Genomic DNA, 57,671 nt, shown 5'->3' on the forward strand with positions numbered 1-57,671 from the left:
ATGGCCAGTGAAGATCACGATTTCGATGAAATAAACTATTTCCGCCTGCACGGTAAGAAACTTCAGTGGAATCGCGATGCCGGCGGTGCTGTAGGTGAACTGTTGACGGATGGACTCGAGAAGGTACTCGAACTGTTCAAACAAGAAGTGGGAAACCATGAGTTTGCGGAGAATATTGCGGAACTTTTTAAGAAAGCGTACTTACACCACGAGACTTTGACCGAGGCGACCAGATACCTTGGTAATGAGCTATTCAAAGAGTACGGACTTGTTATCGTTGATGGTAATGATTCAGAACTAAAGAGAGCATTCGTTCCATATGCCGAAATGGAACTTCGGGAGCATAAATCTTTTAAGGCAGTAAGCGAGACAGGTACAAAATTGAAGTCGCTGGGCTATAAGGAACAAGTGAGTCCCAGGGAAATCAACTTATTCTACATAACCGATGGGCTGCGGGAACGGATCATCGAACAGGATGGACGTTTTCATGTAAATAATAGTCAGATAGATTTCAGCAAAGAAGAGATCCTGGAGGAACTAAAGTCACATCCGGAACGTTTTTCACCTAATGCGTTACTTCGACCTTTATACCAGGAGGTAATACTACCCAACTTGTGTTATGTAGGTGGAGGAGGTGAACTGGCATATTGGCTGCAGTTGAAGGCTTATTTTGACTCTGTTGAGGTTCCCTTTCCAATGCTTCTACTTCGGAATTCTGTGTTGTTGATCAATGACAAACAACTTCAGAAATTAAAAAAACTGAATGCCTCAATAGAAGAGCTGTTCTTACCAACTCTCGAACTGGAAAATTTGCATGCTGAACGTCTTTCGGAAATTGATATCGATTTTACAAAGCAGCGCACATTCCTCAAGGAACAGTTTGCTTCCTTATATGAAGTTGCCAAGAAGACAGATGCTTCCTTTCTTGGAGCCGTTGCGGCACAGGAGAAAAAACAACTCAACGGACTCGATAAACTGGAAAAGCGCTTGTTAAAAGCCCAACGAAGGAAGTTGAACGACCAATTGAAGCGGCTTACCGATTTGCAGGAAGATCTCTTCCCGGGAGGGCACTTACAGGAACGCGAGATGAATTTTTCAGAATTTTACCTGGAGATGGGTCCGAAACTACTGGAAACCATAAAAAGCGAGCTCGATCCACTCGTTAATAAGTTGTCTGTAATTCGCCTTTAATTTTTGTAAAAAGTTATAAGCAAAAAACTTTTTTAATTTACTTTTGCCTATGCACAATACCGTCCTCATTTTAGACTTTGGATCGCAGTATACCCAGTTGATTGCAAGACGTGTACGGGAGTTGAATATTTACTGTGAGATCCACCCTTATCACCACATTCCGGAGAATATAGATTTTTTCAAAGCCGTGATCCTATCCGGTAGCCCTTTTTCGGTGCGCGCCGAGGATGCTCCGCATCCCGACCTTTCCGCAATAAAGGGCCACAAACCCCTGCTAGGGGTTTGTTACGGCGCGCAGTACCTGGCGCATTTTAACAATGGGAACGTGGCTCCTTCCGATATTCGTGAGTACGGACGCGCAAAGCTCGAGACCATTTACGACCATTCAGGCTTGTTTGCCGGAATCCCGGAAAACACCCAGGTGTGGATGAGTCATAGTGATACCATCGCCGAACTTCCCGATGGCGGCGTGCGACTGGCAAGCACAAGGGATGTTGCTAATGCGGCTTACAGAATAGAGGGCGAAGATACCTATGCTATTCAATTCCACCCGGAGGTGTATCATACAACCCACGGAAGACAGTTACTCGAGAATTTCCTGGTACACATTGCGGGAATAAAACCCGACTGGACCCCGGCGGCTTTCGTAGAGGAAACTGTGGAAATGCTTAAAGAAAAAGTAGGTGATGGAAAGGTAATCCTTGGTCTTAGTGGTGGAGTGGACTCTTCGGTAGCAGCTGTATTGTTGCACAAGGCCATTGGTAAGAACCTGTACTGCATCTTTGTGAACAACGGATTACTTAGAAAGAACGAGTTTCAGGATGTTCTGGATCAGTACGATCACATGGGCTTAAATGTAAAAGGAGTTGATGCTTCGGCACGTTTCTTGGATGCGCTAAGAGGAATTGAAGATCCGGAGGCGAAGAGAAAGGCTATTGGCGGGATGTTCATTGATGTATTCGACGATGAAGCACACCTGGTGGAAGATGTAGATTGGTTGGCCCAGGGAACTATTTATCCGGACGTGATAGAAAGTGTTTCGGTGAACGGTCCCTCGGTAACGATAAAATCGCATCACAATGTTGGAGGTTTACCGGATTTTATGAAATTGAAGATAGTAGAACCTTTGAAAATGTTGTTTAAAGATGAGGTTAGACGAGTGGGCGCCGAACTAGGTATCGATAAGAACCTGCTCGGCCGTCATCCCTTTCCGGGGCCTGGTTTGGCGATCCGTATCCTGGGTGATATCACAGAGGAAAAAGTTCGTATCTTACAGGAAGTAGATCACATTTTTATCAACGGATTACGTAAATGGGATCTCTACGATAAGGTATGGCAGGCCGGCGCCATGCTGTTGCCTATTCAAAGTGTTGGAGTAATGGGGGATGAACGCACTTACGAACGCGTTGTTGCACTTCGTGCAGTAGAAAGTACCGATGGAATGACCGCCGACTGGGTAAATTTACCCTACGAGTTTCTCCAGGAAACCAGCAATCACATAATAAACCGTGTGAAAGGCGTTAATAGAGTAGTGTACGATATCAGTTCCAAGCCTCCTGCGACCATCGAATGGGAATAAAAATACTATGAGAAAGTTTATTTTTTTTATACTAGTGATCATTGGCTCTGTTTCTGTGGCCCCAACCTACGGGCAGGAATACAGAACTCATGAGGTGAAGGCTGGAGAAACCATCTACAGTATCTCCAAACAATACGGTGTCACTGAGCAGGCCATTTATGCGCTCAATCCAGATGCAAAGAATGGCTTAAGATCGAATACGGTGCTAATTATTCCTTCGGAAAGTACTGCTGCGGTTCAAGAGAAGGTAACCTTCAAAAAACACCGTGTGAAACGTAAAGAAACCTTGTTTAGCATTGCTCAGCGATACAATATTACGGTTGATGATTTGAAGAAATACAACAAGGAATTGTATTCGCGTCCGCTAAAAAAAGGAGAGCGTATTCAGATACCGATAATAGAGATTGTTCCAACGGATAATACATCGGTCACTAACATTGAAACCAATACCAGTAATAAAGGAAAACATACTGTTCAGCCGAAAGAAACCAAATACGGTATTGCTCGGAAGTACGGAATTACCATTGCTGAACTTGAGACATTGAATCCTATGATAGGTGAAAATCTTCAAATAGGCACGGTTTTGAATGTTCCTAAAGACCCGGTGATGGAAAGCGCAACCATTGAAGATGAGAACTTCGAATTCTACGAGGTGTTACCCAAAGAAGGATTCTTCCGTTTGAAAGTAAAACTCGGACTCAGCCAGGAGGAGATTATTGCCTTGAATCCTTATGCTGAAGCCGGTTTGAAAGAGGGAATGATCCTGAAAATTCCGAAGGAGAGCGCTTCAGACGATGGATCAAAGACAGTTATCGTTAATCTAGAAGATGGAATTTCAAACTACAAAAAGAAAAAGATTGCTGTCATGTTGCCCTTCCAACTCACAAAATCGGACAGGGACTCCTTGAAGAATAATGCAGATCTTATCCGCGATAATGGTGCATTGCGTGTAGCACTCGACTTCTACAGCGGTGTTTTATTGGCCGCTGAATTTGCCAAGGACAAAGGAATCTCTGTAGAGATCGATGTGTATGATACAGAGGGTAAGTTGGACAAAGTAAGTTCGATCATTTCACGCAATGATTTCAGCGATGTTGATGCGGTTATCGGGCCATTACTTAGGAGGAACGTAGAGCGTGCAGCTTCGGAACTAAAAAGAACAGATACCCCGATATTCTCTCCATTGAGTAACCGGGAGATCAAGATTTCGGCCAACCTGTTTCAAACATTACCGTCGGATGAAATGTTGCAAAAGGCAATGTTAGAATATCTCCGGGATAATTCCGAAGGAAAAAACATCATCATTATTAGTGATTCTAAAAAGGCATCACAAAAAGCGGCTCTTCTAAGTGCAATGCCGGGAGCCAAAGCACTGACGCCGCGTGAAAAAGGCTTCTTTTACGATACCGATATCAGTTCCAAGCTGGATGCTACCCGTGAGAATTGGGTCATCCTGGAATCTGTGGATCCCGTAATTGTAGCAAATGTGGTTGGATTGCTGAATGGTATGCCTGATACGGTTACGATCCGGTTGTTCACCCTGGATAAGAACGACGCCTATAATTATCACGATGTTTCCAATTTGCATTTGGCGAAGTTGAATTTCACTTTCCCTTCTGTGAGTAAGAGTTACAACTACAAAGACAAGAATGCTTTTCTTGTGAGTTATAAAAACAAATACAATGTCCTTCCCAATCGTTTCGCGGTTCGGGGCTTTGATGTGGCCTATGACATACTTCTTCGTCTGGCGGTCGCAGATGACGTTTACGATGCAAATGACCCCAAAGTAGAAACCGAGTATATAGAGAACAAATTTCGCTACACTAAGAAGATGTTCTCAGGATATCAGAACAATGCGTTGTATATCATCAAATACAACCAGGATCTTCAATTTGAAGTTGTAGAATGAGTACTTCCAAAGTAATCTATCTGGGAGAGCTGAGAACGGAATGCGAGCACTTGCGTTCCGGCAGTACTTTCATTACAGATGCTCCGTTAGACAATAACGGTAAGGGAGAAGCCTTTTCTCCTACCGATACTGTGGCGACAGGGCTTGCGAATTGTATGATCACCGTGATGGGAATCAAGGCCCGGGATCTCGAGGTTGATATGAAAGGGGCGGTCGCCATTGTCACCAAAGAAATGGCATCCAACCCTAGACGCATTGCCAAAATAAAAGTGGAACTGTCTCTTCCGTTTGATATTTCTGATAAACACAGGAAGATTCTAGAAAATACGGGAAACACTTGCCCTGTAATCCATAGCCTGCATCCCGATATTGAAAAAGATATTCAATATAAGTGGGACCAGGTCTAGGCTCTTAACATTTCCATTTCAATAATTTCCGAATTTCTCCGTTAGGTCTTTATGAAATTTTTATTCGCAATTGTTTTAGGTGCTTTCTTTCTTATCACACCCGCGAACGATAAGGAGAAGTTTCATTGGGATCAAAACAGGCCACTTAACTGGACCGATTTCCGGGGAAGTCCCGAAGGTCCGCAGGATTTTGTTGCCAGTACCAACAGTGGCATATCCTTATCGTATTCTATCGGAAAACAGGATGGGAGATATACCTTCGATTATTCCGTTCACAGTAATTTTTATCCGAAAGATTCCTGGTATAGGCCGGAATCTGCTTCGGAATACATACTCAAGCACGAGCAAACACATTTCGATATTTCTGAACTTCACGCACGTAAACTAAGGAAAGCTTTGGCCGGACTCAGGGTAACCTCAAGTGTAAAAAGTGATGCTGATGAGATCTATCGTCAAACCGAAAGGGAGCGTAGAGATATGCAGCAGGCCTATGACGACGATAGTGATCATTCAAAGATACGCGACGCGGAAATGCAATGGCGCTTATTTGTCGCTTCCGAATTAGAGAAATATGCAGCCTGGGAATAATTCTGAATTTCCGGACAAGGCCCATCTAATCGAACTGGCCAACTACAAAATGCCTTTCGGCAAATACAAGGATGAATACCTGGTAAATCTCCCTGAGGCCTATTATGTATGGTTCAAACAGAAAGGATTTCCTCAGGGTAAACTGGGTAGATTCATGCAGGAAATGCACGAGTTGAAAATCAATGGCCTTGAAGGTCTCCTGCGGAAATTGATCCACTGATCAATTGACCTCAGAAATTGTTAATTGATTTTTCCGAATTATCCTTTGCCCTAGGTGATAAATACCTATCTTTACATCCCGTATAGATAACATCAAGGCTTCGACTTCATGGGCAATACAAAGTATATCTTCGTTACGGGAGGAGTATCATCATCTTTAGGTAAAGGAATCATTGCGGCATCACTGGCTAAACTACTGCAAGCCAGGGGATATCGTGTTACAATTCAGAAACTTGATCCGTATATCAATGTGGATCCCGGCACTCTTAATCCGTATGAACACGGTGAATGTTATGTCACCGACGATGGGGCCGAAACCGATCTGGACCTGGGTCATTACGAGCGATTTCTAAACGTACCTACTTCACAAGCGAACAACGTTACCACGGGCAGAATTTATCAGAGCGTGATCGAAAAAGAGCGCAGAGGAGAGTTCTTAGGGAAAACAGTTCAGGTAATTCCACATATCACCAACGAGATAAAAGAACGCATCCAGATTCTTGGTAAAAGTGGCGAATACGATATTGTGATCACAGAGATAGGAGGAACAGTGGGTGATATAGAGTCACTTCCCTATATCGAGGCTGTTCGACAATTGAAATGGGAGCTTGGAGACGACAACGCACTAGTTATCCATCTTACACTGGTACCGTTCCTTTCGGCAGCAGGTGAATTGAAGACCAAACCTACACAACACTCGGTTAAGACACTCATGGAGAGTGGAATCAGGGCAGATATTCTGGTTTGCCGAACCGAGCATGAACTCACAACCAATCTTCGTAAAAAACTGGCACTATTCTGCAACGTTCAGCAGGAGGCTGTTATACAATCTATCGACGCCTCAACGATCTACGACGTTCCAAATATGATGCTTGAAGAAGGATTGGACGATGTTACATTAAGAAAGCTCAATTTAACTGGTGCTCCGGAACCGGATCTTACACAGTGGAATGAATTTTTAACACGACACAAGAACCCGGGAGGTCATGTTAGGATCGGACTTATAGGTAAATACGTGGAATTACAGGATAGTTATAAGTCGATTCTCGAATCGTTTATCCACGCCGGGGCCGAAAACGAAGTTAAAGTAGATGTGGAATATATCCATTCCGAACACATTGATATGGCAACTATTACCGATGTGGTCTCTCACCTGGATGGAATCCTGGTAGCTCCCGGATTCGGTGAGCGGGGAGTTGAGGGTAAGATCGATGCGGTACGCTATGCAAGGGAGAATGATCTTCCTTTCTTCGGAATTTGTCTGGGAATGCAAATGGCAGTGATCGAATACAGTAGAAATGTTTTAGGACTTGATGATGCCAATTCTACCGAAATGGATCCGAATACATCCCATCCCGTGATCGACCTCATGGAAGAACAGAAGACCATTACCGATAAAGGAGGTACCATGCGTTTGGGCTCCTGGGCCTGTGAGCTGAAAGAAGGTAGCATAGTGGAATCTGTTTACAAAACTAAAGAAATACAAGAGCGACACAGACACCGTTATGAGTACAACGATGTGTACAGGGATCAGTTGGAAGCTGCTGGGCTAGTGGCCACGGGTATCAATCCGAATACCGGCCTTGTTGAGATAATAGAGTTGCCGTCTCACCCCTGGTTTGTTGGAGTTCAGTACCACCCGGAATACAAGAGTACGGTTGCGAATCCACATCCGCTATTCGTCGCTTTTGTGAAGGCAGCGCATGAACATTCGCTTAAATAAGACAATTTGACGTATTTTGCAGCTTCGGATGGATTATTGGATTGAGATCAACGAATTGAATGCTTTCGTAATTCATTCAGAAGAAAACAAACATAACTAAATTCGGGACTACCATTGGGGATCCGATAATTACATATGGAAGAAAAGAAATTTGACCTTAATTCCCTCATAGGGTTCGTACTAATTGGTGCCATTCTTGTGTACATGCTCTATCTGCAACAACCTACCCCTGAGGAGATCGAGGCAGAAAAACAAAAGACCGAACAACTTACGGAGGAAAAGGAAGAACCAACTAAAGATGAATCCAAGCAGGAAGTTTCACTAACCGAAGGCATACAGGAGATCGCTGCAGTAGAAACGGGTGATTCCCTGGCGCTTGAAAAGCTAAAAAACCGACTAGGGTCCTTTGCATATTCGGGAACGCTGAATTCAGCCACTGAAAATACAACGGTAATTGAGAATGACATACTGGAACTTACGGTAAGTAATAAAGGCGGTTATGTCACTCAGGCGAAACTAAAAGAGCATACCACTATAAACGGCGATCCGATCTATCTGATCAAGGATGGGAATAATTCGTTCAATCTACAGTTCAATGCTGAAAACCGCATGCTGAATACCGAAGACCTGTTCTTCGAACCCAACCTAAGCTCAAGTGGCGATAATAAAGTATTGACCATGAGGTTAAAGGCTTCTCCAAATGCCTTTCTTGAATACCGCTATGAACTTTCTCCCGGAGAATATATGCTGGGCTTCAGTATCAAGTCGCAGGGTCTGGATGGGGTGATCAACACCTCACAGCCCATGTACCTCGACTGGAACCTGAAGGGGTACCGACACGCAAAAAGTATAAGCTACGAAAACCGGTATACCCGACTCACCTATGAGTACGAAGGAGACAAGCATTCAAAGTTATCTCCTGCAGGGGAGGATGACGAACTGGAAAAGAAAGTGTCCTGGATGAATTTCCGTCAACACTTCTTCTCATCCATGCTGCTCACCGATACTCCTTTTGAAGAAGTGAATCTAACCTCTATCGATCTGGTGGAAGACGAAGAAGTCGATACAGTATTCACCAAGCAATACGGCGCCAAGATGCTGCTTACACCTAAGTCGGGAGGCCTGGACTACAATATGAATATGTATTACGGTCCAACAGATTACAAGATATTGAAAAACTACGACCGCAACCTTGATGAGGCCATGCCATTAGGTTGGGGGATCTTTGGGTTGATCAACAAGTATGTCATTATTCCGTTATTTGGATTCCTAAGTGGATTTTTACCAGCAGGGATCGCTATAATCGTTCTTACCATACTTATAAAATTGGTGTTGTCACCGGTACAGTACAAACAATATCTCTCCCAGATGAAGATGAAGATATTGAAACCCGAGTTGGATGAGATCAAGGAGAAGTATAAGGATAATAAGATGAAGATTCAGCAGGAAACCATGAAGCTTCAGAATGTGGCAGGTGCGAATCCTCTCAAAACCGGATGTTTGCCGGCCCTGCTGCAAATTCCGGTGTTCTATGCCCTGTTTACCTTTTTCCCAACCGCTTTCGACCTGCGGCAGAAGAGTTTCCTTTGGGCAGAAGACCTGTCTAGTTTCGATACCATCGCTGAAATTCCATATATCCCTTTCTACGGGGATCACATTAGCTTGTTCCCGATCTTGGCATCCATCGCAATCTTTATCTATATGCAGATGACTATGGGACAGAACATGCAAGCCCAACAACAACCGGGTATGCCGAATATGAAATTCCTTATGTATTTGTCCCCGTTGTTCATGTTAGTGTTCTTCAACAACTACGCAAGTGGACTGTCGCTGTATTATTTCACATCCAACCTGATCACCATTGGTATTATGCTTGTGATCAAGAATTTTATCCTTGATGAGGATAAGATCCATGCGAAGATTGTGGCGCTTAAGCAGAAGAAACCTAAAAAACAAGGTCGCTTCCAGCGAAAGATGCAGGAAATGATGGAACAGGCCGAAGAACAAAAGAAGAAGAAAAAACGATAGAATTAGTTATCCGCTGCACTTTTTGAAAAAGTGGTTTGGGAATTCAATAGAAACCTAAAAATTTCGTTTACAATCAAAAGTAGGTTTTCATGCGATCCATCAGTTTAATAGTTTTCTTATTTCTTCTGAATCCTGGAGTTTCTATCTCCCAGGAGGGTTACAACCAGTTTGACGATAATAATAAACGCCACGGTCCGTGGAAGAAGTATTTCGAAGGCACAACTCAATTGCGATACGAAGGACAATTCGATCACGGAAAGGAAGTGGGAACATTCAAGTTCTATTGCGACGAATGCAAGGAGCAACCCATGGTGATAAAGGAGTTTTCCTCCAGAGACAATACCGCAGATGTGAAGTACTTCACCTTATCAGGTAAGCTTGTGAGTGAGGGAAAGATGAATGGTAAGAATCGAATTGGAGAATGGCTTTATTACCACGAGAAATCCAAAGAAGTGATGTCCAGGGAGTACTACGAAAACGGCAAACTTGAAGGGAAGAAACTTACCTACTACCCAAATGGAAAAATCACGGAAGAGATCTCGTATGTTAATGGGGTAATGCAGGGAGAGAGCCTGTATTACGGTCCCGATGGAACACTTCTGAAAAAACTTCGCTATAGCAATGATGAACTGCATGGGGAGGCTATCTACTACGATGCTTACGGAAATGTGACCATTAAGGGATATTACAAAGAGGGGAAGAAGCACGGACTCTGGAAACATTACAAGGATGGAAAAGTAGTTCTTGAAGAAACCTACCCGAAACCCAATCGGAACTAAATTGTAATTTCAACTCATCTGAACCGTCTTACACTCTTAAGCGGTTTTATCGTATTTTTGCATAGAATTTATTCTGATGAAAAAACGTGTTGTTGTTGGCTTGAGCGGAGGCGTTGACTCCAGTGTGGCTGCCTATCTTTTGAAAGAACAAGGCTATGAGGTCATTGGTCTTTTTATGAAGAACTGGCATGACGACACTGTGACTATTTCCAACGAATGCCCCTGGTTGGAAGACAGCAATGATGCGATGCTTGTTGCTCAGAAACTGGACATCCCCTTCCAAACGGTAGACCTAAGCGAACAGTATAAAGAGCGGATTGTGGATTATATGTTCCGCGAATACGAAATGGGGAGAACCCCAAATCCCGATGTGCTTTGCAACAGGGAGATCAAATTCGATGTGTTCATGAAGATCGCTCTGGACCTGGGTGCCGATTACGTTGCAACTGGGCACTACTGTCGTAAAGGCCTCATAGAAAAGGATGGCGAAACCATCTACCAACTACTGGCAGGAATGGACCCTAACAAGGACCAATCATATTTCTTATGTCAGCTATCCCAGGAACAATTGGCGAAAACATTATTTCCTATTGGTGAATTAGTGAAAGCGGATGTACGCAGGATCGCAGCCGAACAGGGCCTAATAACTGCCGAGAAGCGAGACTCACAGGGATTGTGTTTTATCGGTAAAGTTCGCTTACCGGATTTCCTTCAGCAGCAGCTGGCACCTAAGGAAGGTGTGATCGTTGAGGTTCCTTCGGAATATGAGGGCTATGAGACCGATGCACCTGTTTTTACTTCAGAAGAAGAAAAACTAAAATATTTGTCCACTAAGAAAACCTATCATCCGGACGATGGAAAAGTTGTGGGTAAACACCAGGGAGCTCATTATTTTACGAAAGGACAGCGAAAAGGATTGGCGGTTGGCGGTACAGCGGAACCTTTGTTTGTTATCGATACGGATGTGGAAGAGAATGTGATCTATACCGGACAAGGGAAGGATCATCCCGGGCTATACAGACGCGGACTTTTTGTGCGCTCTGTGGAAGTGCACTGGGTTAGAAATGACCTCGCTCTTAACACCGATGAACAAATGGAAGTGATGGCAAGGATACGCTACCGACAGCCACTTCAGAAAGCAACTTTACACCAGACCGAGTCCGGACTTTATGTTATCTTTGAGGAACCACAATCAGCAATCAGTGAAGGTCAGTTCGTTGCCTGGTATCACGGAGAAGAATTGCTGGGTAGTGGGGTAATATCTTAACCAAAATTCATGAAAAAACTTGTACTTCTTGCGGTGATCCTGATAACCTACTCAGGACATGCGCAAACTCAGGAAGCATTGGTGTTTCTTGATGCTAAAGAAAATGTATCAGCTTCAATCGCCAATCCGATTAGCATTTTGACCCAGGAAGCTATCGATCGAAAAATGATGCATGACGTTTCTATAGACGAGAGAGATGTTCCTGTAACGGAAAGCTACATCACTACGTTAAAAGCCCAATCTGGTATCACCGTACATTCCAAAAGTAAGTGGATGAATGCAGCCTACGTGAGTGGAACTCAGGCTCAGATCGAAAACCTTTTGAACCTGGCTTTCGTAACCGAGATCGAATTTATGGATCCCGACTTGAATTTATTTCCGGCACCAAACCCAACTCGTGATAAATTTGAAATTGAGAATATGCAGGGACGTGTGGTATACGACTACGGTGCCGCAGCCAATCAGATCGAGATGCTTGCCGGGGATTATCTGCATGAACAGAATTTCAGTGGTGAAGGAATGATCATAGGTGTCCTGGATAGCGGGTTCCCAAATGTTGTTGGTAATCCCGCATTTTCAGAAATGATCTCAGAAAACCGACTATTAGGCACTTTCGATTTCGTTTTGGATCAGGTATCCATAGGTGGAAGCAGCACTCATGGTACAAAGGTTTTGAGTGATATGGGAGCTTTCATGGACGGTCAGTTTGTTGGAACGGCACCCAAAGCATCTTACTATCTCTTCAGAACGGAGGACGCAGCCTCTGAAAAACCGGTTGAAGAAGCCTATTGGCTGGAAGCACTGGAACGTGCAGATAGTTTGGGCGTAGATGTGGTGAATACCTCACTAGGGTACCAGGACTACGACAATCCGAATTACGATCACTCCTATCAGGACTTAGATGGAGTTACTACCCTTGCAGCCAGAGCGGCAAACCTTGCTTTTGAAAAAGGTATGCTATTGGTCACTTCCGCAGGGAATGATGGCGGAGGATTCACCTTTGTCGGAACTCCGGCAGATGCTATTGGGATCCTGACCATTGGTGCCGTCGACAGCGACGGAGTTTATGCAGGTTTCAGTTCTATCGGACCTACAGTGGATGGTCGTATTAAGCCCGATGTGATGGCCCAGGGAGCAAGTGCGGTGGTGGTGGATCAGAATGGAAACATAACTACCAATAGCGGAACATCATTTAGTTCTCCTATCATGGCCGGGGTGGTAGCCTGCTTGTGGCAGAGCAGGCCAGAGGCAAGAAATTACCAGGTTATGCAAATTGTACGGGAATCTGCCAGTTTGTTCAGTAACCCAACCGATGAGATGGGTTACGGAATACCAAATTTTGAAGATGCCTATAATGCGATGCAGGCATTAGGGATCGAAGAAGTTTTTCTGAATTCTAATTTTGCATTATATCCGAATCCCGTAGTGGATAGTTTCAATATTTCATTTCCAACTGAGATAAGTTCAGCAGTGATTTATGTAAATAGCATTACCGGTAAATTGATTCGTAAACAAAACATCTACAAGGATAATAACAAGATCGATCTGTCCAATCTGGCATCGGGTATGTATCTCGTAGCGGTTAAGTCGCAAGAACTAACAAACACATTTAAGGTCATAAAACAATAGTGGAAAACAAGATCACCCAACTCTTCAATATTCAATACCCCCTCATACAGGCAGGGATGATCTGGAACAGTGGCTGGCGCCTGGCTAGTGCAGTGAGCAATGCAGGCGGACTGGGCCTAATTGGTGCTGGTTCCATGTACCCGGACGTATTGCTGGAACACATTCAGAAGTGCAAGAAAGCAACCGATAAACCTTTCGGGGTGAATGTGCCTATGCTCTACCCAAACATCGAGGAGATCATACAGATCATTATCGATGAAGGCGTACAGATCGTATTTACTTCCGCAGGAAATCCAAAAACACATACTGCCAGGCTCAAAGAGGCCGGGATAACTGTAGTGCATGTTGTTAGTAGCGTGAAATTTGCGCTAAAAGCTCAGGAAGCGGGAGTTGATGCTGTGGTAGCCGAGGGTTTTGAAGCCGGGGGCCACAATGGACGGGAAGAAACCACAACATTTACGCTGATTCCCATGGTCAAGGAACAAATATCAGTTCCTTTGATCGCTGCTGGGGGGATTGCCAATGGTAAAGGTATGCTGGCTGCAATGATCCTTGGCGCAGATGGAGTACAGGTAGGAAGCCGTTTTGTTGCTTCGGAAGAGTCCAGTTCACACATAGCTTTCAAGAAAATGGTGGTTGAAGCCAAAGAAGGCGATACCTTGCTAACTTTGAAAGAACTGGCACCTGTCCGACTTCTGAAAAACAAGTTCTACGAAGATGTGATGAAACTCTACGAGACGAATCCAACCACAGAAGAGCTCAAGGAGTTATTGGGAAGGGCGCGGGCCAAACGAGGCATGTTCGAAGGTGATCTAATAGAAGGAGAACTGGAGATCGGTCAGATCGCCGGACTTATTCACGACATCAAACCTGCGGCCCAGATTGTAAAGGAAATGGTGCAGGAATTCGAACAGGCAAAAAAGGAAGTGGCAAATCTTTAGTGTACTAGCTAACCTCGTTTGCAGGAAAGGTCTCTATTAATTTCACTTCAGTTCAATGATGAAATCTATTTTCAGCGGGCTTGCTGTTGATGTCAAAAACTAAGCATCTTCTGATTTCTAATGAGATCTTTAAAAGTCTCTCTTTCACGAATGAGACGGGCCTCTCCATTGTGCCATAATACCTCCGCAGGCCTGAAACGACTGTTGTAATTGCTGGACATGGTAAAGCAGTAGGCTCCCGCATTGTTGAAGGCGAGAATATCACCTTCCCTGATCTCAGATATCCTTCTGTTGTTTGCAAAAGTGTCTGTTTCACAGATATAGCCTGTGACGGAGTAAAATCGCTCACGACCTTCCGGATTGCTAATGTTCGAAATCAGATGTTGAGAACCGTAAAGCATAGGACGGATCAAATGATTGAATCCGCTGTCCACTTGTGCAAAAACAGTTGAGGTAGTTTGTTTTACCACGTTTACCTGAACCAGAAATTTGCCGGCTTCACTAACCAGGAACTTGCCCGGTTCGAAAGCGAGGGTGAGTTCTCTGCCGTAGGTTTTGCAAAATTCATTGAAACGAGTACTTAGTTTTTCTCCCAATTCTTCCACATTAGTCTCAATGTCCCCTTCTTTATAGGGTACTTTGAAACCACTTCCGAAGTCAATGAATTCAAGATCGGAGAATTCTTCTGCAGCTTTGAACAGAATTTCTGATGCATAAAGAAAAACATCAATATCCAGAATGTCACTTCCGGTATGCATATGAATACCATTTACCCTCATACCGGTATTTTCAACTATTCTTTTGATAAGTGGGAGTTGGTGAATCGATATCCCAAACTTACTGTCTATATGCCCTACGGAAATATTAGTATTACCTCCCGCCATTACGTGTGGATTAATTCGTATACAAACGGGGATCTCCGGGTGCTGTGTCCCGAACTGTTCGAGTATGGAGAGGTTATCAATGTTGATTCGCACGTCAAATTTCGCCACTTTCTCAATTTCCTGCATGGAAACACCATTGGGCGTATAAATGATCTCCTGAGGTGGAACACCGGCTTCGATCGCCAGTTTAACTTCCTGTATTGAAACAGTATCCATCCCAGCACCCAGGCTGTGAAGGTATTTCAGTACAGAAATATTTGAAAGGGCCTTCACGGCGTAATGAATGCGTAGCTGTTTGACCTTCCCAAAAGCGTTTTGCAGGCGATCGTACTGTCGCCGCATTATTTCAGTATCATACACATAAACCGGACTTCCAAAGTCCTGAACCACCGAAAGAAGGTTTTGATCAATCATTATTTCTGACTTTTTCGAATGAAGCTTTAAAATTAGTAGTTACTATTTACTATTCTATTAGTTTTTCTGAAAAAATATGTGGATAGTAATCTTTAAAAACATTGGTGCAATCGCCTTTCATTTACTATTTTTGTTCTGCTGAAAAAAATAGCAAAGAATGAACTTACACGAATTTCAGGCAAAGGAGATCCTAAATAGCTTTGGTGTTGAAATCCAACGAGGAATCGTAGCTACCACAGCTGCTGAGGCTGTCGAAGCAGCAAAGAAATTAACTGAAGATACCGGCACCGGTTGGCATGTAATCAAGGCCCAGGTGCATGCAGGAGGTCGCGGAAAAGGTGGTGGTGTGAAGCTTGCAAAGAATTTGCAGGAGGTGGAACAGATCGCTGGAGAGATCATTGGTATGAATCTCATCACACCACAAACGAGTGCCGAAGGTAAGAAAGTTCACCAGGTCTTAATTACTGAAGACGTTTATTACCCAGGTGATAGTGAGCCAGAAGAATACTATATGAGTGTGTTACTGGATCGCGCGAACGGCAGGAACATGATCATGTATTCTACGGAAGGAGGAATGGATATTGAAGCAGTAGCAGAGAAAACCCCTCACCTGATTTTTAAAGAAGAGATTGATCCTGCCGTGGGATTACTTCCATTCCAGGCGCGAACAGTTGCCTTTAATTTAGGACTCAGCGGTATGGCATTCAAGAAAATGACCAAGTTCGTTACTGCCTTATATAATGCCTATATCAAATCGGATTCGTCGCTTTTCGAGATCAACCCTGTTTTAAAGACCAGTGATGACAGGATCATAGCTGTAGATGCAAAAGTTACATTGGACGACAGTGCGCTTTTCAGGCATAAAGATTATGCGGCATTGAGAGATGAGCGCGAGGAAAACCCAATGGAAGTTGAAGCAAAAGCGGTAGGCCTTAACTACGTGGATCTCGATGGTAATGTGGGTTGTATGGTGAACGGAGCCGGACTGGCAATGGCGACCATGGATCTCATAAAACAAGCTGGTGGAGAACCCGCAAACTTCCTTGATGTAGGAGGAACTGCCGATGCTGAAAGGGTAGAGGCTGCCTTTAAAATAATTCTGAAAGACCCAAGTGTAAAAGCGATCCTCGTTAATATCTTTGGTGGAATCGTGCGTTGTGATCGCGTGGCACAGGGGATTGTTGATGCTTATAAGAACATGGGGAACATTCACGTTCCTATCATTGTAAGATTACAAGGAACTAATGCCGATCTGGCAAAGGAGATCATTGATAGCAGTGGGCTTGATGTTCAAAGTGCTATCGAATTCCAGGAAGCCGCAGACAAGGTTCAGGCGGTAATGTCATAGCATTCAAAACTAAATTTTTGAAGCCCCTCCTTGAGGGGCTTTTTTGTTTTGTCGCAGTTTTAACGAGTGTTAACGAAGGTTAAGATAGCGTTAAATGCAGTTTTTATCCGTAACATAATTTTTTTACAGGCGTCTATACAGTAAATCATTCAGTCAATCAATTATTCATTAATCTTAAAACGAACAACTATGAAACGATTCAAATTGTTTTTACTAGCCCTTGGGCTTGTAGCCAGTACAACAGCATTTGCTGCTAATCCCGCACCTATTGTAGAAGGAAATCCAACTTCTAAAGAACTTAAGAAACTACTCAATGACCCTGAATTCATTGTTGAGCATGACATGCAAGCCGATGTATTATTCACAATAAATGATGAAAATGAAATCAAGGTCCTGTCGGTAGCAACCGAGAACGAAGAGCTCGTTAACTACGTGAAGTCAAGATTGAACAATGAAACTCTTGACGCCGATCTGGAAACCGGAAAACAATATGTGGTTCCATTCAGGATCAAAGCAGAGAAATAAGGTAATTTTTTTCATGAGAACCCCGGTTTAATCAGCCGGGGTTTTTTATTTTAGTGGAATGGATAAAGCTAAAAACCACGCACTGATAAGCGATCTTATTATACTTGCCAAGGCGGATGATAAGATCATGGCTTCTGAATACGACTTTATTTTAAGGATAGCCGAAAGGATGGATGTTACCAAGGAAGAAGTGGACGAATTGATAAAAGACCCTTTACCTTCTCTACCTTTAGTTTCAGAAATAGAAAGAATCACTCATTTCCACAAACTCATTTTACTAATACACGTGGATTGGGAGGCTCATCAAAAGGAAGTAGAAGTGCTTCGTAATTTCGGACTCAAACTAGGAATTCGCCCTGCAGCTATCGATAGGATCATGGCCAGGACCCAACAATACGAAAATAAGGTGATCCCTTCCGAAGAGCTGATCCAGATATTTCAGACCTATTATAACTAAATTCTTCATTACCTGTAGACTAATTGTCTTGAAATCAGACAAAAAGACAGCTGATTTATACTCTTTTCGGTCATTTTGACCTGTACTTTCATTTGGAATTTATTTTGCTATAAACAGTTAAAGTTTCAAAAACATTAAAATAAATCTATATGAAAGTAGTTAAAAGAAATACGGGATTGTTCCCTTCCATTTTCGACGAATTTTTCACCGATAATCGTTTGGATGTGCCTAATTATGAAAACTTTAGCATACCGGCTGTCAATATTCAGGAAAATTTGACGAATTTTGTTATCGAACTGGCAGCGCCCGGTTTGAAAAAAGAAAATATTGCTATAGAAGTTGAAGAAAATATTTTAAAAGTATCTTCCGAAGTAACTTCAAAAACAGAAACGGAAGATACCGAACGTAAATTCACAAGAAAAGAATTTAACTTCAGAAACTTCTCACGTTCATTCACTCTTCCTGAAACGGTAGATGTAGAAAACATTGCGGCCTCTTATGAAGATGGAATCCTTTCGGTAACCATTCCGAAGAAAGAGGAAGAGAAAGTATTAAAAAGAATGGTTGAGATTTCATAATTGAAATTTAATTTGGTTAGTTAGTTGAAAACGACCGCGTGCTACTCAATCGGCACGCGGTTCTTTTTAGAATCAATTTGAGGATTGACCAATTCCGGATGGAAATTTTAATAAACAAATATCAAATAAGCTCCAATTATTCAAAATTCAATATTGGTAGTTGAAAATTATTTGTTTTTTGTGATTTTAAATTTATTTCCTCTTCCTTCTCTTCCCACCTGTCGATTTCTCCCTCTCTGCCTGTGGGATATTGGTGGAAGAGGCTACCGCATTTTGAAGACCACTTAACTCCTCCTTGGTTAAGTCGCGCCATTCACCGGTTTTAAGATTTCCCAGCTGGATGTTCATTATTCGAGTGCGTTTTAATGATACAACCTGGTAATCAAGGTATTCACACATCCTTCTAATTTGTCGGTTCAAACCCTGGACCAGAACAATGCGAAATACAAAGCGGCTCAATTGTTCTACTTCACACTTTTTGGTAACGGTATCGAGTATAGGCACACCATTACTCATTCGCTTTATAAAATCCCTGGTGATCGGGCGATTAACCCTTACTACATATTCTTTTTCGTGCTTATTCCCTGCCCGAAGTATCTTATTTACGATATCGCCGTCATTCGTCATTAAAAGTAAGCCTTCACTAGGTTTGTCAAGCCTCCCTACATGAAATATTCGTTCTTTGTGATTGATGAAATCAACCACGTTGCCGGGTATACGCCTATCGGTGGTACAAGTAATACCAACCGGTTTGTTCAAAGCTATGTATACCAGATTCTCTTTCTTCTGAATGGACTCTCCCTTTACTCGTATGTCATCACCCGGCATTGCCCTGTCTCCAAGTGTGACTACTTCGCCATTGATAGTGACATGACCGGCCTCTATAAGTGTATCAGCCTGTCGTCTCGAACAATAACCACTGTCACTGATCGCTTTATTTATTCGAATGGAATCGGGATGATTCATGAATGCTAAATTTCGTCTTTACATATTTTACCATCCATTCGTTCAGAATGAGTCTCAGTAACTTTAAAGAGGGAAGTGAAATAATAACAATTATCCTCAATCCGTACTAATTCTACCACTATACCTCCCCAATCATTGATCTGCTTGTCAATTTCACCGAAATCCGGGTCTGCCGGATTCTTAGAGAGCACGTAGGAGCACTCACCAATCCATTTGATATCCACTTTTATGGGAACTCCTGGACTATAATATTCTTCCTGGAAATCGGAATACCTAACCAGGTCGTACCTAAACGGTTTGCCAGCTACATTACCTTCTATATAAAATGTTCCTTCTTTAAAATCAGCGCAGCTTAGTTCCTGAGCGTTCATTTTAAAAGAAAAGAGTAAGCCTAGCCCTAACAATAGTAATAACCTCATACTTCCTCTAATTGTTTCTGAAGGGACTTTATCTTATCCCTCAGCTTTGCCGCCATCATAAAATCGAGTTCTTTGGCAGCTTTTTCCATTTCTTTCCGACTATCTCTGATCTTTTTCTCGATCTGGGGTTTTGTAAGATACCGGTTTTCGGGTTCCGCCGCCAGCGTTTCCGCAGTATCAAATGAGAATCGTTCTGTTTTCTTTTTTGTTAAGGCGTTCTCAAGTGATTTTTTGATCGCGGTAGGAGTGATATTGTTCTTCTGGTTATAAGCAATTTGTTTTTCTCTCCGGTAGTTCGTGCCATCAATTGTTGCCTGCATACTCTTCGTTATCTTATCAGCATACATGATAGCCTTCCCGTTAATGTGCCTTGCTGCCCGGCCCACTGTCTGGGTCAGGGATCGATTACTCCGTAAGAAACCTTCTTTATCGGCGTCAAGTATGGCCACCAGTGATACTTCAGGGAGGTCGAGACCTTCTCGTAACAGGTTTACACCCACCAGCACATCAAACAGTCCCAAACGCAGGTCCTGCATGATCTCAACGCGTTCCAAAGTATCCACATCACTATGTATATAGCGGCATCTCACCTGGATTCGAGTGAGGTATTTGGTAAGTTCTTCGGCCATTCTCTTGGTGAGCGTTGTAACCAGTACGCGCTCATCTTGTTCAACCCGAAGCTGAATTTCCTCAAGCAGGTCATCGATCTGGTTTAAACTTGGCCGAATCTCGATGGGTGGGTCCAGTAATCCCGTTGGTCGGATGATCTGTTCCACATAGACACCACCGGTCTTTTCCATTTCGTAATCAGCTGGTGTTGCGCTTGCATAGATCACCTGGTTTTGAAGGGCTTCAAACTCCTCAAATTTCAGCGGGCGGTTATCCATTGCTGCAGGTAAACGAAAGCCATATTCTACAAGGTTTTCCTTCCGTGACCTGTCGCCACCATACATGGCATTCACCTGTGGGATGGAAACATGACTTTCATCCACGATCATGAGATAGTCGTCGGGGAAATAATCCAACAGACAAAATGGACGAGTTCCCGGCAATCGCTGATCCAGGTATCGTGAATAATTCTCAATACCACTGCAATAGCCCAGTTCCCGAATCATCTCCAGGTCGAAATTTGTGCGTTCTTCCAGTCGTTTGGCCTCCAGATGCTTGCCGATATCTTTAAAATAATCGATCTGTTTCACCAGGTCATCCTGGATATCTTTTATGGCATTCTGTAATATATCGGGAGAGGTCACGAACATATTAGCCGGGTAAATGTTGAGCCGGTCATATTTTTCAATCACCTCGTTGGTCTCGGGATTGAACGCCTCGATCTCCTCGATCTCATCACCAAAGAAATGTATTCTGAAAGCATCATCCGCATAGCCTGGATAAACATCTACTGTATCCCCTTTAATCCTGAATCTTCCATTGTGAAATTCCGCTTCGGTTCTTGAGTAAAGGGACTGCACCAGCATATGGAGTAATTTCGTTCTGGAGATGATCTGACCCTGTTCCAGGTTGATCACGTTCTTCTGAAATTCCACGGGATTCCCAATACCATACAGGCAGGAAACCGATGCCACAACTATCACATCTCTTCTTCCGGATAGAAGGGAGGAGGTGGTACTCAGGCGTAATTTTTCAATTTCCTCATTAATAGAAAGGTCTTTCTCGATATAGGTACCGCTCGTTGGGATATAGGCCTCAGGTTGGTAGTAGTCGTAATAGGAAACGAAATACTCCACAGCATTGTTGGGGAAGAATTGTTTGAATTCCGAATACAACTGTGCTGCCAGGGTCTTGTTGTGCGCCAGCACCAGTGTAGGTTTCTGAACCTGCTCCACCACATTGGCCACGGTGAATGTTTTACCACTACCCGTAACTCCCAAAAGTGTTTGGTATTTTTCACTGGAATTTAGCCCCTCAACCAGCGCCTGAATGGCTTCCGGCTGGTCTCCGGTAGGGCTAAAGTCTGAAACAATTTCGAATTTCATGAGAGCTGGGTCGTAAACGGCAAAAATACACAATTTTCAACCACCTTACAACGCCAGACCTAGCCGTTTCTTGGCTCCATTTTCATATTGATCTTGATCTCATCATCCACGATCATACGAATGAAATAGGCCTTGTCCCTGTAAACTTCGGCGTCAAACTTGAATTCGAATTCATGTTCTCCTCCTGAAACGAATGGATCGTTGTAAAGTTCCCGAACGATTCGGTCTTCATCATCGAACATGGCAATACTAATTTTAGCACCACCCAACGAACGATACTTGAATTTACTGGTGATCGCTCTTTTTATTAATCCGTCGTCATGATAGTTGGTAAGGTAGTCATCCGGGTCGTATTCTGGCACCGGGACCTCCAATAGATTGGCAACATAAGTTTTAAGACGTGTCGCCTCTTCCATATCAAAGCCACTAATGGTGTTCAGAGGTTCTTCATCGGTGATTGCCCATATTGCGTACTGCCCCAATGTGCTGTAATTCTCGCTTCGTTGGATTTCCGCAGCAAGTGTTGCAAGATCACCCGTTGCCAATGTTCCAACGGTAAAATTCGATTCGCTGTTGGAGGCGGATAAATATTGCTGCGTACACATGGCATAGACCTCACGCGAAGTCTTCTCGTTGGGTGCCAGAGTGATCATTTCTTCTTTAGTGACGATCACATCCTGAACATCCGGAGCATGCAATTGCAACCCATTTGGAATACGGACTTTTATAGGGTCCGATTTCAGGTTTTGTAATTCAACAAAAATAGGTTTGAGATAATGAGAGCTTTCAGGATTTCCTGTTATAGCTACATCTACGTACCCTTTTTCAAGGGCAACGTTCAGGTCGAAGGTTGGTTGAACTGAAGGTTTCCTGGTAGCGGCTATCGATAGCACGGCAAGAACCAGAATGATGGTGTTTTTCAAAATATCAAATAAAATTAGTTACATGAAAAACGAAGATTCAAACGAAATAGTATGAAGATAAATTCAATCTTTGGTTCTTTGACGTACGAAATGAATGCTACTTATCGCTATCATCCCATTCTCTTGTAAGAAGTAATAGTGCCCGCCGCACACCTTCATAGTACTCTTTCTCTTTGAATTTGGGTATCATGATGGAATCAATAATGATCTCGCAATATTCATCACTAATTGCCTCTTCCGTCCCCTCTCCAGTAGCAATAGCAGTTCTTCCAAGGGAGTCGGAAATAGCGATCAATAGTCCGTTGTCCTTATCATTTTTACCCACGCCCCAGTGATTGGCGATGTCGGTAGCGTAGATCATCATATTGTTGTAGGGTTGGATCTCCTTTATGGTGATAATTGCTATTTCGTTGGCCGATTGGAATTCGTATTCCTCGATAAACAATTCCAGTTCTATTTCTTCTGCTTCGGAAAAAAGATCCTCCAGGTCGGTTACATATCCAAAGGGTTCCGGAAATTCGTTAGCCCCGGTTTTAATATCTGCACATCCCGTTAACATCATAAGTACGAAAATCGAAAGTGAAAATTTCGAAACCGTGCTTATAAACAATGTGAGGTTAGGTGTCATCTCAATTCGGTGGTTTGTAGTTTTCTATGAGCATTCTTACCCGGTCCATTGAGAAGCCATGCTGATTTTTCAACTTTCCCAGTTTTGTTTCCGCTGAAGTGGATTCAGGAAGTCCAAGTTCTTTGATAAGGTAGGAAACAGGTACCTTAGTTTTGGACTGTACTTCCCCAAGTGTGAGCGATCCATTAATATCACTCTCAGCTTCCGAAATATGTTTCTCGTGCTTTGCTTCCACATTTGATTTCTTCGCACCTTCTATAGGGGAGAGCAATGGTGATACCGCTACGGCAATAATAGAAAATACGCCTACAAGGCCCAGCAGCGATCTTCTTCCGGAGGCCATTCGTTTTTTTCCTCTGATAAGGTTTACGATCCAGTTCCAGTGCAGAATGAGATGGATGGCCAGTATAGCAAGGAAACCAATGGAAGCATAGAAATGTATATCTCCCCAATCATGGCGACTCATCCCCCAGATCGATCGTGAGCCCCCGCTTCCATGGGGAAGCAGATAGTGCAGGATTATCCCCGTTGAAACCAGGAATAGAAAGAACATAAATGCCAAGCTATCGATAACGAAATTTTTCCGAGATCTTTTCATAATCCAACAGTTATTAGAACTCCATTATATTGAAGTTCAAAACGATAAAGATACAGCCGGAAGTGGGCTTAATTCATGACAGGGGTCATTGTCGGGAATAATGATGGAAATGGATTGAGAGAGGAAAAATTACCGGCGTCTTGAAGACCCTTCACCAGACCACGAGAAGTCGTTTACCAATCCGTCTGTAAACGGAATGTCAATATTCACTTCCTGGTGATCGCAGAGCTAACAGTGCCTGGCTCGTTCCTTAACTATTTATTGTCTTTAAGCTTGGAGAATCTTGCCTATTCATCATAAATAGATCCCATATGCCTGTCTGAACCGGTCATTTCCCAATGTCCCAGTGAGATCGGGATATTCCCCATGCTGTTCAGAGTATCGAAGAAGTCCTTGGCTATAAAAGCCTCGTTTTGCAATTCCTGTTGAAGTCCGTAATCGGCCATTGCCGCTTCCAACAGGTGCTTCCCGGTGATGTAGCTGGTGCCGTAGCCCGGCTGACGTAAATACAGATGCTGCTCGAAGATAAGTAGTTCTTTTTCGGTTTTCATCCAGCCTCGCGGTGTGTATTCTGAATGGATCCCACCCGCTTCCTCCATGGTCATTTCATTGGCATGGGCATAAAGCGAGCCCAAGCCTCTTGCAGCCCGCTGAGCGATCATGATATAGACGATCTCCCGGGTTCTCGGACTGTCATCATACAATCCGGCATGCATAAACATTTCTTCCACGGCCGTAGCTGTACCTTCATTTCGTGAATCGAAGATGTTGTACAGCAGAGGCCCTTTACGTATTTCACTCGAATGAGGTTCGTTCTCCATGCGAGCTAATTCAAACCAGTGGTAGAAGTGGGAGTACAAGGGTCGGGGATCATAATGCTGACCAATTCGGAAGAAATTTCGTTCTTCCTCGGGAATAAAACTTCCCAAATGTTCTCTCAGGGCTGGTTCGAGGTAGGGCTTTATCGTGAGGATATCCTGATCTTCCAGGAAATCCATCAGACTACGGGCGGCTTCTTCAGCCATCTGGTTGTATGCCTCCGGCGAATCAGCAGCTTCCATTTGTGGTAGGTTTCGGTTTCGGTGCTCTTCCAGCTTCAGTGAAGACCACGCTCTGGCAAGCTCTCTTTTCAGAATCATAACTTCGTCTTCCCATGTTAGCGGAACGAGATGAACATTCTGCATATACCAGGTATAATTATCTTTGCCAATTCCCGAAGGCCCGGTTTTCTTTTCCGCTTCACCTTCCAGCCATGTCACAAGTTTATCGGAGGCATTAATGGCATCCATGGTAAATTTCTCTAATTCTCCATCCGAAGCAATTTCAGGTCGCTCCAGAAGACCTTTCAGTACCTCACTTTGGGTCTTGATATCGCGAATTCCTGCGATCCAAAGATCCTTAGCGTTTCCGCTAAGGTTTTGTTTGGCCTGCTCGTTCAGGGCAGGGATTACTTTCAGGTCGTTGATAAGGCTCTTGCGCTCTGTTTCACTCAATGGAAATTCATAGGACCACAGCTCGGTCACAGCGTGATGTGTCGGGCCCTCATGAGCCGGGACATCACTTTTATAGGTCCAAACCGACTTATAAAAGGCGGGATCCCTAACCCAGGGTTTCAGGATATTGTGGTTGAAATCGAAACCATTCATCTCTGCCCAAACGATCATCCAGTCAGCGCGGTTGGGTATCGACCAGTTTGTCGTATCAATCGCTTTCAGTTGAGAACGCAGGTTCACAAATTCCGGCCATCTTTTTTCAAAGGTTTCCGCTGTGTAGTCGGGTGCTCCGTCTTTGGTTGGGGGTTTTTCAAAGGTCCGCCAATCGTGGAACAGGGATATCAGGTCTTCGTAGGAGTTCGAGGACTGAAGTTTATTGTTTATTGGTTCGTTGTTCGTTGTTGAATTGTTACAGCCAATAGTGAGCAACACAAGGAGAAGGAGATACGCATTTTTCATTCGTATGATGGTTGGATTAATCAAGAATTTCAGAAACACTTAAAGATAAGAAGAATGAGAAAAGTAATGGAAGAACCGCATCCCTTTATGGACGAAATTCTTGATTGCGCTCTGAATGACAGTTAATAATTGATATACACATACCCCAGGAACGCCTCCGGAAACTCCGGGTCATTTAACTGAAGCACGTAGTAATAAGTGCCCGTAGGAACGATTTGTTCTCTATACAGGAGTCCTGTGTTGGGGATACCGTTCCAGAAACCATCCTCATTACCGCCTTCGTAGATGAGGTTACCCTTTCGGCTATAGATCTTCAGGTTGAAGTTCTCGAAGACATTCAGTAGTCCGGTGATCTCAAATTCATCGTTGATCTGGTCGCCATTGGGTGAGAATCCCTGCGGAATGAAAGGCGGACAATTTTCAGTGGTGATATTGAACGAGCCTACTGTAAAACAAATAATATTGTCCAATCGCACATAAATACGCTGAGGATCGATCGAGTTCATATAATTCTCAGGATCCTGAATGGCGTTTACACCAGCTATCGCATCGGCTTCATTGGTGTAATAGGTGATCACATCATTAGGATCACCGCTGATATTTTCATTTTGCTCTGTAAGATCGAAAGTCGCAATATTGAAACCTTCATCGCAGGCCACCAGATCCGGGAGTTCGCCAATAGGAGGAATACTTCCGAAGACCGTATACGAATCGTTGTCGTTGTTGAATTCATTTAATTCCTGAACAATGCCTGTACCATCACCTACATCGTCCACCATGGCGAAAAGCAGGAATTCATCTGGTACTGAAGGACTCAAAGACAAGTTTACTGAACCTTCTTCGCTACCTCCAATAGGAATTACGTTTTGTGTTTCCGACTGGGCTATGAGTACACCGTCGATATAAAATGCGATAGGTGTATCGGCTGGAAGTGGACCTGTAGATTCCAGGTTGAACACTTCGTAGTTTATGGTAAAATCCCTGCCACGACAGGCGTATAAGGGCTCCAGGATATCAATGGTTGCATCCGGTAATGGACAATCGATCACTTCGATCTCAAAACTGTCCACCACAAAACAATCCGGGTTGGAGACCCGTATCCAGATGGTTTCGGGATTGGTTGCATTTTGATAGGCAGTTGGATCACCGATTGGGTTCACATCATTCAGGGCATCGTCTTCCGAAGTGTGATAGGTAATGGTATTTGTAGGATCGATTTGGTTGGTCGCTTCGGTAAGGTCGAAGAGTTCAACACCAACTACATCGCATAATTCAAGGTCTTCTAAACCAACTATTTCAGGAAAGACAAGTAGTTGGAAATCGATTATAAATCCATTATTGTCTTCGTTTAATTCCTGAACTACTCCTTGTCCGCTACCATTATCATCCACAAAAGCCTTCAATTCGAAGTTTCCGGGAATATCAATTGGAATACTTAGATCGATAGAACCACTTTCCGATCCACCTATAGGGAGTTCATTCACAGTTGCCGATTGTCCTATAAGCGTAGTATTGGCATAGAAGGCTATGGGTGTATTTGCCGGAAGAACATCCGTACTGTTCACATTGTATACGGTGTATTCCACCGTGATATCGCGATCACCACATTCATCTGCGCCAAAGGCATCGTCGATCTCGATAGTGGCATCAGGAAGTTCGGTATTCAGGACAGTGATCACGTTGTTGATCATTACCAGGTCCTGGGCAGAAGTAAGTGTTATAGTTGCTGAAGTATCGCCGGGCTGAATGTTATTCTCAATATTGTAGAAATCCAGGTCCATATTGAAGAGGTCGGGACTTCCCGTGAAGCTGTTTGTACTGTTGAACTGGTTGTCCGCAGGGTTAAGTGGAGGATTACTTATAATATTTCCATTTATCTGGAGCGTTTCATTGTTCGCCAGTGATGCGTCACCTTCCCAGGCTGTGAAACCTATCTTCGCTCCGTTGTTGTCCAAAACCAACAGATTATCGATCAGTATGGTCAGTTCATTGTTTACAGCTGAAACTCCTTCCAGTCCGTCGAACACGTTCACCTGGTTCAGCGGTAAGCTGGGGTCTTCGTAAATAACATTGATCGCCCATCCGGCAAAATTGGTGGTGTTAGTACAGTAGTCCGGGATCAATTCGGTTAAATCGAGTTCAGAAAGTGTATAGGTCCCGGGGCCTGTCTGGATTACCTGATCCGTAACGTCGGCATAGGCCGCAAAGTAGACGAACGGTGGATTCAATTCAAAATTAAAAACCCGTTCCGCAGTAATAGGTATGCCGTTTAGTTCGACCTCAAGATCACCTTCCCCAACTCCGGCCCAGTACAAAAGTGCAGCAATAGGGGTTTGCCCGGGTCCTAATGCATAATCTGCGCTACTTTCCGTTAGGATCTCACAAATTGCAGGAGGTGTCTGACCGGTATTTTCAACGGTGTTCATGGTATTCCCAAAGGCCAGGTAGTCGTTTCGGCCGTTAAACTGTGCAAAAAGACTGATTTCATCCTGGGCGAATAACCCAATAGGGAAGAGTAATAACCCCAAAAGAACAATTTGATGAATAACCCGGTACTGCTTCATAGCTGCCTAAAGATACAGATTTATCTGTAGCAGAATGCGCACGAACCTTACAATAAGTCGGGATTTATAAATCGCGTCTTTTCAGCAGGGCGTAGGACCAGTAAATAAAAAGGCAGGTCCAACCAATAACAATTAATACCGAATACCAAGGGACGTCGTAACTCTTGTCGAAACTCTCTCCCAATTGATTCGCAGCCGATTGTACCGCTCCGAAGCGGGTGAATGGCTCTACAATAAGATCCGACATAGCATTTAGCGGTAGGAAATTATAAACGCTTTCGAACAGGTTCAACTCTCCATCTGTTTTTACATTGATATACTGAAAAAGTATGGCTATAATTCCTTCGATCACTTGCCACAACACAAGGAACCCAAGTGCAAAAGCCGATCGTTTCACAAGGATAGCAAGGAACATACAGAAGCTGAAAAAAGCGATTAATTTCAGCAAATAAGCGCCTATATACTGCATATCGCTAAAGATGATCCCGATCTCGTTGTAGTCGGAAAAGATCAATCCAAGGATCATGGAAACGACAAACAGGAATATCGTAGAAACAACACTAAAAAGGACTACCGTTAAAAATTTTGAAGCGATGAATTCCTTTTTGCTGAGTCCGTCAATTAGATTCTGTTTTAGCGTTCTATAGCTGTATTCATTGGCAACAATGGAGACTATAACTATCGCGAAGAAGATCTTCAGCCAGGCAACGATATGCGAATTGAAGTGCCAGATAAAAGGGAAATTGAATATCCCCTGGTCGGCTACCCTGAATTTCACTCCACCGAAATTAAATTCGATGGAAACGATAAGTGCCACACAGCAGATAAGTGCAAAATATACTATGGAAATGACCTTTACGGTCTTGTTATACTTGAGTTTATGAAGTTCTATATTGAGTAGTCGTAGCATGCTAGTTAGGATTTTTAGTGATTTCAAGGAATTGTTCTTCCAGGCTTTCCTTACGTTTTACCAAATGCGATAAATTGATTCCTTTCGCATGCATCTCTTTGTTGAATGTTGAAGCATCCATAGGCTCTTTCAGGTAAGCGATAAAAGAGTCGCCTTCCCGTTTTATATTGTTGAATGCAGCATTCTGCTTCAATTCTGTTTCCAGTGCTTCCATGTCTTCGGCCTGAAGTACGAAGAAGCCGTTACTTGCTATCATATTGTCAACGCTACCGGAATACAGACTGCGTCCTTTTCGGAGGATAACAACATGGGAACAGACCTTTTCAACCTCATCCAGTAAGTGAGAGGCGAGTAGAATGGTAGTTCCTTCTGAAGCAATCCTTGTAATGATCTCGCGTATCTGGTGTATCCCCTGGGGGTCGAGTCCGTTGGTTGGTTCGTCCAGGATCAGGATCTCCGGATCGTTCAACAGGGCAGAAGCGATCGCGAGTCGTTGTTTCATCCCCAGTGAGAAGGTTCGGAATTTGCTGTCCTTCCGGGACAATAGTCCAACGATTTCCAGTTTTTCTTCAATTTTATCTTCGGAAACCCCCTTGATTTTGCAAACCAGGGCCAGGTTCTGGGCAGCGGACATATAAGGATAAAAATTGGGCCGTTCGATAATGGCGCCTACTTTTTTTAGTGCATTGTGCGTGCTTTCATTTCCATTGAACCAGCTGAAATTACCACTGGTCTTGTTAACTACATTGAGTACGATCCCGAGGGTTGTGGACTTACCACTTCCATTGGGCCCAAGGATACCATATACGTTACCTTTTTCTATGCTGAATGAAAGATTGTCCACAGCAACTAAGGGACCGAATTTCTTGGTTATATTGTTAAGCGTGAGAATTGTATTCACAGAAGATGTTTTGGTTGATAGTTATGTGTAAGACGAACCGCTACAATTTTTGTTACAAAAACGAAAAATTAAGGCTCTCAGATGGCAAACTACGAATCTCCAACCATAAAAAAGAATTAACGAGAATAGGATATTGAGATTTATTTGACAATTCGCATTGTATTTTTGATCTTTAGTTAGTTGAAATTGGCTATGAATAAATTCTCCTTTCTGATCGTATTTTTGGCTACGTTTGGTCTACAGGCCCAAAAGGACTCGACCTTTGTGGATAGCAGGCCTACCGTCTTGGGAATTAGTTTCGATTATGCGGCTTTGCTGAAGCATACAGACTTTCTACGCGAACTGGATGATTCCTATCCTGTGGCGATCCGACTGGACTGGAGCAAGCACCTCATTACTAAGAAGTCCTGGGATTTTTGTAATTGTTTTCCACGGGTAGGTGTTAGCGTTGCCTACTGGAACTGGGACAGCCCGGATGTATTGGGTAGCGGATTTAGTGCGTTAGGATACCTGGAACCATATATGCGAACTCATAAAAGAACCAATTTCTTCTTTCGGGCGGGATTAGGCGGTGTTTACCTCACAGATCCCTACGATGAAGTGAGTAATCCATTAAATCTCTCTTATAGTACAAGGTTGGCCTATTTTCTTTTGGTAGGAGCAGGTGTGAACTATCGCATTACGGATAAACTGAATTTACGACTTGCCGCCAAATACAATCATATTTCCAACGGAGGTAAACAAACGCCGAACAAAGGATTGAATTTTCCGTCTTTGAGTGTAGGTTTGAACACAAGCCTAACTCCAATAAGCTTTCCTGAAGTAAGAAAAAATGGTAAACGTGAACCACCCGAGCAGAGAAAACGAATTACCCTAACGCATTTCTCCGGATGGAGCAACGCTAATGTTGGAGATAAGGATAAGTTCTATGTGTTCGGACTGGCTGCTAACTACAGTCGATGGATAGGAGGGCGGAGTGCCCTTACCATTGGTACTGAGTGGATTGCAGATTATTCCAGGAGGGAGAAGATCAAACTGGCCGGCACAGATGATTCATTTCATCAGGGAGCCGTCCTGGCAGGCCATGAATTCTGGTTGGGTAGGGTTACGTTCAGTCAGCAATTCGGACTCTATTACTATCGTGATTTTCGAGATACCGATGATGTGTATCAGCGGTATGGTTTGACCTATGAATTCGTTAAAAACATCTTCGTCGGTATGAACCTAAAAGCCCACGGACACGTGGCCGACTTCTTTGATTTTAGGCTTGGGTATCGTTTCTGAAGTAATTTATTCCGAAGGAAAATAAAATTCCACTAGGATTTCTGCTCCTGGTTGAAGTAGACGAGATAGTAGTACATCTGCTTCTCTTCGTCCCAGCCTTTTTCCACAAAACGCTCGGCGCTTTCCGGGTTGATGAAATCCATCTTGATCTGGATATTCGTGTCCAGGTTAATCACGTTCTTGATCTTTTTCCTCGCAGCAGTTACCGCTGTATTGGCGATAGGGAAGGTGGTAAGGTCCTCTATACTGTATTTTGGAGCTCGCTCTGTTTTGTAATGCCGAAATTCCGGGATCAGTTCCGGGTTATCGATCACTTCGTTCATAAAGTTTGTCTCCTCAAACTGATCGTTCTTGGCAAAGTGGTTCACCGCACGGTTCATGAACATTACCTCTTCTTTTTTATCTTCGGCCGGGAAAACCACGTCTTTTGCGAAGTCCTGGCAGAACTTGAGATAGCGTTTCGTAAAGAAATTGTCATCGGCAAAGGTGTCTACACCGAGGAAGTTTTCCAGCCAATAACGCGTATCGTAGCGGTTACTGTCTACTGAAAGAATTTTATAACCTTCTTCCTTTTCAACGTTGAAGATGATGGCACCTTTATCGAGTTTATTCAGGCCTACTCCCTGCTGAAGTTGTGCCAGCAGCTGATTTTCACCTTCGGAAAACTGAAGGAAATCCTGTTTTAATTCAGATTTAAAAATACCAATACCATCCACTTTTTCATTGTCCAGCTGAAGCCCTTCAAGATAGGCTACATATACTTCACCGCTCTTGATATGAGGGTGCATCGATTGATCGAATAAGTACTTTGTAATTTTTTTACTCACTTCATGGATACTGTCCGGCGTATCAAAAACCGAACTCACCATATTGTAGAGGTCGTGGAACTCAAGGTCGGCTTCATGTGTAAACTGAAAATAACTCTCCTCTTTATCGCGAAACGGTTTCAGAAAGAACTCTTTCAGCAATGGAGTAAGCTCATCATCTGCTTCATGAGGATTCTCTGAGAGTAGAATTCCTTCATTCCTGCTTTTGTTACCTACTCTGTGAATTGATAAAGAAGCAATGTGGGTATTGTATAGGTTGATCATTTGGAGGTAGTAGTATTAATTTTGAAGTGTATATGTCTTAGTTCCAGTTTGCGTCAAAATCGAGATTTTCGAGATCTTCAGGGTCGAATCCCATCTCTTCATCATCGTCATCTGAACCTTCAGCGATAAACTCCTTTTCGGGTGCTTCTTCGGGAATCTGACCGTGCGCGAACATCAGGTTCGGGTAAGAGCGGCCCTCTTCTGCTTCGGCAATTTCGGCCAGTTCAACCATGAATGTCCACATACTAAGGAAGTCGTAAACGTAGATGAGACGAGTTTGGTCTTCATTCAGTAATGAGTCCAGTGAAGTTTGTGCCATGACAAGAACATCTCCGGGTTTCTCACCCATATCGAACAAAGCGATCTCTTCTCCCTGTTCCCACAATTCGTTGCTGAGGTAAAAAGAGGCCATTTCCTGACCGCCAAATCCAAACGACTGCGTTATGCTGTTGTGGAAATCCTCGAAAGTGCTTTCTCCTTCTATCTCGATATCCCGGAATACATCTTCCTGTGTGTCCAGGATCACTCTGAAACGGTAGATCATTTTAGCTTAATTTGAACTGCAAAGATACTTCTTTCCGATCTATTTTGAGAACCTGTGAAGCGTGAATGTCATAGCTGCTAAAAGGAAGAATGCCATTACCTGGTGCAGAACGCCTAGCCATACCGGTACCTGCAGGATCAGCGTAAACACTCCCAGTACGAATTGTACGATCACAAGTCCCAATAACCAATTAACACCTTTCTTCTGAAGGGCTGTTGTCGCCTTCTTTTTCGCCTTATACCAGATGGCGATAATAAAAGCTACAACTATATAGGCCAGGTAACGGTGTACAAACTGAACGCCACTTTTACCTTCTACGAAGTTCTTCCAGACTGGCGATTGTTCCATGGTTACAGTTTCGTGGATGAGTTTTCCATCACTCATTAAAGGCCAGTTATTATGGATCCAACCCGCATCCAAGCCCGCCACAAAAGCACCCCAGATGATCTGAAGCAGAAGAATAACTAATCCAAAGCGGATGAAATTTCTGAAACCCTTTTCGATCTGTTTCCGTTTGGGATAGATCAGGTCAAGGGCAACCCAAAGTGTGAAGGCAAAGGTTAGGAAAGCCGTTGTTAGGTGCATAGCAAGTCGGTAATGACTTACATCAGGTCGATCTATCAGCCCGCTTTTCACCATGTACCAGCCCAGAAAGCCCTGAAATCCTCCGAGGAACAATAAGACTATACATTTTCGAATGGTAGGTTTGGACAGTTGTTTCCGAATAAGAAAATAGAGAAATGGTACTATAAAGACAATACCAATGAAGCGACCGATGACCCGGTGTATCCATTCCCAGAAATAAATATCCTTGAATTCCTCCAGGGTCATATTGTAGTTCAGTTTCTGGTATTCGGGATATTGTTTGTAAAGGTCGAATGCTTCCTTCCACTCGATTTGATTCATAGGTGGAATGGTCCCGGAAATTAACCGGTAATTCGACATTGACAGACCTGAGTGGGTCAAGCGTGTGATTCCTCCAACCACAACCATCACGAAAATCAGTGTACATCCAATAAGTAGCCAGGTAATTACTTTTCTATTGTCCTTCATAGCCGTACTTTTTTATACTACTAGATTAGTATTTTCAATATGTTGGTAGGTTGATGTGTTAGTATTTTAGTATGTTAGATTGTTAGTAGGTTAACCCACAACCCACAACCCACAACCCACAACCCACAACATCTTACTCATCACTCATCACCCTTCACTCTTCACCTTCAATCCGATCTCTTTCCCTTTCTTCAGCATGTATTGCTTCGCAGCCTCGTACTCATTGGGAATTTCACCTTCGAGTATGGCTTCCTTTATTGCGTCTTTTATGATTCCTATTTCCCTGGAAGGTTGTATATCGAAGGTCTTCATGATCTCTTCGCCACTCACGGGTGGCTGGAAGTTTCTAATGTGATCTCGCTCTTCAACTTCCAAGATCTTGTCTCGGACACGCTGAAAGTTCTGGTGGTATTTTTTAAATCGTTTCGGATTTTTTGTGGTGATGTCCGCTTCGCAAAGTGTCATAAGGTCATCCACATAATCGCCTGCATCAAATACCAGCCTGCGTATTGCACTATCTGTAACTTCTGAAGCCAACACTATGGGCCTCGAACTCATCAATACCATCTTTTGAACGAACTTCATGTGTTCGTTAAGCGGCATCTTCATTCGTTTAAACAGTTTATACACCATCTTCGACCCTACGAATTCATGTCCGTGGAAGGTCCAGCCCAGCTTTTTATCGAAGCGTTTGGTAGGTGCTTTTCCGATATCGTGCAATAGTGCTGCCCACCGCAGCCACAGGTTGTCAGTGGCTTCGGCAATATTATCAACCACTTCGAGGGTGTGCCAGAAATTATCTTTGTGACGTTGCCCTTCTACTTCCTCTATTCCCTGAAGCGCAAGTAATTCAGGGAAAATATGATTAAGCAATCCAGTTTTCCGCAGTAAAGCAAAGCCTTTTGATGGTTTGTCTGAAAGAAGGATCTTATTGACTTCGTCTATAATCCTTTCTTTAGATATGATCTTGATCCGGTCGGCATTCCGTGTTATTGATTCCAGACTATCGGCTTCGATGGTGAAATCCAGTTGTGTTGCAAAACGGATTGCCCTAAGCATCCTCAACGGGTCATCGCTATAGGTAATATCTGGGTCTAAAGGGGTTCTAATTATTTTTTTCTGAAGATCATTCAGGCCGTTGAATGGATCAAGGAGTTTGCCGAAGCTTTCTTCCTGAAGGCTCAAGGCAAGTGCGTTGATCGTGAAATCCCTGCGATTCTGGTCATCTTCCAGGGTGCCATTCTCTACGGAAGGTTTCCTGCTATCCTCGCTGTAGCTCTCTTTTCGGGCTCCAACGAATTCCAGCTCGATTCCCGCCGACTTCAGCATGGCAGTACCATAGGTTTTAAAGATCACAACCTTTGGCTTGCCCGGTAGTAAAGCCGATACCTCGTTTGCAAGATCGATCCCGCTACCAACAGCAACGATATCGATGTCCTTGGCACTTTTTCGATCGAGCAGATAATCTCGCACATAACCACCAATAACGTAACACTCGAGATCGAGGTTACTGGCCGCTTGTGTGATCACCCGAAAAACCGGGTCTGATATGGCATTTTTATACGCTCCAGACATCTTCAGAAAAACTCTGGCAAAGTTACGATTTAGGCAGGCTGCCTACAAGATGGAACACTGTTAATTTCTCAGGACTTTCACATTGCCATCTTTACTTAGTTTGATCACTGCGGATGGTTTGCTTCCATTCTTCTTCCTGTCCCAATCTACGATATGGTCAACACCATCCTTGATTTCCTGAGCGATTTCCTCGAAATTTGAAGGAGTAGGAGAACCACTTGGATTAGCCGATGTAGAAACAATAGGTTTCCGAAACCTCTTTACCAATTCGTTGCAAAAAGTATTTCTTACCACCCGAATTCCCAGGGTATTGTCCTCAGCTACCAGGTTTTCTGCCACTCGAATAGGATTGTCGTAAACAATAGTTGTTGGTTTGGCAGCGTATTTAAGTATGTCATAGGCCACTTCAGGAACATCTTCCACAAACTGACTCAGCATTTTAAAATCGGAGACCAGGCAAATGAGGGCCTTGCTTTCGTGGCGCTTCTTCAATGCGTAGACTTTTTCGATGGCCGATGGATTCGTTGCATCACAGCCAATTCCCCATACCGTATCGGTAGGGTAGAGGATGAGACCGCCGCGTTTCAGGACAGCGAGCGCCTCTCTTACCTCATCCATCATATGTTCGTTCCTCTTGTTTTTCACGAAGTGAGTTTTTCATGTATCCGCCTCCCACTATGGTGGAAAGGAGATACCATTTCTTTGGTTTTAGCAAAAGTACGATGAAGAGATAAAACTTGATGAACAGGAACTTCAGAAATCCGAAGTTTTTCTTTGTAACGTACAGGTAGGAACGATAGGCTTCTTTGTTTATCTCCCTGGATTTGCCTATGCTAACCCCTTGATAGTGGAGTATTTTGGCCTCAGGTACAAGTACCGTTTTATAACCTGATTTCCGAAGTCGGTGACATAGATCCATTTCTTCCCAATAGAGAAAGATCTTAGTGTCGAATCCACCAATAGTTTCAAAAGCATCCTTTCTGAAGAAAAGAAAAGCCCCATTCACCCAATCAACGGTAATAGGTTCTTTGTACTCAATCTTTCGCTTCGGGTATCGATTGGGGTTGGTCTTTTCCAGGAACCCCCTTCCGAAAAGGAGTCGGCGAAAACCTTTGTTATGATCGAAGGAAGGAACCAATTGATCGTTCTCATCGTAGTTCTGTGCGGTACAAACACCTACATGAGGATGTTGGTCCATATAGTTGGTTAGAAGAGATAAACAATCGTTTATGAGGAGGGCATCGTTATTCAGAAATAGAACATAGCGGGCATTCGAATGTTCTGCTCCACACATATTCCCACCACCGAATCCGGTATTGACCTCGGACCGCATTAATTTGCATCGAGGATCTGAGGGGAAATTCTTTTTCAGGTTTTCATAGTCTTCGATCTCCGAATTATTGTCGACAACGATAATCTGGTAAGAAATGTTATCTGAAGTCATCTCTACAACAGTCCTGATACATTCCAAAGTGAATTTGGAAGTGTTATAGTTAATTAAAACGACTGCAACATCAATCATAGATAATCTGTTCAAGCGAAGACTTTTCCTTATTTTCGTTAAAAATACAATAACATATGGGCCTACGATCGAAATTTAGGCAATATCAACTGCACAGAAGACTTCCAATGGAGAAGTATATTCCCACAAACAAGCGGAAACCGGAGAAAATGTTAGATGTGGTTACTGCCTGGGCGGGATTAGAACTAATTGTTGAAGATATACTGGAACGATTTAATATAGGCAGAGACTCCTGTATAGAGTTCGGTGTGGAATTTGGATATTCTTCGGTGGTGTTTTCTAATTACTTTAAAAAAGTGACTGGTGTTGATATTTTTATTGGTGATGAACATACCGATTTTAAAGGGGATCACTACGATAAAACAAAGGCTTCTTTAGCCGAATACAAGAATATCGAATTAATAAAGTCAGATTATCGGGACTGGATCAAAGAGGATCAAAAACAGTACGATTTTGCTCATGTAGATATTGTACATAACTATAAAGAGACCTACGAATGTGGTCTTTGGGCGTCACAGCACAGTAGCTGTACTATCTTTCATGACACGGAGAGTTTTCCTGAAGTCCGCAGAGCGGTAATTGATATTGCCAAAGCTACCGGAAAGCGCGTATATAATTATCCTTACCATAATGGACTAGGAATTATTGTGTAACTCTATGGTATGACTAATAGAAGAATACTTGTTATAGCACCCTATGCTTTTGGGTATACATTTCACATCGCGAGAGCTCTCAATGATTATCCTGGTGTAAATGCATCCATACTATATGTAGATCGGCCGGCTTTTGCGTACCGAAATTTTATGCACAAAGCCAGCAATTTTATCTCCAAAACCTTCCTGGGAAAGAATCTCAAGAAAACATTCGTAAGTCAAAGACTGAAAGCGAACATTTCTGAGTTAGGAAAACAGGATACGATCTTTATAATACGTCCTGATATGCTGGATGATGAGCTATTGGGCTTTATTAAAGGTTATACAAACAAGTTCCTCGCCTATTATTACGACAGCACCCGAAGATTCCCAAGAAAAGCAGAGATTGGATCCTTCTTCGACACAGTCTATAGCTACGATAAAGAAGATGTGGCAAAATTCGGATTTCAATTTCTAACCAATTATATCTATGATGAAAGTGACAGGTCCGAATATGAATACCAGTTCTTTAATATTTCGACCTTTGATTTTCGATTTCCTGCTCTTGAGAAACTCGCGGCGTATATAAAGCAGCAGGCCTGGACTTATAAGATCCTGGTCTATAACGGAAGTGATATGCCAGCTACGAACGTTGAAATTATTACAGAACAGTTCTCTATTGAAGATGTTTCAGAAAAAATAAAAAATTGCAAGATTCTCCTGGAGATTCAGCGAAGCGATCAAATTGGACTTTCCTTCAGGTGTATGGAAGCACTCGGACATAGAAAAAAGCTAATTACTACCAATAAGGATATAGTAAATTATGATTTTTACGATTCGCAAAATATCCTTGTATTAGATGAAAACAACTATCATATACCTTCGGAGTTTGTGAATAGCCCTTATGCAGAAGTCACAGAATCAGTATTGTCAAAATATCGAGTAGAGAATTGGGTTCGCCCCATATTTAATCTTTGATCTGCAAAATTTCACTGTACACCTTTAGATATTCCAAGGCCGTTTCGTTCCAATTAAAGGACTTAGCCCTTTCGATATACCAGTTTTCGTAAAACGCCTTGTTTTCATGAAAAGCGTGCATCCCTTTTTCTAATATACCTTTCATGTATTCCGGATCGTAATGATCCCAGTAGAATGCATGTTCGCCACCAATTTCTGGTAAGGAGGTATTATTGGAGATGAATACCGGTTTTCCATATCTCATAGCTTCGATGGGTGGAATACCAAAGCCCTCACGCAGAGAAGGAAAAACAAAGGCATCACAGTGTTTTAAATAGAATTTCTTTTCGGTATCCGCTACCTTTCCTGTGAGTAAGACCCTTTTGTTCAAGCTGTACTCGTTTACTTTTTCCTTTAATCTCTCTGCGTATTCTGAAGAGTCACTACCCGAAAGCACCAAATTATAGTCGGGTAGGAGACGCAGCATTTCCACCAGGCTTATGAAATTCTTTCGCTCACTGAAGTCGCCAATGGAATACAAAAAAGGCTTCTCCGGGAATACAGGAGGCGCGTAATCCTCTGGAATATCCGTATTAGTTATCGTATTCCCATTGTGAATTACAAACTCCGGCACATTGGGAACTTCGAAATGTGCATGAGTGTCTTTCCTGGCGAATTCCGAAATATAGGTGATAGCCGTAGCTCGTTTTAACTTCTCCCTGAATTTTGCCTTTAACTTCTCCTGAAGGCCTTCGCTGCCTTCAGTAATAAAATGGATATCGTGAACCGTAAGTAAATAAGGAATATCAAAGTAAGGCTCGATCTTTATGTTCTGATTAAGGCAATGCCAGAGGTTGTACTTTTTCTTTATTCTGAAGGGTTTATGACGGGTGATCGAGCGGTATTTTTTATAACTGAATGTATCACCGAATTCTTCCTCCAGGGCATTTGTGTTTTTGGCGTGCAATACGATCTCCAATTCGGATGGCTTGTTCGCTGCAATTCCTTTGATCAGGTGATAGTTGAACTGACCGAAACCGGAGTACTTGTTCTTGATATTGTGAGATTCCAGGAATAATGTTTTCATACTGACTCGGTTGAGGGTGCAGCATCAGGATTTTCCTTCACGAAGCCGGAGAATGCAATTAAAACTATACCGAAGATGAGGTATAGTGCGAGACCGATCTTTAATCCGGGATAGCCCATAAATTCCATGAAGAATGGAGTAACCAGGCCAACAACTCTAAACATCAACCTTCCCGGCAAATACGCGATCGACAAGATTATCGCGAGGTATTTCGGATTGCTGTGTTTTGTGATCAGGGAAAGGATGGTAGGAGCCACGAAAATTTCGGCCAGGCCTACCAGTATCATTCCGAAGATAAATAGCGCCGTATTCAATCCGGATCCGTCGGGTGAGATGATCAAAACCAGGGCATAAGCTAGAGAAGCGCAAATAAATCCTATACCTATCTTCATTACCCTGTTCAGTTTAATAACCATCCAAAGGAAACCAAATACCAGGGCAAAAATGAGTACAAACCCTGAATTCATGGAAGACCAGATCCTGTTCAAGAATGATGAGGTATTTGCAGATTGCCCCACATCATAGCCTAAAACATACATGTCTCCTGCCCCAAATTCATAAAGTCCCCAGAAGAATGCAGAGATCAATATGGCTGCCCCAATCCAAATGACACGCGTACTAAAAGTGCTTGTAGCCAGACTTTTAGATTCTTTGATATCTAATTTCGGACTAAAGAACATTGATATCATCGCGCAAAGCGACAGGACTCCTCCAAGGATAAAACCAAGAACGAAGCTTTCTTCACCTAGCAGGCCAATTATCAGTGTTCCAAGAAATGCACCGATGTTTATGGCAAAATAGAGGAAAGTAAAACCACTGTCCATGCTATGCTTCCTATAATAATAGTTCTTTCCAAACAAACTCAGGAGATTGGGAGAATAGATCCCTGCACCCAGTCCTAATAATCCAATTCCCGCATAAACGGTAAATTCCATGGGCAGGCATAATACAAAGGCTCCTATGGCCTGGATTGCAGCCCCAATTATGGCAGCTATTCGATTACCGAGGATCAGGTCGCCTAACAGTGCTCCAAGAATTTCGGCTCCCACTATTGTTCCCGCTAGCCAACCATATATACCAATTGCCTGGTAATGATCCATGGCGAATACCTCACTTGTGAGGTAAAGGACCAGTAAGCCTCTTATACCATAATAAGAAGCTCGCTCCAGTGCCCTGGAGGTCATATGAATAAATGTAGTCCAGTTGTGTCCTTTCTGATTAGTGATTGCTTCCATCTTGAATTCGGTTAGTTAATCTTCCTGTACAGCAGCCACAGATTCACGTAGCGCTTGAAAACAGAAAACCCGTTGATATATGCTAAGATAAAGCCTTCTTTGCCATCAAGGATCCCGAGTCGGATGAGATATTGGTGCCAAAACCTGTAAAGCGGTCTAAAAAAGAAGTGCATTAATGTGGGGCGTTTACCCTGGTCGTATAACATTTTTGCCTGTAAAGCACTGTAGCGGTGCATTTTTGCTGTGTAATCGTCAATACCTTGATAAGTGTAATGTGGAACCCGCGATTTTAGTTTGGCTGTGGAGCCATTTACGTCTAGCACTTCATGTACCAGATTATCGTTATAACGGCAATTTTCTTTATTGAATACTCGCACTACCCAGTCGTTTTGCAGCCCGCTGTATTTTATTCGTTTCCCCATAAAATAAAAATCACGTTTTACATAAAATGCACTGGCCGAACTCTTTTGAATGGTAGTTGTAATCTCCTCGGACAGGGGTTTGGTGATTTCCTCATCGAGATCGAAGAAAACAACCCAGTCGTTCGCAGCTTTGGAAATGGCAAAATTCTTTTGAGACGAAAAATTATCAAATTTCCGTTGATGAACGGTCACATTAGGATAGGATGATGCACGGGCAACCGTTTCATCCTTGCTGAAGGAATCCACGATCACGATCTCGTCGGCAAACCACAGGCTTTTGATAAATCCATCGATATTCTTTTCCTCGTTAAGGGTAATGGCAAGAGCCGAAATGGGAATCTGGTCTTTCAAAAGGCCGCTAGTTTGGGTAAAAGTAATAATTTTACAAGGATTCCACAGCTCAGTACAATGGCAAAACTTCCAATTTTAATGTATCATCATGTTAGCACGGATTCCAGTTCCGGCCTCACCATTGGGGTATCGGAATTGGAAGCCCAATTTTCATGGATCAATGAGCAGGGTTATTCTACCTGGCATCTTAGCGAATTAAAAGATCGCACCGACCTTCCGAAGGGAAAGAACATGGTAATTACCTTCGATGACGCCTATGTGAGTTTTATGGAACTAGCTTTGCCTTTGCTTCAGAAATACGAGCTCAAAGCCACTGTTTTTGTACCCCTGGGCTTCCTTGGTAAAACGGACGAATGGAATAGTGGTGAACTACCAATAATGACTTCAGCTGACCTGGCCGCGCTAGACCCTTCCGCAGTTGAATTGAGTTACCATTCGTTTGGGCATCCGAAGTATCATGAGATTTCCTTGGATGAGGTTGCTTCCGATATGGATAAGTGTTTTGAGTTGGTAGGTAAATCAGGACTTAGTTTCAGTAATTCCCTGGCATATCCCTATGGCAAGTACCCAAGGGACAAAGGGGCTAAGGTAGAATTTGTAAACATGCTTAAAAATCGTGGAATACACTTTGGTCTCCGAATTGGGAACCGCGTTAACCGCTTTCCGTTTCCAAATCCGTTCGAAATCCAGCGACTCGATATTAAAGGGGAATACAGCATGGCTAAATTCAGTAGAAAAGTAAAATACGGAAAGTTGCTTTAGCGCAGCTGTTTGTGTAACAAGCGAAGTTTTACATATCGTTGAAAGACTCCGTAAGCATTGACCATGGCTACAGTTAAGCCTGGAATTCCATCCCGGAAACCTCCTTTCAGAATGTAAGAGCGAAAAAACCGATATCCGGGCTTTATCCAAAGGTGAAACCAGGTGGCTTTCTTACCTTTTTCATACAGCTGCTCTGCCTGGAACCATGCGTAGGACTCCTTTTTCAGGATGTAAGGTTCTAGTCCTTTGTAGGTATAATGAAGCATGTGATTCTTCAATTTCCCTATACTGCCTTCACAATGTAACTTTTCATGGACTGTACCGGTGTAATGCGCCCCTGCACGCTTCACAAGCCTAAGCACATCGTCGCTGTGATGGTAGAGGAAACGATTCATATAAAAATGCGGAAAATTGATCTTGTATCCGCTGTGCTTTGGTTGAGAAATAGTTTGCTTTATCTCGTCTTCCAGGGAATGTGTCACGCGCTCATCGGCATCCAGGAATAACACCCACTCTCCCGAAGCATGTTCAAGGGCGTAGTTCTTTTGAGCTGAAAAATTATCAAACTCCCGCTGAAGTAACTTGGTTATGTACGGTTTGGCCAATTCTACCGTTTTATCGGTGCTGAAGGAATCGATAAGGATGATCTCATCGGCAAATGATACCGATCTGAGGGCGTCTTCTATATAATCTTCTTCGTTAAAAGACGGAATGATCACCGATAGTGTACGCATAGGGCAAACTTACTAAATAACTTTATCTTTGCACCCATGAAGGCCTTAGACACGTCCATCATAATAAGCACTTATAATTCCCCCGCCTGGCTGGAAAAAGTGTTATTGGGATACAACAATCAGACCTATAGAAATTTCGAGATTGTCATAGCCGATGATGGTTCAGGGGAAGAAACCAGAACCCTGGTCGATAAAATGTCGGGCGAAGTGTTCTATCCCATAGTACACGTTTGGCATGAAGATGATGGTTTTCAAAAGTCGATGATCCTTAACAAGGCTATACAGCAGTGCAATTCACCCTACATTATCATGAGTGACGGGGATTGTATACCGCGCAAGGACTTCGTGGAGCAGCACGTGAAATTCAGGGAGGAAGGATACTTTCTCTCAGGAGGATATTTCATGCTGCCGATGGATATTTCAGAAATGATAAGCAGGGATACTATTTATTCTGAAGATTGCTTCAATGTATCCTGGTTGAAAAAACACGGACTCAAATCTTCCTTCAAAAACAATAAGCTAAGTGCTAGCGGCGCCCTTGCCAGTATCCTGAATGCTGTAACACCAACGAATGCCAGTTGGAACGGACATAATGCAAGCGGTTGGAAAGAAGACATCGTGGCTGTAAACGGATTTGATGAACGCATGCAGTATGGCGGACAGGACCGAGAATTGGGTGAGCGCCTGATGAATTATGGCATCAAGAGCAAACAGATCCGCTATAATGCCGTGGTCTTACATTTGGATCATCCCAGGGGGTATAAGAACCAGGAATCCATCGATAAGAATCGGGCAATTCGCAAGGAAACCCGGGATCAACGTAAAAAATGGACGGATTATGGAATTATCCAGAAAACAATCGCCGAATGAGCTCCGTATCGGTCATTTTGAGTACTTATAACCAGCCGGATTGGCTTGTTAAAGCTCTATGGGGATTCGAACAGCAAACTTATAAAGACTTTGAAATCATCATAGCTGATGATGGTTCGGGCAGTGAAACAAAGGCGGTTATAGATAATTTTCAGAAAAAATCAAACTTACGGATCAAACACGTCTGGCAGGAAGATGACGGCTTTCGAAAAACAGTAATTCTGAATAAAGCAATCATGGCTTCGGAAGGAGAGTATCTAATATTTTCGGATGGTGATTGTATACCGAGAAACGACCTCGTAGTTCGCCATATCGAATTGAGGAGATCCGGATGTTTTCTCTCCGGTGGGTATTTCAAACTACCTGAGCATGTCTCACAGATTATTTCAAAGGAAGATATTCAAACACAGCGCTGTTTCGACACGGATTGGTTAATTGAGAAAGGTGTTAAGAAATCTTTCAAATTGAATAAATTTAGCAAGGGCGAACTAAAAGAACGATTGTTGAATACTTTAACCCCTACCAAAGCTACCTGGGATGGAAATAATGCCTCGGGCTGGCGAAAGGATATATTGAACGTAAATGGGTTTGACGAACGTATGGAGTACGGGGGTGAAGATCGTGAATTCGGGGAAAGGCTTATGAATAGTGGAATTAAAGCTGTGCAGGCACGCTACGGACTAATAACCCTTCATTTACATCACGAACGAGGGTACGTAAAGCCTGAGATGATAGAAAAAAATAATAAGATCCGCAGGGAAACAAGGCGAAACAAAGCTACTAGAACCGAGTTTGGCATTAAGTGATCAAACTTTTTTATAAGCGCCAATTTTCCAGTACCGCAACTCCTCATCGGTAGTGACCTTGGTAAACGCCAATTCCTTCAACCTCGAATTGTCCTTAAAATACTCCCAACATCCCGTGCCTTCCCTGTATATGGAAATGATCATTATTCCTTGGTGGTTTAAGTGATCCAGCATTCTGTCCAGGACATTTTGTTTTTCCGAATCGTGGATGTAGTAAAACGCTTCGTTGAATACGATGACATCGAAGTTGCGATCCGGTTGATACTTGATCGCATCTTCGGCAATGAACTCCGCTTTAGGAAAGTTCCGGGCTTTGGCTTTTTCAATAGAAACTTTTGAAAAATCCAAACCAAGGAAATAGCTGTACTCCATATCTTCCATCCTAAGATTAAGAACCCCATCTCCACAACCAATGTCCAGGATGGATGGGTTATTCGGCCCAAAATCACGGATGTACTCTACGATCTGCTGATATCTAAAGGCCTCTTTCTCGCTCTGCAGGCTGTCCCATCGACCACTCTTGTATTGCTTGTTCCAGCGCAATTTTCGTCGCCAGTGATGAAATTTATCGATGATGTTCATACTATTTTCTGGCGTTTTTAAGATGGTGTTCCAGGAAGGGTTTTAGTTTCTCCAGAATCATTTCCGGCGTTAATTTTGAGTACAGTTCGGATGGATTCTCTTCTATTCTTCTTCTTTCTTCCAAGGTGAAACTATCGAACAGGTCAGGTTTTTCTTCCAGCAGATGGATGGAGTCATGTGTTTTTCCATCTTCGAAACTCGACCAGTGTTCCTTGTTCACATAAGGCGAATATATGGTAAAGGTAGGTTTGTATAAGGCCTTTGTAATGTGTACACTTCCGCCTTCGTTTGAAACTAATAAATCACATTGGTTCATAAGTTTTATAAAACCCCGAATAGAGTCTTCGTAAATATCCAGATTGATCTGGTCCTTACCCCTGCACAGGTAATAGATCTTATAGGCTTCGTCCTTTTGATGAGGTGCATAATTGAATAGTAAGGTCACCTTGTAATGATCCGTGATATAGTTGATAAGATCCGCAACATATTCGTATGGCATCGATTTCTGTGGTGTACTGCCTAATACTCCTAGCATGATCACCGGGTGATCAACATCCTTAAGTACGTTGTATTGTTTTTCTTCAGAAGAAAGAAAGATCTTTGGTTCATAATCCGGGTTATCCAATTCAAAGACAGAACTTATTAAATTGATTCGGTCTTCTATCGCCTTACCACAGTTTTTCGAACGCTTTTCAAGAAAACTCACCGGGTGAGTATAAAAGGGTAGCTTCAGCGTCTTGTGTGCACGTTTCAGTCCGATGCGATACTCCGCCCGGCTCGACAGGCACATCATCCGACTTTGAAATTTAGAATACGGGTCGAAGATAATGTCGAATTTCGCCTTGCGCACTTTTTTTAGCGTCTTCATCAGGTTGGGGATCTTCTTCAGCTTTTTTTCCTTCACATGAATGATCTGATCAATATTGGGATTGTTCACAAGGACCCCCGCAGTGTAATCGTAGACGAAATAGGTTACATGGCTGTTTGGGAACACCTTTTTGATGTTATTGGCGATCACAGAACTGATGAGAACGTCCCCAATTCTTTTATTCTGAATGACAAGTATTTTCTTAGGTTGCATTACCTTCGCAAAGTATCTCTTTTTTCGAAGTTATTAAAATTTGACATGGCCAAAACCTTTGTGATACATCCGGATTATAAATCAATTCGACCACAGTTGGAGGAGGCGATCAATGGATTTTCGGAGAATAAAGATTTCATTACAAAAGGAGAGCGAAATGTGATCAAGAAAGTGAAGATCGGTGATGAGTTCTTCAATATAAAAAAGTTTAAGACACCAGGTTTGTTTCAAGGGCTGGTATATCGTTTCCTTCGGAAGAGCAAAGCCAGGCGTTCCTACGAGTACGCCCTCCGACTCACAGAACTAGGCATTAATACTCCTTTCCCTGTTTGTTTTTCTGAAGACTTTTCAGCAGGATTAAAAAAGAGTTATTATATCAGCAGGCACCTGGATTACGACTTCGATTTCCGGGTGCTCAACCACAATCCGAAGTGGCCCAACAGAGATGAGATCCTGAGACAGGTGGCAAAGTTTACCTACGAATTACATGAAAACAAGGTGAATTTCCTGGATCATTCGCCTGGAAATACATTAATCGTCGATAAAGGGGAGGAGAAGTATGATTTTTACCTCATCGACCTCAACCGAATGCGTTTCGAGCCTATGTCCTTTGAAAAACGTATGCGGAATTTCCGAAGGCTTTGGTTATCAAAACACATGATCAACATCATGGCCGAAACCTATGCGAATCTTTCGAACAACACTTATGAACTTACGCATTCCCTCATGACAAAGTACAGCAGGGCATTTCAGAAGAAAGTGAATGCGAAGAAGGTGAGGAGGAGACGCAGGAATAATTAGAAATTCCAATTAACAAATATCAATCACAAATAAAATTCAAAAGGTCAATTTTCAACTTACAGCATTGGAGCTTGGGAGTTGGAAATTATTTGATAATTGGAAGTTGAGATCTGTTATTTCACTACACCGCCACGTCGTACTCTCTGAGCGCGTCGTTCAATGAAGTTTTCTTATTCGTACTTTCCTTCCGCTTACCAATTATCAATGCACAAGGCACCTGGTATTCTCCGGCAGGAAATTTCTTAGTGTAACTTCCAGGGATCACCACGGAGCGAGAAGGAACCCTTCCTTTCATCTCAATCGGTTCATCTCCGGTTACATCTATGATTTTAGTCGAAGCGGTAAGCACAACATTCGCACCAAGTACAGCTTCTTTTTCAACACGTACCCCTTCAACAACGATACATCGAGAACCTATAAAACAGTTGTCCTCTATGATTACTGGAGCAGCCTGAAGTGGTTCCAAAACACCACCAATTCCCACACCTCCACTGAGATGTACATTCTTACCGATCTGTGCGCAACTACCTACGGTAGCCCAGGTGTCCACCATGGTTCCTTCATCCACATAGGCCCCTATATTCACATAACTCGGCATCATGATAACACCTTTTGAAATATAGGCACCATGCCTTGCCACGGCATGTGGAACAACCCTGATTCCTTTTGCTTGGTAGCCTTTCTTTAGTGGGATCTTATCGTGATATTCGAAGATCCCGGCCTCCATGGTCTCCATTTTCTGAATGGGGAAATAAAGCACCACCGCCTTCTTAACCCATTCATTCACCTGCCAGCCGCTTTCGGTTGGTTCTGCGCAACGCAGTTCGCCTTCGTCGCAGAGTCGGACGACCTCTCGAATCGTGCTTATGGTATCAGGATCGGTTAGAAGGGAGCGATCATCCCAGGCTTTTTCAATGATATTTTGAAGGTTGTTCATGTTTTTTTTCAATTTGAACAAAGATACAGCCTGCCGTTAAATCCGTTGTAAATTTTAGCATACTATTTAACAAATCGGTATTTTTGCGCCAACTATGGGTCGCATTCTGGCATTAGATTATGGAACCAAACGTACAGGGGTCGCGGTGACAGATGAACTTCAGATCATCGCCTCCGGATTAACTACGGTTCCAACAAAAGAACTTCAGTCTTTTCTCGCAAAATATTTTTCCGAAGAGACCGTGGAACTTGTGCTAGTTGGCGAACCAAAGCAAAAAGATGGCACGCATAGTGCCGTAGAAGAAGAAATACAAAAATTTCTAAAGGACTTCGTAGTAAAGTTTCCTGAGATGGAAGTGAAACGAGTGGACGAACGGTACAGCAGTAAGATGGCGTTTCAGACTATGATCGACAGCGGACTTAAAAAAAAGCAACGAAGAGATAAGGCCTTGATTGATGAGATAAGCGCGACCATCATTCTTCAGGATTATATTTATTTTAGAAGTTAGAAGTTAGAAGTTAGAAGTTAGAAGTTAGAAGTTAGAAGTTGGAAGTTAGGATATAGATATTTCAAACAAGTTTATAAACACCCAACACCCAACACCGAACACTGAACACTGAACAACAAACATTAAAAGTTTATATGACATTACCTATCGTAGCATACGGGGATCCTGTTTTACGAAAGAAAACAAAAGAAATAGACTCGGACTATCCCAATTTTGCAGGCTTGCTCGAAAATATGTTCGAGACCATGTACGGTGCAAGAGGGATTGGTTTGGCCGCTCCGCAAGTAGGATTACCGATAAGGCTCTTCATTGTGGATGCTACACCCTTCGAAGACGACGACGATCTTTCCGAAGCGGAAAGAGAATACTGTTCTACCTTCAAAAAGGTCTTTATCAACGCGAAGATACTGGAGGAGGAAGGAGACGAGTGGGCTTTTAACGAAGGCTGCCTGAGTATTCCGGATATCAACGAGGATGTATTCAGACAACCACAGATCACCATGGAATATCTGGATGAGAACTTCGGAAAACACACGGAGACTTTCGACGGCATCGTGGCGCGGATCATTCAGCATGAGTACGACCACATTGAAGGAGTTTTGTTTACCGATAAACTTTCTCCACTTAAAAAACGCTTGATCAAAGGAAAGTTGGCGAATATTTCAAAAGGAAAGATCGATGTGTCTTATCGCATGCGATTCCCGAACGCGAAAAAGAAACGTTAATGCCCTTGCATAACTAAAAGTTAGGGTAGATATTTGCCGCCGTAAATTGGTAAAAAAATGAGCTTAGAGAAAATTCTTTCTATTTCCGGTAAACCGGGTCTTTACGAACTCAAAACACAAACACGAAGTGGCTTCCTGGCCGAATCCCTGATCGACGGGAAGAAGATCAGTGTTAGCGGCCGTCATAACGTAAGCTTACTCTCCGAGATCGCCATTTACACGCTTACGGAAGAAGTTCCGCTAGGAAAGGTTTTTTCGAAGATCTCCGAAAAGGAAAACGGGGGTCCTGCTATCAACCACAAGTCGTCCAAAGATGAACTGGAGGAGTATTTCTTCGAAGTGCTGCCAGATTACGATGAGGATAGGGTATATCCAAGCGATATCAAAAAAGTGGTACAATGGTACAATTTGCTCCAGAAGAGCGGTGTTACCCAGTTCACTGCTGAAGATGCTTCAGAAGAGGAATAACCGTTCTTTGTTAATCACTTTTAATAACTCTTTTTACTTCTGAATTGCTTTTAAATTAGCTTTGTTCTATGAACTCCAGAGAACAACAGTTACAGGCTTTCGATCGCTTACTCACCATCATGGATGAGCTTAGGGAGCAGTGCCCGTGGGACAAAAAACAAACCATGGAATCCCTGCGGCATCTTACCATCGAGGAAACCTACGAATTGGGCGATGCCATCCTGGAAAATGATCTTTCCGAAGTAAAAAAAGAACTGGGCGACCTGTTGCTGCATATCGTTTTCTATGCCCGTATCGGTAGTGAGACGAACGATTTCGACATAGCCGATGTGGCCAATGATATCTGTGAGAAATTGATCGCTCGTCATCCCCATATCTATGGAGACGTCACCGTGGCCGATGAAGAGGAGGTAAAGCAAAACTGGGAGAACCTAAAACTCAAGGAAGGTAAGAAAAGTGTGCTGGAAGGGGTCCCGAATTCACTTCCGGCCCTGGTAAAGGCTAATAGAATACAGGATAAAGTAGCCGGAGTTGGTTTCGACTGGGAAGAACCGCAGCAGGTGTTTGAAAAGCTGAAGGAGGAACTGGAAGAATTGCAACACGAAGTTAAAGAAGGTAATAAGCAACATATTGAATCCGAATTTGGGGATGTCCTCTTCTCCATGATCAACTACGCTCGTTTTCTGAAAGTAGATCCCGAAAATGCCCTTGAGCGCACCAATAAGAAATTCATAAAACGTTTTCAGTACCTGGAAGGGAAGGCTAAGGAACTCGGAAAATCTCTCAAAGAGATGACCCTCGCCGAGATGGATGTGTACTGGGAAGAGGCCAAGAAGAGTTAGGGTTGTTGATTCGTTGATTTGTTTATTCGTTTAAACTCACAACCGACAACCGACAACCGACAACCGACAACTAACAACTATCAACCCGCAACCCGATAACTCACATCGAACAAAACATTCATTCATTCAGTTTTAGATGGAAAAGATGATCAAACGGTCTCTCGTGATGAGTTCGGCAAACCCTGTATCTTCCTTGATAAAAGTAAGATTCTCTTCAGAATAAAAAATCACATGCGTCGGGTCGTCCTTATAATACCATTTGTCGAAATTCACCTCAGGTAGGGGATCTGTCATGCAGAAGAGTCGGCCACCGGGTTTTAATAGTCGCCTTAACATTAGAAATTCTTCCTGGGGACGGTGAAAATGTTCAATTACTTCACAGCACACTATGAAATCATAGTTTTTGTTAAGCACTTCCCTATCCGGATGAAAGAAGGGGTCGTACAATTCGATCGCATAGCCATGATCACCTAGCACTTTAGCAATCACGGGACCTGTACCTGCTCCGAAATCCAAACCAGTGGCTCCTTTTGTAAAATACTTCTGAACGGCTTCGGTAATGGGCGACACGAATTCCTGGTAACCAGGATCGTTCACGTCGTTATTGTGCGTAAGGTAGCGTTCTCTCTCTTCCGAAGGACTGGGAAAATTCGCGGGATCGCGAAATACTGTTCCGCAGTTAAAACATTCAAAGAATTTGTGTAAGCTATCCCCGAAATACGGCGCCGTACTTTCACTATGGCAAAGCAGGCAGGAAGTCATGATCAGGCGTTTCTAACTTTCTTGATACGCTTCAGTTTGGCTTTCCAAACTTCCAGCTGTTCCTTGTGTCGAGCAATGTTTTTGTGAACTTCCTGAACAAGTGGATTCGAGTCATCGACATGTTGGAAGAATCCTAAGTTATTTTCAAGTTGATTGATCTCGTGTTTGGTTTCGTCGATCTTCTTGGAAATGAAGAAATGCTCGTTCTTCAATTTGCGCTCGTCCTCCTGGGAAACCATGGTGTTGAGTTTATTCTCAAACTTGATCATCTCAGTCTCCTTCTTGTTCAGATCCAGTTTTCCAAACAACGTATCCAGCGCCTTGTTGAACTGTTGTTCAATGGATTTTTTCTTAAATGGTACACGTCCAACGCCCTTCCATTCCTTGATCTTCTCCTTGATAAGAGCCAGGTCATCTTCCTTGTTTCCACTAAGTTCGAGGGATTTTATCGCCTCAAGAAGTTTGGTTTTGGTTTCGTAATGCGCTTCTTCTTCCTTGCTGGCTGCGTTTTTCTGACTGTGCAACCTGTCGAAATAATGATTACACGCATCCTTGAATTCCTTCCAGATCTTGTCGCTCTCTTTTCTGGGCACATGACCGATCTTTTTCCAGTCGGACTGTATCTTTTTCATCAATGGAGTGACTGCTTCGTAGTCATCACTGTCTTTATTCTCCTGTGCGATCTTGATGAGTTCTCTTTTCTTTTCAAGATTGGTATACTGATCTTTCTTCTGGTTCTTATAAAAAGCGTTCTTCTCCTTATTAAAACTTCGTGTGGCTTCCTTAAAACTGTTCCAGATTTCTTTATTACTAGTCCTTGGTACTTTACCGATCTCGAAGTATTTGTCCCTTAATGCCTGAACTTTCTTTATTGCGTTCTGCCATCCCTGGTGACTTGGTTTGGCACCGGAGGTGATCTCGCTGATCTCCAAAACGATCTTTTGTTTCGCTGCGAGGTTTTCCTCGAAAGAGGACTCCATGGCTTTCATATATTCCGAACGGCGGTCGTGAATGACTTTTGTTGCCTCGCTGAATTTGTCCCATACGTCCTCCCGGTATTCTTTCGCAACAGGTCCGATATCTTCTTTCCACATTTTGTGAAGCATCTGCAGTTCCCGAAATGCTTTTGGGATATCTTCTTCCTGCTGAAGTTCTTCAGCCCTTGTGATAAGCTTTATCTTTTGCTCCAGGTTGTGTTTAAAGTCTAGATCTCGGAATTCCCGGTTGAGGTGAAGGAAGTCGTAAAAATTCTCCACGTGGTGGCGATAGGTGTTCCAGATAAGGTTGTACTTATCCCTGGGGATTGGCCCCGCGGTATGCCACCTGTCCTGTATGTCTTTAAAATGCCTGTAGGTAGTGTTGATATTCTCTTCGGCGTTAAGTAATCCCTTCAACTCCTCGATGAGTTCCTGGCGTTTTTCCAGGTTGGCGTGAAGGTCTTTTTTTAAATTTCTGAAATGCTCATTCCGCTTTTCCCTGTAATCAAAGAATAGAGAATTGAATGTCTTCTTCAGTGGTGTAGTAAAGTGGAAGTCGATAATATTTCCGCCTTCCTTTAGAAATTTTTCCTTTTCCTGTTCCAGTTCTTCATTGAACTTCGCATTGAACTCAGAACGTATCTCTTCAACATCATTTTTTATTCTTTGAACGGGCTCGGTAGCAAGTAGATCCTTTAACGCTCCAATAAGCTCTTCTTTGGACAGGGTATGGTAATCAACCGCTTCTTCCTTTTCGTGTTCTTCGTGATGCTCTTCTTCATCCGAAGACTTCACCTCGTCCTCATCATCTCCATGATCATCCTCTTCGGAATCAGCTTCCGCTTCTTTTGAGTTCTCTTCTACAACCGATTCCTCTGCAGCCGGTTCTTCAACTGTCTTTTTCTCGGTTAGTTCCTTTTCCTCCTTGGTTTCTGCCGGTGATTCCTCGGCTACCTCCTCGACAGTTTCCTCCTGTTCCGCGGGCGCATCAGTGGTAGCAGCCTCGGGTTCTTTTTCTTCGGAATTTGATATAGGAAGGTCTTCTTTTGGCAATTTTTTGTCGGACATCTGTTTCAATGTTAAAGTTCGAATATGGAATGTAAGATAGTAACTACTATGCAAACGGCAAAGCTGCCGCTCTTATTTTGGGAGAATAGTAGGGAAATTTAAGAATTCCAAATTTTCCAGGCTTTTTGGGCCTGATATTCAAGCATTTTCAGCCCGTTGCTCACCCTTGCGCCCCTCACAAAGCCACGTTTCATAAACTCTGTTTCGGTGGGATTATAGATAAGGTCGAAGAGTACATGATCCTCACCAATATACTGATATGGAATGCGCGGACAGTCTTCAACATTGGGGGAAGTGCCTATTGGAGTACAATTAACAATTAGCAGGTGATCCTCCATTATTTCCCTGTCCAGGGAATCGTAAGAGATGGAGTCGATAGACGGTGTACGAGCGACAATTTCATAGTCAAATTCCATGGCATCAAGCACATAACTGATGGCTTTGGAAGCTCCTCCGGAACCCAGAATAAGAGCTGTCTTTTCCTTAATTGGGAAGTAGTCGGCTAATGCCTTCGCAAACCCGTAGTGATCCGTGTTATAGCCAATCAACTTGCCGTTCTTGCCAAATTTAATGGTGTTAACGGCTCCGATCTTTGCGGCCTCTTTATCTATTTTATCCAGGTAGGGGATGATCTCCTCCTTATAAGGTATCGTGACATTCAGGCCTTTTAAGCCTTCGGTTTTATATGTCAATTCAGGAAACAAGTCGAGGGATTCGAGTTCAAAATTGTGATAGGTAGCCTTTCGCTTTTCTTTCTCGAATTTATTCGTGAAGAAGGCCTTGGAAAATGAATGACTTAAGTCTTTACCTAACAATCCGTATTTAGCCATGGTCCGGGGTCCTGTGTTTTTGATACCAGTCTAAACTGAGTACGAGCAGGATTCCTACAATAATAAATAAAATTGCCCAAAGGGTTTCGAACGAAAATTCTGATGGCCAGAAACGCTCATAATCCTTTATGATAGCCGATCCATTAGCATCGTACATAATGTTGCCTAACTCGTCGTATTCGAATTTCTTGGTTTTCCACGGCCAGACAACACCCAGGGAGCCAGCAATAAAACCCATTATCACGGCGTAGGTGGCGTTATGATATCTTTTAAGAACATAGGCTAGCAGGTGGGACAATGAAACCAAACCTACTAACGAACCCAGGGAGAATACAACCAGTACTTTTAGCAATTGAATGCGAACGGGATCCGATACAAAACCGGTATCGCCCTGGAACAATTCAGCGAGTGTATCAAATAAAGCGTTCACCGAGTCTACCAGCAATAACACATAATTTCCTAGTAGGATCAGGATAAACGACCCAGACAGGCCGGGTAATGTCATCCCGGACACTCCAATAATTCCGCAGAAAAAAACAAAGACCAGGTTGCTATTTTGAGTTGCCGGTTCCAGGAAACTAATACTAACACCTGCCAGGATTCCGAGTAAAAGGTAACCCAGGTACTTTCGGTTCCACTCTCCAAAGCCTTTGGCGATATAATAAATAGATCCGACTATCATACCGAAGAATGCACTCCACACATACAACTCGTAGTGTACAATGAGATAATCCAGCAATTTGGAGACACTGAAGTAGCTGATCACCATCCCCAGGATAAGCAGACCAAGAAACCGACCATTGATATACTGAAAAAAGCTATTAAATCGCCCGTTGATGAAAAGCTTAAAGGCTTTGCGGTTTATCTTCTGAAGCGAATAGATAAATTCTTCATAAAACCCCGCCACAAAGGCCACCACCCCTCCCGACACACCGGGAACTTTGTTCGCAGCACCCATTGCTAGTCCTTTCATGACTAGCCAGAATTGATCCCATAGCGAACGTTTCTCGTACATCTCAAACGGCGTTTTTATTCACTGAAATACGCTCTAATATATAGATTGTTAAGAATCCTACAAGGCAGAAAACCATAGCCCAAAGTAATTGAGCATCTCCTTCATAAGTAGAAGGCAGCACACTATTTTCAATAAACGGAACTTCTTCACCTTTATGATTTCTTCGATACTGTAACACTTTTTTCCAGGGCCATATCTTGTTAAGGGCGCCAATCATGAACCCGGTCAGCACGGCCAGAGTAAGGTTCTTATAATGTTTGAACATCCAGTTCAAGGTGCGGGAAAACACTTTCAGGCCTACGATGGCACCAATGGCGAAAACACCTATGCGAAGGGCGGCATTCCCGGCCGCTCCCCAATCTCCTTCTCCTATGCCTGTACTAAGCTGGGATAAGGTTTCCATTACCGGTGCGTAAGCACCCAGCAGCAGAAGTATAAATGCACCACTGATACCGGGAAGTATCATAGCAATTATCGCCACAAAGCCCGCAATGAATAGAAACCATGTACTGTCTGGCGATCCAACAGGTTTTGCTAACGTAATATACAGTGCGAAGGTCGCTGCCAGAACAATGGCTATTATGGTTTTCAGATTCCAACCTGTAATTTGTCTTCCAATGAAAAGTATACTCGCCAGAACGAGTCCGAAGAAAAAAGACCATACCATGATAGGGTGGGTGGCAAGTAACCAGGTAATCAGTTTCGCCAGGGATAGTATACTGACGATTACCCCTGAAAATAATGCTAACAGAAATGATAAATTATATGAGCTCCAGGCTGCTTTGAAACCTCCTCGTCTCCACAGCTTGAAAAAGCCCAGGTCCAACTTATGGATCGTCTCGATCAACTCCTCGTAAATTCCTGAGATAAACGCTATGGTACCCCCTGAAACGCCGGGGACCACATCGGCCGCACCCATGGCTATTCCTTTGGCAGATATAACAAGGTATTGCAGAAGATTACGTGAAGGCATGGAAGTTGTTTATTCCGCCAAAAATACGCAATTTACAGAGAAGGGTTCTGTTGATTCTTGATTAATTGCTGGACCGACTTCCTGCCGTAGATCGCTGGAAAGATCTCTTCGATGATCATGGCGTATTCCGGCTCAAACTTCAATGCGTTCTTAAGATGATATTCACCCTTTCCGTCCTCGTTGAGTAAATAATGAACTCCGGCAAGCCTGTATTCGATCTCAGCCGATTCCACATAGAATTCAGCAGCCTGATGCAAATTATTGATGGCTGCTTCGAATTCACCTAATTGAAGCAGGATGTCAGCTCGCGCCAACCAGGTTTCCAATTCGTAGTTTCCTAATTCAATACTTCTTCGGAAGCCGTGTTCAGCTTCTTCAAAAAGATTCAGCTTGTTGTTGATCTTGGCATATCGCTTCCAGTACAGGACGTTTTCACTGTCGATATTGATGGCTTTGTCAATATAGTACAAGGCCTTCTGATAGTTTTTGCGTTTGAAATAGAAGTCGGTAATTGCGATCCAGCCCTTATCCAATAATCCATCCTCTTCTACACATTTATGATAGAACTGAAGAGCCATTTCGCTATTCCCAAGCTTTTCGTAGCACTTCCCTATGCGCAGTAGCGCAAAGGACGTAGGGTCATCTAGTCCCAGAGTGATCGTATAGCTTTCAATGGCATCTTCATAACGCCCGAGCTTTTCAAGTACTTTTCCTTTTTCGAGGTAGGCACCAATGAAGCTATCGTCACTGATGATGGCAAAATCGAAAGCAGCCAGCGCCTTTGGGAATTCCTGAAGATTGGTATATTGTTTTCCCACTTGGTGCCAGGCTACTTCGCAGTATGGGTTTTTGTTCA

57 protein-coding genes (2 of these 57 cut by a window edge) are annotated in these 57,671 nt (G+C 43.1%); 27 read left to right on the forward strand and 30 right to left on the reverse strand.

The window, feature by feature from the left end; translation table 11 throughout:
- From bshC to J1N09_RS10710, 12 genes are all read left to right on the forward strand, one after another.
- A protein-coding gene (gene bshC, locus J1N09_RS10655; protein WP_265200177.1) for a bacillithiol biosynthesis cysteine-adding enzyme BshC crosses the window boundary here: on the forward strand, positions 1–1,191 show its 3' portion. 402 nt of this gene lie to the left of the window's left edge; only the last 1,191 of its 1,593 coding nucleotides appear in the window; its start codon lies off the left edge, out of view; its stop codon occupies positions 1,189–1,191.
- A gap of 49 nt (positions 1,192–1,240) precedes the next feature.
- Positions 1,241–2,770 carry a glutamine-hydrolyzing GMP synthase gene (gene guaA / locus J1N09_RS10660; protein ID WP_265200178.1) on the forward strand — a complete coding sequence of 510 codons (1,530 nt, stop codon included), beginning with the start codon at positions 1,241–1,243 and terminating at the stop codon, positions 2,768–2,770.
- Between the two features lie 7 nt (positions 2,771–2,777).
- Positions 2,778–4,679, forward strand: a complete 1,902-nt coding sequence (locus J1N09_RS10665; RefSeq protein WP_265200180.1) for an amino acid ABC transporter substrate-binding protein — start codon at positions 2,778–2,780, stop codon at positions 4,677–4,679.
- Positions 4,676–5,086 carry an OsmC family protein gene (locus J1N09_RS10670; protein WP_265200181.1) on the forward strand — a complete coding sequence of 137 codons (411 nt, stop codon included), beginning with the start codon at positions 4,676–4,678 and terminating at the stop codon, positions 5,084–5,086. Before J1N09_RS10665 ends, J1N09_RS10670 begins: the two co-directional genes overlap by 4 nt.
- A gap of 51 nt (positions 5,087–5,137) precedes the next feature.
- The gene (locus J1N09_RS10675; protein ID WP_265200182.1) at positions 5,138–5,674 is read left to right on the forward strand and encodes a DUF922 domain-containing protein; all 537 of its coding nucleotides are present in this window, start codon (positions 5,138–5,140) and stop codon (positions 5,672–5,674) included.
- Positions 5,658–5,894, forward strand: a complete 237-nt coding sequence (locus J1N09_RS10680) for a DUF3820 family protein (RefSeq protein WP_265200183.1) — start codon at positions 5,658–5,660, stop codon at positions 5,892–5,894. Before J1N09_RS10675 ends, J1N09_RS10680 begins: the two co-directional genes overlap by 17 nt.
- 108 nt (positions 5,895–6,002) lie before the next feature.
- Positions 6,003–7,616, forward strand: a complete 1,614-nt coding sequence (locus tag J1N09_RS10685) for a CTP synthase (protein WP_265200185.1) — start codon at positions 6,003–6,005, stop codon at positions 7,614–7,616.
- 135 nt (positions 7,617–7,751) lie between these two features.
- A complete protein-coding gene (yidC, locus tag J1N09_RS10690; RefSeq protein WP_265200186.1) occupies positions 7,752–9,644 on the forward strand; it encodes a membrane protein insertase YidC in 1,893 nt (630 codons plus the stop codon).
- A gap of 89 nt (positions 9,645–9,733) precedes the next feature.
- Positions 9,734–10,423, forward strand: coding sequence for a toxin-antitoxin system YwqK family antitoxin (locus J1N09_RS10695; protein WP_265200187.1), 690 nt, complete (start codon positions 9,734–9,736; stop codon positions 10,421–10,423).
- Positions 10,424–10,499: 76 nt separating this feature from the next.
- Positions 10,500–11,690: a tRNA 2-thiouridine(34) synthase MnmA gene (gene mnmA, locus J1N09_RS10700; protein ID WP_265200188.1), complete on the forward strand. Its 1,191-nt coding sequence runs from the start codon at positions 10,500–10,502 to the stop codon at positions 11,688–11,690.
- Positions 11,691–11,699: 9 nt separating this feature from the next.
- Positions 11,700–13,319, forward strand: coding sequence for a S8 family serine peptidase (locus J1N09_RS10705; RefSeq protein ID WP_265200189.1), 1,620 nt, complete (start codon positions 11,700–11,702; stop codon positions 13,317–13,319).
- Positions 13,319–14,260: an NAD(P)H-dependent flavin oxidoreductase gene (locus J1N09_RS10710; RefSeq protein ID WP_265200190.1), complete on the forward strand. Its 942-nt coding sequence runs from the start codon at positions 13,319–13,321 to the stop codon at positions 14,258–14,260. Before J1N09_RS10705 ends, J1N09_RS10710 begins: the two co-directional genes overlap by 1 nt.
- A gap of 92 nt (positions 14,261–14,352) precedes the next feature.
- Here the strand turns inward: J1N09_RS10710 and lysA are convergent, their stop codons facing one another.
- Positions 14,353–15,558, reverse strand: a complete 1,206-nt coding sequence (gene lysA / locus J1N09_RS10715) for a diaminopimelate decarboxylase (protein ID WP_265200191.1) — start codon at positions 15,556–15,558, stop codon at positions 14,353–14,355.
- 157 nt (positions 15,559–15,715) lie between these two features.
- Here lysA and sucC point away from each other — a divergent pair, with 157 nt between their 5' ends.
- The 4 genes from sucC (at position 15,716) to J1N09_RS10735 (ending at position 18,466) form a co-directional block, all read left to right on the forward strand.
- Positions 15,716–16,906, forward strand: coding sequence for an ADP-forming succinate--CoA ligase subunit beta (gene sucC, locus J1N09_RS10720; protein ID WP_265200192.1), 1,191 nt, complete (start codon positions 15,716–15,718; stop codon positions 16,904–16,906).
- 189 nt (positions 16,907–17,095) lie between these two features.
- On the forward strand, positions 17,096–17,431 hold the full coding sequence (locus tag J1N09_RS10725) for a hypothetical protein (RefSeq protein WP_265200194.1): 336 nt from the start codon (positions 17,096–17,098) through the stop codon (positions 17,429–17,431).
- 58 nt (positions 17,432–17,489) lie between these two features.
- Entirely contained in the window at positions 17,490–17,888 is a 399-nt protein-coding gene (locus J1N09_RS10730; protein ID WP_265200195.1) for a TerB family tellurite resistance protein, read from the forward strand.
- A gap of 149 nt (positions 17,889–18,037) precedes the next feature.
- Positions 18,038–18,466: an Hsp20/alpha crystallin family protein gene (locus tag J1N09_RS10735; RefSeq protein ID WP_265200196.1), complete on the forward strand. Its 429-nt coding sequence runs from the start codon at positions 18,038–18,040 to the stop codon at positions 18,464–18,466.
- 192 nt (positions 18,467–18,658) lie between these two features.
- On the opposite strand, the gene rluF is transcribed toward J1N09_RS10735, so the two are convergent.
- The 10 genes from rluF to J1N09_RS10785 all read right to left on the reverse strand — a co-directional run bounded on the left by rluF (position 18,659) and on the right by J1N09_RS10785 (position 30,321).
- The gene (gene rluF / locus J1N09_RS10740) at positions 18,659–19,432 is read right to left on the reverse strand and encodes a 23S rRNA pseudouridine(2604) synthase RluF (protein ID WP_265200197.1); all 774 of its coding nucleotides are present in this window, start codon (positions 19,430–19,432) and stop codon (positions 18,659–18,661) included.
- A 5-nt stretch (positions 19,433–19,437) separates the two neighbouring features.
- On the reverse strand, positions 19,438–19,851 hold the full coding sequence (locus J1N09_RS10745; RefSeq protein ID WP_265200198.1) for a hypothetical protein: 414 nt from the start codon (positions 19,849–19,851) through the stop codon (positions 19,438–19,440).
- A complete protein-coding gene (gene uvrB / locus J1N09_RS10750; RefSeq protein WP_265200200.1) occupies positions 19,848–21,845 on the reverse strand; it encodes an excinuclease ABC subunit UvrB in 1,998 nt (665 codons plus the stop codon). Before uvrB ends, J1N09_RS10745 begins: the two co-directional genes overlap by 4 nt.
- Positions 21,846–21,904: 59 nt before the next feature.
- Positions 21,905–22,768, reverse strand: coding sequence for a hypothetical protein (locus J1N09_RS10755; protein ID WP_265200201.1), 864 nt, complete (start codon positions 22,766–22,768; stop codon positions 21,905–21,907).
- 97 nt (positions 22,769–22,865) lie between these two features.
- Positions 22,866–23,396, reverse strand: a complete 531-nt coding sequence (locus tag J1N09_RS10760; protein ID WP_265200202.1) for a TPM domain-containing protein — start codon at positions 23,394–23,396, stop codon at positions 22,866–22,868.
- Position 23,397: 1 nt separating this feature from the next.
- Positions 23,398–23,994: a DUF4405 domain-containing protein gene (locus J1N09_RS10765; RefSeq protein WP_265200203.1), complete on the reverse strand. Its 597-nt coding sequence runs from the start codon at positions 23,992–23,994 to the stop codon at positions 23,398–23,400.
- A gap of 287 nt (positions 23,995–24,281) precedes the next feature.
- Positions 24,282–25,946: a hypothetical protein gene (locus tag J1N09_RS10770; protein ID WP_265200204.1), complete on the reverse strand. Its 1,665-nt coding sequence runs from the start codon at positions 25,944–25,946 to the stop codon at positions 24,282–24,284.
- Between the two features lie 122 nt (positions 25,947–26,068).
- Positions 26,069–28,474 (reverse strand): gliding motility-associated C-terminal domain-containing protein, encoded by a 2,406-nt coding sequence (locus J1N09_RS10775; protein ID WP_265200205.1) that lies wholly within the window; start codon positions 28,472–28,474, stop codon positions 26,069–26,071.
- Positions 28,475–28,574: 100 nt separating this feature from the next.
- Complete coding sequence (locus J1N09_RS10780; RefSeq protein ID WP_265200206.1) at positions 28,575–29,420, reverse strand: ABC transporter permease; 846 nt, start codon at positions 29,418–29,420, stop codon at positions 28,575–28,577.
- A gap of 1 nt (position 29,421) precedes the next feature.
- A complete protein-coding gene (locus tag J1N09_RS10785) occupies positions 29,422–30,321 on the reverse strand; it encodes an ABC transporter ATP-binding protein (RefSeq protein WP_265200207.1) in 900 nt (299 codons plus the stop codon).
- A 192-nt stretch (positions 30,322–30,513) separates the two neighbouring features.
- Here J1N09_RS10785 and J1N09_RS10790 point away from each other — a divergent pair, with 192 nt between their 5' ends.
- Positions 30,514–31,605: an acyloxyacyl hydrolase gene (locus J1N09_RS10790; protein ID WP_265200209.1), complete on the forward strand. Its 1,092-nt coding sequence runs from the start codon at positions 30,514–30,516 to the stop codon at positions 31,603–31,605.
- A gap of 32 nt (positions 31,606–31,637) precedes the next feature.
- On the opposite strand, the gene J1N09_RS10795 is transcribed toward J1N09_RS10790, so the two are convergent.
- From J1N09_RS10795 to J1N09_RS10820, 6 genes are all read right to left on the reverse strand, one after another.
- A complete protein-coding gene (locus J1N09_RS10795; protein WP_265200211.1) occupies positions 31,638–32,696 on the reverse strand; it encodes a nucleoid-associated protein in 1,059 nt (352 codons plus the stop codon).
- Between the two features lie 37 nt (positions 32,697–32,733).
- On the reverse strand, positions 32,734–33,240 hold the full coding sequence (locus J1N09_RS10800) for a plasmid pRiA4b ORF-3 family protein (protein WP_265200212.1): 507 nt from the start codon (positions 33,238–33,240) through the stop codon (positions 32,734–32,736).
- A gap of 39 nt (positions 33,241–33,279) precedes the next feature.
- The gene (locus tag J1N09_RS10805) at positions 33,280–34,293 is read right to left on the reverse strand and encodes a COX15/CtaA family protein (protein ID WP_265200213.1); all 1,014 of its coding nucleotides are present in this window, start codon (positions 34,291–34,293) and stop codon (positions 33,280–33,282) included.
- 147 nt (positions 34,294–34,440) lie between these two features.
- Positions 34,441–35,868: a CCA tRNA nucleotidyltransferase gene (locus J1N09_RS10810; protein ID WP_265200214.1), complete on the reverse strand. Its 1,428-nt coding sequence runs from the start codon at positions 35,866–35,868 to the stop codon at positions 34,441–34,443.
- A 60-nt stretch (positions 35,869–35,928) separates the two neighbouring features.
- On the reverse strand, positions 35,929–36,489 hold the full coding sequence (locus tag J1N09_RS10815; protein WP_265200245.1) for an L-threonylcarbamoyladenylate synthase: 561 nt from the start codon (positions 36,487–36,489) through the stop codon (positions 35,929–35,931).
- Entirely contained in the window at positions 36,479–37,390 is a 912-nt protein-coding gene (locus J1N09_RS10820; protein WP_265200215.1) for a glycosyltransferase family 2 protein, read from the reverse strand. The genes J1N09_RS10815 and J1N09_RS10820 overlap by 11 nt, the downstream gene beginning before the upstream one ends.
- Positions 37,391–37,446: 56 nt before the next feature.
- Here J1N09_RS10820 and J1N09_RS10825 point away from each other — a divergent pair, with 56 nt between their 5' ends.
- Positions 37,447–38,043: a class I SAM-dependent methyltransferase gene (locus tag J1N09_RS10825; protein ID WP_265200216.1), complete on the forward strand. Its 597-nt coding sequence runs from the start codon at positions 37,447–37,449 to the stop codon at positions 38,041–38,043.
- Positions 38,044–38,052: 9 nt separating this feature from the next.
- Positions 38,053–39,000: a hypothetical protein gene (locus tag J1N09_RS10830; RefSeq protein ID WP_265200217.1), complete on the forward strand. Its 948-nt coding sequence runs from the start codon at positions 38,053–38,055 to the stop codon at positions 38,998–39,000.
- Here J1N09_RS10830 and J1N09_RS10835 read toward each other — a convergent pair.
- The 3 genes from J1N09_RS10835 to J1N09_RS10845 are packed head-to-tail and all read right to left on the reverse strand — an operon-like array spanning position 38,990 to position 42,074.
- Positions 38,990–40,066, reverse strand: a complete 1,077-nt coding sequence (locus J1N09_RS10835; protein ID WP_265200218.1) for a glycosyltransferase family 4 protein — start codon at positions 40,064–40,066, stop codon at positions 38,990–38,992. The two genes, J1N09_RS10830 and J1N09_RS10835, sit on opposite strands and share 11 nt — an antisense overlap.
- Positions 40,063–41,301, reverse strand: a complete 1,239-nt coding sequence (locus J1N09_RS10840; protein ID WP_265200219.1) for an MFS transporter — start codon at positions 41,299–41,301, stop codon at positions 40,063–40,065. The genes J1N09_RS10835 and J1N09_RS10840 overlap by 4 nt, the downstream gene beginning before the upstream one ends.
- Before the next feature lie 11 nt (positions 41,302–41,312).
- The gene (locus J1N09_RS10845; RefSeq protein ID WP_265200220.1) at positions 41,313–42,074 is read right to left on the reverse strand and encodes a glycosyltransferase family 2 protein; all 762 of its coding nucleotides are present in this window, start codon (positions 42,072–42,074) and stop codon (positions 41,313–41,315) included.
- A gap of 78 nt (positions 42,075–42,152) precedes the next feature.
- On the opposite strand from J1N09_RS10845, the gene J1N09_RS10850 reads away from it, so the two are divergent.
- Positions 42,153–42,836 carry a polysaccharide deacetylase family protein gene (locus J1N09_RS10850; protein WP_265200221.1) on the forward strand — a complete coding sequence of 228 codons (684 nt, stop codon included), beginning with the start codon at positions 42,153–42,155 and terminating at the stop codon, positions 42,834–42,836.
- Here the strand turns inward: J1N09_RS10850 and J1N09_RS10855 are convergent.
- Entirely contained in the window at positions 42,833–43,570 is a 738-nt protein-coding gene (locus J1N09_RS10855) for a glycosyltransferase family 2 protein (protein WP_265200222.1), read from the reverse strand. The genes J1N09_RS10850 and J1N09_RS10855 overlap by 4 nt on opposite strands.
- Positions 43,571–43,606: 36 nt before the next feature.
- On the opposite strand from J1N09_RS10855, the gene J1N09_RS10860 reads away from it, so the two are divergent.
- The gene (locus J1N09_RS10860) at positions 43,607–44,440 is read left to right on the forward strand and encodes a glycosyltransferase family 2 protein (RefSeq protein WP_265200223.1); all 834 of its coding nucleotides are present in this window, start codon (positions 43,607–43,609) and stop codon (positions 44,438–44,440) included.
- Positions 44,437–45,246, forward strand: coding sequence for a glycosyltransferase family 2 protein (locus tag J1N09_RS10865; RefSeq protein WP_265200224.1), 810 nt, complete (start codon positions 44,437–44,439; stop codon positions 45,244–45,246). The genes J1N09_RS10860 and J1N09_RS10865 overlap by 4 nt, the downstream gene beginning before the upstream one ends.
- Here J1N09_RS10865 and J1N09_RS10870 read toward each other — a convergent pair whose 3' ends face one another.
- Together J1N09_RS10870 and J1N09_RS10875 are read right to left on the reverse strand one after the other, a co-directional pair.
- The gene (locus tag J1N09_RS10870) at positions 45,247–45,828 is read right to left on the reverse strand and encodes a class I SAM-dependent methyltransferase (RefSeq protein WP_265200225.1); all 582 of its coding nucleotides are present in this window, start codon (positions 45,826–45,828) and stop codon (positions 45,247–45,249) included. It abuts the gene before it with no gap.
- A gap of 1 nt (position 45,829) precedes the next feature.
- Positions 45,830–46,909 carry a glycosyltransferase family 9 protein gene (locus tag J1N09_RS10875; RefSeq protein WP_265200226.1) on the reverse strand — a complete coding sequence of 360 codons (1,080 nt, stop codon included), beginning with the start codon at positions 46,907–46,909 and terminating at the stop codon, positions 45,830–45,832.
- A gap of 45 nt (positions 46,910–46,954) precedes the next feature.
- Here J1N09_RS10875 and J1N09_RS10880 point away from each other — a divergent pair, with 45 nt between their 5' ends.
- Positions 46,955–47,710, forward strand: a complete 756-nt coding sequence (locus J1N09_RS10880) for a lipopolysaccharide kinase InaA family protein (RefSeq protein WP_265200227.1) — start codon at positions 46,955–46,957, stop codon at positions 47,708–47,710.
- A 121-nt stretch (positions 47,711–47,831) separates the two neighbouring features.
- Here J1N09_RS10880 and J1N09_RS10885 read toward each other — a convergent pair whose 3' ends face one another.
- Complete coding sequence (locus J1N09_RS10885; RefSeq protein ID WP_265200228.1) at positions 47,832–48,647, reverse strand: 2,3,4,5-tetrahydropyridine-2,6-dicarboxylate N-succinyltransferase; 816 nt, start codon at positions 48,645–48,647, stop codon at positions 47,832–47,834.
- 94 nt (positions 48,648–48,741) lie between these two features.
- Here J1N09_RS10885 and ruvX point away from each other — a divergent pair, with 94 nt between their 5' ends.
- The 4 genes from ruvX to mazG all read left to right on the forward strand — a co-directional run bounded on the left by ruvX (position 48,742) and on the right by mazG (position 51,190).
- Positions 48,742–49,155, forward strand: coding sequence for a Holliday junction resolvase RuvX (gene ruvX / locus J1N09_RS10890; protein WP_265200229.1), 414 nt, complete (start codon positions 48,742–48,744; stop codon positions 49,153–49,155).
- A 134-nt stretch (positions 49,156–49,289) separates the two neighbouring features.
- Positions 49,290–49,880, forward strand: coding sequence for a peptide deformylase (gene def, locus J1N09_RS10895; protein ID WP_265200230.1), 591 nt, complete (start codon positions 49,290–49,292; stop codon positions 49,878–49,880).
- Between the two features lie 57 nt (positions 49,881–49,937).
- Positions 49,938–50,348, forward strand: a complete 411-nt coding sequence (locus J1N09_RS10900; protein ID WP_265200231.1) for a DUF5606 domain-containing protein — start codon at positions 49,938–49,940, stop codon at positions 50,346–50,348.
- Between the two features lie 68 nt (positions 50,349–50,416).
- A complete protein-coding gene (gene mazG, locus J1N09_RS10905; protein ID WP_265200232.1) occupies positions 50,417–51,190 on the forward strand; it encodes a nucleoside triphosphate pyrophosphohydrolase in 774 nt (257 codons plus the stop codon).
- A gap of 132 nt (positions 51,191–51,322) precedes the next feature.
- Here mazG and J1N09_RS10910 read toward each other — a convergent pair whose 3' ends face one another.
- The 6 genes from J1N09_RS10910 to J1N09_RS10935 form a co-directional block, all read right to left on the reverse strand.
- Positions 51,323–51,952, reverse strand: a complete 630-nt coding sequence (locus J1N09_RS10910; RefSeq protein WP_265200233.1) for a class I SAM-dependent methyltransferase — start codon at positions 51,950–51,952, stop codon at positions 51,323–51,325.
- A gap of 2 nt (positions 51,953–51,954) precedes the next feature.
- Entirely contained in the window at positions 51,955–53,997 is a 2,043-nt protein-coding gene (locus J1N09_RS10915; RefSeq protein WP_265200234.1) for a DUF349 domain-containing protein, read from the reverse strand.
- Between the two features lie 98 nt (positions 53,998–54,095).
- The gene (locus J1N09_RS10920) at positions 54,096–54,827 is read right to left on the reverse strand and encodes a shikimate dehydrogenase family protein (RefSeq protein WP_265200235.1); all 732 of its coding nucleotides are present in this window, start codon (positions 54,825–54,827) and stop codon (positions 54,096–54,098) included.
- Positions 54,820–55,842, reverse strand: coding sequence for a DUF368 domain-containing protein (locus J1N09_RS10925; protein WP_265200236.1), 1,023 nt, complete (start codon positions 55,840–55,842; stop codon positions 54,820–54,822). The genes J1N09_RS10920 and J1N09_RS10925 overlap by 8 nt, the downstream gene beginning before the upstream one ends.
- Before the next feature lies 1 nt (position 55,843).
- On the reverse strand, positions 55,844–56,815 hold the full coding sequence (locus J1N09_RS10930) for a DUF368 domain-containing protein (RefSeq protein ID WP_265200237.1): 972 nt from the start codon (positions 56,813–56,815) through the stop codon (positions 55,844–55,846).
- A gap of 32 nt (positions 56,816–56,847) precedes the next feature.
- Positions 56,848–57,671, reverse strand: the 3' portion of a protein-coding gene (locus J1N09_RS10935; RefSeq protein WP_265200238.1) for a tetratricopeptide repeat protein. 577 nt of this gene lie beyond the right edge of the window; the window shows 824 of its 1,401 coding nt (coding positions 578–1,401); its start codon lies off the right edge, out of view; its stop codon occupies positions 56,848–56,850.

Origin of the sequence: Aureitalea sp. L0-47 (assembly GCF_026126405.1) — a bacterium.
GTDB lineage: Bacteria > Bacteroidota > Bacteroidia > Flavobacteriales > Flavobacteriaceae > Pukyongia.

What these genes read in the sequence shown, in the direction of transcription:
- guaA (WP_265200178.1), top strand. Translation starts at nt 1,241, where the DNA reads ATGCACAATACCGTCCTCATTTTAGACTTTGGATCGCAGTATACCCAG.
- J1N09_RS10665 (WP_265200180.1), top strand. Translation starts at nt 2,778, where the DNA reads ATGAGAAAGTTTATTTTTTTTATACTAGTGATCATTGGCTCTGTTTCT.
- J1N09_RS10670 (WP_265200181.1), top strand. Translation starts at nt 4,676, where the DNA reads ATGAGTACTTCCAAAGTAATCTATCTGGGAGAGCTGAGAACGGAATGC.
- J1N09_RS10675 (WP_265200182.1), top strand. Translation starts at nt 5,138, where the DNA reads ATGAAATTTTTATTCGCAATTGTTTTAGGTGCTTTCTTTCTTATCACA.
- J1N09_RS10680 (WP_265200183.1), top strand. Translation starts at nt 5,658, where the DNA reads ATGCAGCCTGGGAATAATTCTGAATTTCCGGACAAGGCCCATCTAATC.
- J1N09_RS10685 (WP_265200185.1), top strand. Translation starts at nt 6,003, where the DNA reads ATGGGCAATACAAAGTATATCTTCGTTACGGGAGGAGTATCATCATCT.
- yidC (WP_265200186.1), top strand. Translation starts at nt 7,752, where the DNA reads ATGGAAGAAAAGAAATTTGACCTTAATTCCCTCATAGGGTTCGTACTA.
- J1N09_RS10695 (WP_265200187.1), top strand. Translation starts at nt 9,734, where the DNA reads ATGCGATCCATCAGTTTAATAGTTTTCTTATTTCTTCTGAATCCTGGA.
- mnmA (WP_265200188.1), top strand. Translation starts at nt 10,500, where the DNA reads ATGAAAAAACGTGTTGTTGTTGGCTTGAGCGGAGGCGTTGACTCCAGT.
- J1N09_RS10705 (WP_265200189.1), top strand. Translation starts at nt 11,700, where the DNA reads ATGAAAAAACTTGTACTTCTTGCGGTGATCCTGATAACCTACTCAGGA.
- lysA (WP_265200191.1), bottom strand. Translation starts at nt 15,558, where the DNA reads ATGATTGATCAAAACCTTCTTTCGGTGGTTCAGGACTTTGGAAGTCCG.
- sucC (WP_265200192.1), top strand. Translation starts at nt 15,716, where the DNA reads ATGAACTTACACGAATTTCAGGCAAAGGAGATCCTAAATAGCTTTGGT.
- J1N09_RS10725 (WP_265200194.1), top strand. Translation starts at nt 17,096, where the DNA reads ATGAAACGATTCAAATTGTTTTTACTAGCCCTTGGGCTTGTAGCCAGT.
- J1N09_RS10730 (WP_265200195.1), top strand. Translation starts at nt 17,490, where the DNA reads ATGGATAAAGCTAAAAACCACGCACTGATAAGCGATCTTATTATACTT.
- J1N09_RS10735 (WP_265200196.1), top strand. Translation starts at nt 18,038, where the DNA reads ATGAAAGTAGTTAAAAGAAATACGGGATTGTTCCCTTCCATTTTCGAC.
- rluF (WP_265200197.1), bottom strand. Translation starts at nt 19,432, where the DNA reads ATGAATCATCCCGATTCCATTCGAATAAATAAAGCGATCAGTGACAGT.
- J1N09_RS10745 (WP_265200198.1), bottom strand. Translation starts at nt 19,851, where the DNA reads ATGAGGTTATTACTATTGTTAGGGCTAGGCTTACTCTTTTCTTTTAAA.
- uvrB (WP_265200200.1), bottom strand. Translation starts at nt 21,845, where the DNA reads ATGAAATTCGAAATTGTTTCAGACTTTAGCCCTACCGGAGACCAGCCG.
- J1N09_RS10760 (WP_265200202.1), bottom strand. Translation starts at nt 23,396, where the DNA reads ATGACACCTAACCTCACATTGTTTATAAGCACGGTTTCGAAATTTTCA.
- J1N09_RS10765 (WP_265200203.1), bottom strand. Translation starts at nt 23,994, where the DNA reads ATGAAAAGATCTCGGAAAAATTTCGTTATCGATAGCTTGGCATTTATG.
- J1N09_RS10770 (WP_265200204.1), bottom strand. Translation starts at nt 25,946, where the DNA reads ATGAAAAATGCGTATCTCCTTCTCCTTGTGTTGCTCACTATTGGCTGT.
- J1N09_RS10780 (WP_265200206.1), bottom strand. Translation starts at nt 29,420, where the DNA reads ATGCTACGACTACTCAATATAGAACTTCATAAACTCAAGTATAACAAG.
- J1N09_RS10790 (WP_265200209.1), top strand. Translation starts at nt 30,514, where the DNA reads ATGAATAAATTCTCCTTTCTGATCGTATTTTTGGCTACGTTTGGTCTA.
- J1N09_RS10795 (WP_265200211.1), bottom strand. Translation starts at nt 32,696, where the DNA reads ATGATCAACCTATACAATACCCACATTGCTTCTTTATCAATTCACAGA.
- J1N09_RS10800 (WP_265200212.1), bottom strand. Translation starts at nt 33,240, where the DNA reads ATGATCTACCGTTTCAGAGTGATCCTGGACACACAGGAAGATGTATTC.
- J1N09_RS10805 (WP_265200213.1), bottom strand. Translation starts at nt 34,293, where the DNA reads ATGAAGGACAATAGAAAAGTAATTACCTGGCTACTTATTGGATGTACA.
- J1N09_RS10810 (WP_265200214.1), bottom strand. Translation starts at nt 35,868, where the DNA reads ATGTCTGGAGCGTATAAAAATGCCATATCAGACCCGGTTTTTCGGGTG.
- J1N09_RS10815 (WP_265200245.1), bottom strand. Translation starts at nt 36,489, where the DNA reads ATGATGGATGAGGTAAGAGAGGCGCTCGCTGTCCTGAAACGCGGCGGT.
- J1N09_RS10820 (WP_265200215.1), bottom strand. Translation starts at nt 37,390, where the DNA reads ATGATTGATGTTGCAGTCGTTTTAATTAACTATAACACTTCCAAATTC.
- J1N09_RS10825 (WP_265200216.1), top strand. Translation starts at nt 37,447, where the DNA reads ATGGGCCTACGATCGAAATTTAGGCAATATCAACTGCACAGAAGACTT.
- J1N09_RS10830 (WP_265200217.1), top strand. Translation starts at nt 38,053, where the DNA reads ATGACTAATAGAAGAATACTTGTTATAGCACCCTATGCTTTTGGGTAT.
- J1N09_RS10835 (WP_265200218.1), bottom strand. Translation starts at nt 40,066, where the DNA reads ATGAAAACATTATTCCTGGAATCTCACAATATCAAGAACAAGTACTCC.
- J1N09_RS10840 (WP_265200219.1), bottom strand. Translation starts at nt 41,301, where the DNA reads ATGGAAGCAATCACTAATCAGAAAGGACACAACTGGACTACATTTATT.
- J1N09_RS10850 (WP_265200221.1), top strand. Translation starts at nt 42,153, where the DNA reads ATGTATCATCATGTTAGCACGGATTCCAGTTCCGGCCTCACCATTGGG.
- J1N09_RS10855 (WP_265200222.1), bottom strand. Translation starts at nt 43,570, where the DNA reads ATGCGTACACTATCGGTGATCATTCCGTCTTTTAACGAAGAAGATTAT.
- J1N09_RS10860 (WP_265200223.1), top strand. Translation starts at nt 43,607, where the DNA reads ATGAAGGCCTTAGACACGTCCATCATAATAAGCACTTATAATTCCCCC.
- J1N09_RS10865 (WP_265200224.1), top strand. Translation starts at nt 44,437, where the DNA reads ATGAGCTCCGTATCGGTCATTTTGAGTACTTATAACCAGCCGGATTGG.
- J1N09_RS10870 (WP_265200225.1), bottom strand. Translation starts at nt 45,828, where the DNA reads ATGAACATCATCGATAAATTTCATCACTGGCGACGAAAATTGCGCTGG.
- J1N09_RS10875 (WP_265200226.1), bottom strand. Translation starts at nt 46,909, where the DNA reads ATGCAACCTAAGAAAATACTTGTCATTCAGAATAAAAGAATTGGGGAC.
- J1N09_RS10880 (WP_265200227.1), top strand. Translation starts at nt 46,955, where the DNA reads ATGGCCAAAACCTTTGTGATACATCCGGATTATAAATCAATTCGACCA.
- J1N09_RS10885 (WP_265200228.1), bottom strand. Translation starts at nt 48,647, where the DNA reads ATGAACAACCTTCAAAATATCATTGAAAAAGCCTGGGATGATCGCTCC.
- ruvX (WP_265200229.1), top strand. Translation starts at nt 48,742, where the DNA reads ATGGGTCGCATTCTGGCATTAGATTATGGAACCAAACGTACAGGGGTC.
- def (WP_265200230.1), top strand. Translation starts at nt 49,290, where the DNA reads ATGACATTACCTATCGTAGCATACGGGGATCCTGTTTTACGAAAGAAA.
- J1N09_RS10900 (WP_265200231.1), top strand. Translation starts at nt 49,938, where the DNA reads ATGAGCTTAGAGAAAATTCTTTCTATTTCCGGTAAACCGGGTCTTTAC.
- mazG (WP_265200232.1), top strand. Translation starts at nt 50,417, where the DNA reads ATGAACTCCAGAGAACAACAGTTACAGGCTTTCGATCGCTTACTCACC.
- J1N09_RS10910 (WP_265200233.1), bottom strand. Translation starts at nt 51,952, where the DNA reads ATGACTTCCTGCCTGCTTTGCCATAGTGAAAGTACGGCGCCGTATTTC.
- J1N09_RS10915 (WP_265200234.1), bottom strand. Translation starts at nt 53,997, where the DNA reads ATGTCCGACAAAAAATTGCCAAAAGAAGACCTTCCTATATCAAATTCC.
- J1N09_RS10920 (WP_265200235.1), bottom strand. Translation starts at nt 54,827, where the DNA reads ATGGCTAAATACGGATTGTTAGGTAAAGACTTAAGTCATTCATTTTCC.
- J1N09_RS10925 (WP_265200236.1), bottom strand. Translation starts at nt 55,842, where the DNA reads ATGTACGAGAAACGTTCGCTATGGGATCAATTCTGGCTAGTCATGAAA.
- J1N09_RS10930 (WP_265200237.1), bottom strand. Translation starts at nt 56,815, where the DNA reads ATGCCTTCACGTAATCTTCTGCAATACCTTGTTATATCTGCCAAAGGA.